This is a genomic window from Nonomuraea sp. H19, assembly GCF_052068215.1.
Lineage (GTDB): Bacteria > Actinomycetota > Actinomycetes > Streptosporangiales > Streptosporangiaceae > Nonomuraea.
In genome coordinates this window covers 334847-391060 of the sequence record NZ_JBQHCV010000004.1, presented here as the reverse complement: position 1 = coordinate 391060, position 56214 = coordinate 334847, and the positions used below count along the sequence as shown (strand labels likewise).

Below are 56214 nucleotides of genomic sequence, written 5' to 3'. Positions count from 1 at the left end.
ATCTGGGCCAGCGCGCGCTGCCGCATGGCGTCGGCGAGGTCGATCTGCGGCCCCCTGACGCCCTGCTGGAACTCCTTCAGGTGCTCGACGTCGGGCACTTCCTGCTCGTAGGCGGCCTGTGCGGCCTGCTGCTTGTTCCACGAGCCGAGGAAGTCGGTGATGGCTTCGTTGTCGAGCTCGCGCTCGACGAGCGCGACGATGAGGATGACCTGCTGACGCGAGACCTCCTCCTTCATGCGCTGCAGCGAACCGAGCCCGGCCACGTCCCGCTGGAGGTGGTCGTCGCTGACGCCGTCACCGAGACCGGCCTGGACCGTATCGAAGACGTCGATCATGGTGCTGTACGTGCTGATGGCGGCACGCGGCGGCACGTTGCCCACCATGGAGTCACGCAGGCTGTTGAGGCCGTCGAGCCAGCGGCGCAGGTTGACGACGCCCTCGCGGATGCGGGCCGAGTGCGACTCGTCGATGGCCGACGCGGCGGAGAGCACCTGCGCCTTCACCTTGTCGGTGGCCAGCCGCTGGGTCTTGAGCTGGGTGAAGCGCCCGGCCCTGTTGCGGTCGGCGACGTACCATGCGGTGAGGGTGCGTTCCTTGCCGAGCTCATGGTTGAGCGCGCCGATGTGCTGCACCAGCTCGGCGACCCGGGTGAGCCGCTGGTATCCGGCGCTGGTGGCGATGGCGTCGGCCAGTTGGACACCGGCGAGCAGCACGCCGACGACCGTCGGGATGAGGATCAGTGCGACCAGCCTCGAGCGCACACGCCAGTTCCCCAGCCGGAACCTGCCGCCTGTGTACTCCCCTGACCTCGTGTGTCTGGGGTTTTCCGTCCTCACTGACTCTCGCAACCTCTCGCCGGTACGTGCTCGAAAAAATCAGACACGCGTGTGGCGCATGGGATTCTGTCCGGCTGGGTAATTGGAACACAACCCGTACCAGATCGGCCAACCGAACATATCCCATCAAACACGCCCGTCGCAGCACTTCAGGGCGCATCTCGCCGTACACGTTTTAGGCGGGCCGAAAAGAATCCCGCTCAACCGGCGCCGCGTGCTTCACCATCAGGTGCCGCGTCACCGAGTACTCCTGCACCGCCTCCTGGCTCATGTCCTTGCCGAACCCACTGCCCTTCACCCCGCCGTGGGGCGCCTCGCTGGCGATGGGCAGATGGTCGTTCACCCAGGTCACCCCCACATCAAGGCGGTGCGAGACGCGCATCGCCCTGGAGACGTCGCGCGACCACACCGAGGAAGCAAGACCATACCGGGTGTCGTTGGCCAAACTGACCGCCTCGTCCTCGCCGTCGAACGGCAGGGCCACCACGACCGGCCCGAAAAGCTCACCTTGCACAATCTCGCTGTCCTGTGCGACATCGGTCACAAGCGTGGGCGGGTAGAAGAATCCGGGCCCCTCGACCGGGGCGCCTCCGTGCAGCACACGCCCCCCGGAGCGGGAGACGAACCCGTGCACCCGCTCCCGGTGGGCGGCCGAGATCAGCGGGCCGATGTCGGTCGCCGGATCCCAGGGGTCACCGAAGGAAATTTCGGCAAGAGTTGCCCGGAGGGCCTCCACCGCGTCCGCGTAGACCTCGCGGGCGACGTACACGCGGGTGGCGGCCGTGCAGTCCTGCCCGGTGTTGTAGGTCGCCCCCATCGCCACGCCGTGCGCCATCTCCGCCAGGTCGGCGTCCGCGAAGACCAGCGCGGGGGCCTTGCCGCCGAGCTCCAGGTGCACCCGCTTGAGCGTGGCCGCGGCGCCGGTCATCACGGCCCTGCCGGTCTCCGTGGAGCCGGTCACGCTGACCATGTCCACGCCGGGGTCGGTGACGAGCGCCTGACCCACCTCGGCGTCGCCCGTGAGGGCCTGCACGAGCCCTTCGGGAGCGCCCGCCTTGAGGAACAGCTCGGCCAGCCGCAGCGTCGTACGCGGCGTCTGCGGGGCCGGCTTGATCACGACCGCGTTGCCCGCGGCCACCGCCGGGCCGACCTTCCATACCGCCATGACGAACGGGAAGTTCCACGGCGCGATCGACCCCACCACCCCGACGGGACGGCGCAGCATGACCGAGGTGTAGCCGGGGCTGAACACCCCGGCGCCCGAGCCTTCGAGCGAGCGGGCGGCGCCGGCGAAGAAGCGCAGGTTGTCCACGGCGAACGGCAGCTCGCCGTCCCTGAACACCGCCGCCGGCTTGCCCGTCTCCTCGACCTCGAGCCTGGTCAGTTCCTCGGCGTCGGCCTCCACGAGGTCGGCCAGCCGCAGCAGCAGCCGTGCGCGCTCGGCCGGAGTGGTCTGCGACCACTCCGCGAACGCCGCCCGAGCCGTCTGTACGGCCGACGCCACGCCCTCCACCGGCGTGTCCGGAATTTCGGCACACGCTAGCCCGGTGGCGGGGTTGATCAGTTCACGCATGGAAGGTCATGTCCTCACTGGCCGAGCTGCTCGATCAGGTCGGCGGCCTTGCGCAGGCCGTCGCGACGCCGGATCTCCTCGCCCGCTTCGGCGAGCCTCGCCCGCAGCTCGGTGTCACCCAGCAGTCGCGCGATCGCGCCGGTCAGTTCGTCGTCGGTGAAGGTGTAGGTCGAAAGTCTGACACCATAGCCCATTTCATCGACCCTCTGGGCGTTGTCGTACTGATCCCAGAAGAGCGGCAGCAAGATCATCGGCTTGCCGAAGTGCAGCGCCTCGGTGGTCGTGTTGTTGCCGCCGTGGGTGATGACCAGGTCGCACTGCGGTATGATCTTGGTCTGCGGCAGGAACTCCGCGCCCCACATGTTGGCCGCCAGCTTGATCTCCTCGTGCAGCGGGCCTTTGGAGACGATGTACTGGTGCGGAGTGGCGGCCAGCACGTCGATCACCCGCTGCATCAGCTCCACGTCGGAGGAGCCGAGCGAGCCGAGCGAGAAGTAGATCAGCGAGCCCTCACCCCGGTCGAAGGGCAGCGTGAACTCCTCGTCGGTCTCGCGTACCGAGGAGTCGAGCCGCTGCCACGACGGGCCCAGCGGGCGCGCGTCGGTGTAGTCGAGGAGCTCCGGGTAGACGTAGAGGTTCAGGTCACCCTGGTGGATGAAGTCGAGGTCGGGCAGCGGCTCGGTGCCCTGCTCGACGCACCACTCGTTGAAGGCTGTCCACAGCTCGCGGTGGGTGCGGTCGTACTCGGCGCGGAAGGCGTCCCACTCCGAGCGGTCGCCGGCAGGCAGGCCGGAGAAGACCGGCGCGACGCCCTCGCCACGCACTTCGAGGGGGTTGCAGGAGACGATGCGGACGAATTTCCGGCCCGCAGTGAGCAGCGCCGGGAATGTGATCACGTTGTCCTCGACGATCACGTCCGGGTTCACCCGCTCGATGATGGCCTTGAGCTGCGGCTCGCAGTATTTGACCCCCTCGATCAGCTCGGCCCAGATGGGCTTGGTGACGGTCTCGAGCTGCTCCAGCGTGCTCTTGCGGTATTCGGGCGCGGTCTCCCGGATGAAGTCCTTCCAGAACTGGCCCGGGTCCTGCTCCTCGGCGCTCTCGGGGGGCGGCGCGAGGTCGACGAGGTCTTCCTCGAAGCCGAGCGCTTCGAGCTTGCCCTTCCACGACGCCTCGGCGGCGAAGACGACGCGGTGGCCGCGTCGGCGCAGGATGTCGCCGATGCCGATGGAGTTGTTGGTCGGGCCGTACGCGCTTTCCGGCATGAACAGGATCGTGAGAGACATCGAGACTCCGGGGGATCTCATCAATTTGAAGGGCAATTCAAGATCTACGCTAGCGCGAAGGTCTACTTCACGGCACTATGGTCACGGCTAACTGAACGGTAGCCAAACAGGTGAGGGTGGGGTGAGGGTGGCTCAGCGTAAAAGCCGGAGTGACCGGCGCATCGACTTGATCGAGGCCGCGCGCAGGGCCATCATCCGTCACGGTGTCGACGGTGTACAGCTCTCGCACGTGGCCGAGGAGGCCGGGCTGACCTCCGGGGCCGTGCTCTACCACTACCCCGACCTCGGCGAGCTGCTCATCGAGGCGCAGCACGCGGGCATGGAGCGCTTCTACGAGCAGCGGGTCCGCCGGCTGGCGGAGTTCGCCGACCCTGCGGAGAAGCTGGTCGTCACGATCAAATCGGGGCTGCCGACCGGGCCGCTCGACCCGGACGTGCGCCTGCTCAACGAGCTGGGCGGGGCGGCGGGCCGCAACCGGGTCTACGGCGTGCTGCTCACCTCGCTCTACGACCGCCAGGTGTCGATGTACCAGGCGATCCTGGACACGGGAGCCGCGCTGGGCGTGTTCCGGCTGACCGCCGGCTCGCTGACGATCGCCCGCAACCTGGTGGCCCTGGAGGACGCCTACGGCTATCGCATCACGGCCCGGCACCCGGTGATCGGCCCGGAGGAGGCGGCCGAGCTGATCCTGAGCTACGCCCGCGCCGCCACGGGCAACGACCTGGCAGGCTGACCGGCGCGCCGCGTACCCGGGCCTCATGGGGCGACCCCCATGATGACCGCGTCCTCGGCCTTCCATCGCACCTTGACCTTGGCGCCCGCCTGCACCGCGCTGGCCCCCTGCACGGCGACCAGCACCGGCTTGGGGTGCCCCGGCACGTCCACGGAGATGTGCGAGACGCCGCCGTAGAAGCTGACGTCCAGGACGGCCCCCTGCATGCCTCTGGCGGCGTTCTCGTCCACGAGCTCGACCTTCTCGGGACGGATCGCCAGCAGCGCCGGGGTGCCCGCCGACAGCTCCGCCAGGGGCTTGCCCGCCAGCATGCCGAACTCGTCGCTCTTGAGCGCGTCCAGCCCGCTGGCGGTGCCGTGGAAGAGGTTGTTGGCGCCGACGAAGTCGGCCACGAACGGCGAGCACGGCCGCTCGTAGAGCGGGACCGGCTGGTCCACCTGGACGACGCGGCCGCTGTCGAAGACCGCGATGCGGTCGGCCAGCGACATGGCCTCCTCCTGGTCGTGCGTGACGACCACGAACGTGATGCCGACCTCGTGCTGCAGCCGCTTGAGCTCCAGCTGCATGTCCGCGCGGACCTTCTTGTCCAGGGCCGAAAGCGGCTCGTCGAGCAGCAGCAGGCGGGGCCGTTTGACGATGGAGCGAGCCAGCGCGACCCGCTGCCGCTGCCCGCCGGACAGCTGGGCGGGTTTGCGCCCGGCGTGCGCCGACAGGCCGACGGTCTCCAGCACCTCGCCGACCCGCTGCTTGATCTCCTGGCGCGGCAGCCGCTCCCGCTCCAGCCCGTACGCCACGTTCTTGGCCACGGTCATGTGCGGGAACAGCGCGTACGACTGGAACATGAGGCTGATCGGCCGCCGGTTCGGCTGCTTGGCCAGCAGGTCGTCGCCGTCGAGCGTCACCGTGCCGGCGTCCGGCGACTCGAACCCGGCGATGATGCGCAGCAACGTGGTCTTGCCGCAACCGGAAGGCCCCAGCAGGGCGAAGAACTCGCCCTGGTCGATCTGCAACGAGACGTCGTCGAGCGCGGTGACGTTCCCGAACCTGCGGGTGACGCCGTCAATCTTGAGCACGGGACTCCCCGATCTTGGTCATTCGCTGCCCGGCGATCACCGCCGTGAAGCTCACGAGGAGCAGGATCGCGGCCAGCGCGTTGATCTTCGGGGTGACCCCGAATCGGATCATCGAGTAGATGACGATCGGCAGCGTCGGCTCGGCGTTGCCGATCGTGAAGAAGGCGATCACGAACTCGTCCAGCGACAGTGTGAACGCCAGCAGCGCGCCCGCCACGATGCCCGGCCCGAGCTGCGGCAGCGTGATCCTCATGAACGTGGCCACGGGCCCGGCGCCCAGATCGCGCGACGCCTCCTCCAGCGACGTGTCGCTGTTGGTGAGCCGCGTGCGCACCACCGCGGCGACGAACGCCATAGAGAACAGCGCGTGCGAGAGGACCACCGAGTACAGCCCGAGCGTCAGCTGGATCATCCCGTAGAAGATCAGCAGCCCGATCGCCAGCACCAGGTCGGGCAGCACGGCGGGCATCAGCGCGATGGCGTCGAGGGTCTTGGACCTGGAGTACCTGGCCAGCCCCACGGCCAGCATCGTGCCGAGCACGGTCGCGATCGCGGTCGAGCCCACGGCCACGATCAGCGTGTTGACCACGCCTTCCCTGACCCGCTCGTCGCCGGCCAGCTCGCCGTACCACTTGAGGCTGAACCCCTCGTACGTGTACGCCGACTCGCCGGCGTTGAACGACATGACCACCAGCACGGCGATCGGCAGGTAGAGGAAGGCGTACGTGGCCCAGAACGGGACGTACAGGAGCCTGGACCTACGCACGGCGGGCCGCCCATGCCTGCGCGATCAGCAAGACGATCAGCACCGCGATGAGAGCCAGCGCCAGCGTCGCGCCGAACGGCCAGTCGCGCGCCGACAGGAACTGGGTGCGGATCAGGTTGCCGACCATGGTGGACTTGTTGCCTCCGAGCATCTCCGGGATGACGAAGTTGCCGAAGCTGGGCACGAACACGAACAGGCATCCCGTCAGCACACCCGGGATCGTCAGCGGCAGCGTGACCTTGCGGAACGTGGTGAACGCCGAGGCCCCCAGGTTCGCCGACGCCTCCCGCAGCTGCGGGTCGAGCCGCTCGATCGCCGCGTACAGCGGCAGCACCATCAGCGGCAGGTACGAGTAGAGCAACCCGGTGACGATCGTGCCCTCGTTGTAGAGCAGCTCGAACGGCCCGAGCCCGAGCGCCTTCAGCCCGCTGTTGACCAGCCCTGGACCGCTGAGCAGGATGATCCACGCGTAGACGCGGATGATGAAGTTCGTCCAGAACGGCAGCACGATCGCGACCAGCGCGACCGTCTTCCACTTGCGCGGCAACTGGGCGATCACATAGGCCGTCGGGTAGCCGACCAGCAGCGCGATCACCGTCGTCAGGGCAGCGAGCTTCAGCGAGCCGCCCAGCACGCTCAGGTAGAGCGGGTCGATCAGGCGGGTGAAGTTCTCCGTGGTGAACTCGTACACCACGCCGCCGAAGCGCCCGCGCTGTAAGACGGTGTAGCTCAGCACCAGTGCCAGCGGCACCACCAGCAGCACGAGCAGGTAAGTCAGCCCCGGCGACAGGAAAACGAACGCGCCCAGCCGGCGTCCCCGCGAACGGGCCGCCGGCCGGGCCTTGATCTCAGACTTCACCGCGACTAGGACTGCGCCGTGACTTCGGTCTGCAGTCGGGAGTACTTCGTGGACGCCGGACCCAGGTCGATGATCGACTCACCGTTGAGCAGCTCTGCGGGCTTGATGCCGAGCAGCGAGCCCTTGGGGACCTGCACCCGCTCCATGGCCGCCTTGTTGGGGACCTTGTAGTTGATGTTCTCGGCCGCCCAGCTGTGGATCGCGGGGTCGAGGATGTAGTTGATCAGGGCGTGCGCGGCCTCTTTGTTCTTGGAGGACTTCATGATCACCATGGTGTCCACCCAGAGGTCGCTGCCCTCCTTCGGCACCTTGAAGGCGATGTTGCCCTTCGGGTCCGTGGTCGGGCACCAGCCGTCCCACGCCTCGACCATCGCGGCCTCGCCGGACTTCAGCTTGTCGCCGAACGTCGTGTCGTCGTAGCTGAGCAGGTGGGGCTTGGCCGCCAGCAGCAGCTCCTTGGCCTTGGCGATCTCGTCGTCCTTGGTGGTGTTGACGGAGAAGCCGAGTGCCTTGAGCGCGGGCAGAACCAGCCAGCGTTCGGTGGTCATCATGGTGACCTTCTTCTCGGCCCAGGCGGGCGGCTTGAGAAGATCGTTCCAACTCTCCACCGGGGTCTTCGCCAGGTCAGTGCGATAGCAGATGCCGGTCGTGCCCCAGGTGTAGGGCACCGAGTACTTGTTGCCCTTGTCGTAGGAGAGCTGGGTGGCCTCCGGGTAGAGGTTGGCCAGGTTGGGGATCAGCTCGGCGTGGATCGGCTCGAGCAGGCCCTGCTCGTTGAGCGCCTGAGCGTACTGGCCGGACACGAACGCCACGTCGATGCCGCTGTCGCCGGAGGCGGTCAGCTTCGCCATCGCCTCCTCGTTGGTGGCGTGCAGCGTGATCTTCATGTCCTTGACCTTGAGCTTCTCCTTGACCTTCGCAGGAAGCTCCGCGGGCGTGTAACCGTCCCAGACCGTCACATTGAGCGTCTGCTTCGTCAGGTCCGCGTTGGGCTTGAGCTGGTCGGCCGCCGCCGCGGTCGTACCTTCTGAGCTGTTCGACGACTCACCGCCGCACGCCGTGACGGCAAGCGCGAGTCCGGCCACCGCAACGGCAACCGGTAGACGACGGGTGAACCGGATACGGGACAAGGCCGCTACTCCTTCTGAATGTGCGATGTAAGAGGGGTCGCGCGACCTTACAGGACACAGCAGACCAAACCAGGAGTGTTGCAGGACAAATCAACATGAGCAAGACTTTGGCCTATATTACTACCTGGAAGTTTGGGTTTTGTGTTGAAGTGGGATTCAATAGCTGGCCGGCTGATCTCCCTGGGTGAGAGGCCCCTCACAGCGCGAGATCGCGGTCTCACCACCGCACTTGTGACGGCGTTGGAGAGCGACCCGCCGCCGGGGTTCGCCGTGCGCCGGTTCCGCCAGTTGCCCACCCTCTCGCACAACCCTGGTGATCTCTACACTGGGGTCCCGGCTGAGCGGGATTTCGGGGCGCACGTGGACCAGACGAACTACTCGGTGGTGGTGTCCGAAAAAGTGGTCGTCAAGTGGTTCACCCCGCCGATGCCCCTGCCCCACCCCACGCCGGAGATCCTCGCCCACCTCGTTGAGTCGGGCTTCAACGACACGGCGCCGCCTTACGCCGCGGTGACCGGGATGCTGGACGGCCGCGAGTGCCTCCTGGCCCTGGTGACGGGCTACCTGCCGGAGGCGAGAGACGGCTGGGAGTGGTGCGTGGACGAGGCGGTGTCCGGCACGACGTCCTTCGCCGCCGACCTGGGCCGCCTCACCGCCGACCTCCACCTCGCCCTGTCCGCCTTCCCCCCGCACGACGACCCGCTCTCCGGCGCCGGCGCGGGGCATTCCGGTGTCACGGACGCGGCGGCGCGGGCGGCGACGGCGCTCGCCGAGGCGCTGGAGCTCACCGACGGCGAAGACGGCCGCTGGCTGGTCACCAGGGTCGAGCGCCTCAGACGTGAGCTGGCCCCCTTGACCAATCCCATCACCACCCCGCGGATCAGGATCCACGGCGACCTCCACGTAGGCCAGATCCTGAAGTGGCGCGACGGCTACGCGGTCATCGACTTCGACGGCAACCCGACGGTCGCCGACCGGCAAACCCACCAGCCACCGGCCAGAGACGTGGCTCAGCTCACCACGAGCCTGGAGCACGTGGCCCAAGTGGCGATCAAGAGAAGAGACGCGCCACCCGGACCAGCGGCGGCCTGGGCGGCCGGGGCCCGCGCCGCGCTGCTCATCGCCTACAAAGCCCGCCTGAGAGAACGCGACCGCCCGGACCTCCTGGACGAGACCCTGATCCGGCCGTTCGAGGTGGAACAGGAGTGCCGCGAGCTGATCTACGCCGCCCGCCACCTCCCCCGCTGGCGCTATGCCCCCATGGGCGTCCTGCGCATCTGGTATCCCGAGGAGAAGACCGCCGCATGAATCCCGAGCTCTACCTGGCCGACCTGGAGTCCAAGCCGGCGGCCCTGGCCGGACTGGCCGACGCGCTGACCGCAGAAGACCCTTTCCAGCGGCTCCCCGAGGGCATCAGCAGGGTCCTGTTCCTGGGCATGGGCAGCTCCCGCTACGCCGCCGGGGTGGCCGCCCTGCGCCTGCGGGCGGCCGGCGTCGACGCGTACGCGGACTACGCCTCCGCGGCGGCCACGTACCCGTCCTCGAAGGACACGCTGGTCGTCCCGATCTCGGCGACCGGCGCCAGCAGGGAGACCCTGGACGCCGTGGAACGCCACGCCGGCGGCCCGAGCGTGGTGGCCGCCCTCACGAACGCACCCGGGTCACCCCTCGCCGAGGCGGCCGACCTGGTGATCGACATGCGCGCGGGCGAGGAGCGAGGCGGCGTGGCCTGCCGTACGTTCCAGCACACCCTGGCGCTCCTGCTGGCCCTGGAGGCCCGGCTCACCGGGGCGGAAACCGGCGTCCCGGCCCTGATCAGGCGGAGTGCCGAGGCCACGGCCGACCTCCTGGACCGCAGGGACGAGTGGCTCCCGCTGGTCATGGAGCTGCTCGACGGCCCTCACGGCGTCTACACCATCGCCCCCGCCGAGCGGCTGTCGTCGGCCGAGCAGTCGGCGCTGATGTTCCGCGAGGGCCCGCGCCGCCCCGCCGACGCCTGCGAGAGCGGCGACTGGTCGCATGTCGACGTCTACCTCACCAAGACCCTCGACTACCGCGCCCTGCTCTTCCCCGGTTCCCGCTACGACGCCCAGGCCATGGACTGGGTACGGCAGCGCGGGTCCACGGTGGTCACCGTGGGCCCCGAGGTGAAGGACGCGACGGCCGCGATCCGGTACGCCTTCGACGACGAGCCGGACGTCGCCCTGCTGACCGAGACGCTGGTGGCGGAGCTGGTGGCCGCGTACTGGTGGATGGCTCAGTGAGGCCGCACGGCGACGGCGTGCTCCACGAGCGTGATGAGCGTGTTCTTGACCGCCTGCCGCTCGCGCGCGTCCGTACGGACGATCGGGACGTGCGGCGAGAGCGTCAGGGCTTCGCGCACCTCGCTCTCGATGTGCGGGAAATCGCCGTTCCAGCCGTTCAGCCCGACCACGAACGGCATCCCCGACTCCTCGAAGTAGTCGACGGCGGGGAAGCTGTCCGACAGCCGTAGCGAGTCCACGAGCACCACCGCCCCGATGGCCCCGCGTACGAGGTCGTCCCACATGAACCAGAACCGGTGCTGCCCGGGAGTGCCGAACAGGTAGAGGATCAGGTCGCTGTCGAGCGTGAGCCGGCCGAAGTCCATGGCCACGGTGGTGGTGGTCTTGCCGGGCGTGTGATCGAGGTGGTCGATGCCCTCCGAGGCCTCGGTCATCACCGCTTCGGTGGTCAGCGGCATGATCTCGGACACTGCGCCCACGAACGTGGTCTTCCCTACGCCGAACCCGCCCGCCACGACAATCTTGGTGGAGGTGAGCCGGCTAGAGCCTGCGAAGTCCACTGAGAACCCTTTCGAGCAGGCCCTTGTCGGGAAGGCCCGCCTCCAACTGCGGCTGGTACACCTTGACCAGCCCATCCGCCTCCATGTCGGCGACCAGCACCCGCGCGACGCCGAGCGGTACGCTCAGCAGCGCGGAGATCTCCGCCACGGACCGCACCTGGCGGCATAACTCACTGATCGCGCGGTATTCGCGGGCGTAGGTCGTGCCGAGCTGTGCGGAGGTCGCCGACGATACCAGTGCTTCCATGGCGAGGTTCGTGCGAGGAACGGTCCTGCCCCCTGTGACGGCGTACATCCGGACCAGCGAGCTGCGCTCCGGCTCCCCGTTATGCCACGATGCCAACGTCTGCTCCCATCAGAAGGTGCCCGCCTCAGAGCGTGCGGGCCGCGGACAGCTCAGCTCGCACGGCGGGCGTCAGCACCTGTCCTGCCCGCTCGACCAGGATCGTCATCTGGTACGCGACCAGCCCCATGTCGCAGTCCGGCGCGGCCAGCACCGCCAGTGAGGACCCGTCGCTGATCGACATCAACAGCAGCAGCCCGTGTTGCATCTCGACGAGGGTCTGGGTGACCCCTCCGCCCTCGAAGACCCGAGCCGATCCCTGCGTGAGGCTGACCAGCCCCGCCGCGATGGCGGCCAGTTGATCGGCGCGGTCCTCGGGAAAGCCTCGGGAGAACGCCATGGGCAGGCCGTCGGCGGAGACGACCACGGCGTGCGCCACGCCGGGGACCTCTTCGACGAAGCTGCTGATCAGCCAGTTCATGTCCCTGGCCGCCTGGCTCAGCTCCTTCATCAGCCCTCCTCGAGCTCTGAGCGACCCTTGCGCACGCCCTGCTGGTAGCTGGCCAGCCTGTTGCGCAATTGGTCAGGGGACAGCGAGGGAGCGGGAGCGGGCGGCGGCTTCGGGTTTGCGGTGCCCGGTACCAGATTGGCCCTCGGAGTCCGTTTCGGCAAGCCTGAGTCGGTGAGGCCGCCCTGGGTGGGCTCCACGGAAGCGTCGGCGGCCTGCCAGCCCTGGTCGGACGACGATGACCAGGCCGGATCCCGCTGGCCCGACGACGATGACCAGGACAGGTCCCCCTGGTCGGACGACGATGACCGGGCCGGATCCCCCTGACCGGACGGCGACGACCAGGCCGGATCCCCCTGGTCCGACGGCGACGACCAGGCCGGGTCCCGATAGTCGGCCGTCGGCGTCGGCTTGCTGAACCAGCTGCTGTCCTCGACGGAGGCGAAGATCGGCAGGAACTCGTCCTTGGCCGGCGTGGGATGGGAGGGGATGGGCGTGGCGAAGGAGGGATAGGCGCGCGCCGGATCGTGCGGCTCCGGCTCCGGCGACTCGGTCGAATGCGTACGCGGCGCGCTGAACCACGACGACGGCTCGGCCGCCGGAGGGGCGAGGTCGAACGACGGGTGCCCGGCGAAAGGTGGCATCGGCGGCGCGCCGGCCTGCGCCGGCAGCTGCGCCCGCGGGCCGGGCCGCGGCGGGGCGAGCTGTTGCGTGGCGGGCGTGGACACGCCGAGCTGGAGCTCCGCACCGGACACGGCGGCGAGCAGCACGGGCGGGACCAGCACCATGGCGGTCAGCCCACCGGTGTCCTGGTGACGCAACTGGACCCTGATGCGGTGCCGCAGGGCCAGCCGGCCGACCACGAACAGACCCATGCGCCGCGACACCGACACGTCCACCACCGGCGGGTTGGCCAGCCGCCAGTTGGCCTCGGCCAGCTCCTCCTGGCTCATGCCGAAGCCGTGGTCGGCGACCGACAGCAACAGCGCGCCGCCGTCGATGCGGCTGCTGGAGATGACGACCTTGGTGTCCCCCGAGGAGAACGAGACCGCATTCTCGATCAGCTCGGCGAGCAGGTGGACCACGTCGCTGACGGCCTGCCCCGCGACGGCGACGTCCGACTGGACCTGGATGCTCACCCGGTCGTAGCTCTCGACCTCGCCGAGCGCCGCACGCACGATGTCCATCAGCTCGACCGGCTCGCTCCACTTGCGCGCCGCCTCCTGGCCGGCCAGGACCAGCAGGTTCTCGCTGTTGCGGCGCATGCGGGTGGCCAGGTGGTCGAGCTTGAACAGGTCGCCGAGCCGGGCGTCGTCGCGCTCGCCGCGCTCCAGCTTCTCGATCAGCGTGAGCTGCCGCTCGACCAGCGTCTGGCTGCGCCTGGACAGGTTGACGAACATGGCGTTGACGTTGGAGCGCAGCCGCGCCTCGTCGCCGGCCAGCCGCACGGCCTCGCGGTGCACCTCGTCGAAGGCGCGGGCGACCTCGCCGACCTCGTCCTTGGAGAAGATCCCGATGGGCGGGACCTCGGCGTCGACCGCGCCGTCGCGCGACTCGCGCAGGTGCTGGACGAAGGCCGGCAGCCGCTTGCCCGCGATCTCCAGAGCCTCGCCGCGCAGCCGTCGCAACGGCCGGACGAGCGACCTGGCGACCCCGGTGGTGATCAGCAGGACGGCCACGAGCAGCGCGAGCACGGCGACCGCGGTCACGAACGCCCGCTGCCGCTCCTCCGCGCTGAGCCTCTCGCTGCGTGTCACGATCCCCTGGGCCTGCCGCTCCTCGACTTTGCGCATGGAGTCGACGACCACGTTCGCGGCGTCGAACCATTCCTTGGCGTCATCGCGCTTGCCCAGGTCGAGGCCGCGCAGCGGCAGCCCTTCCGTGGCCCTGATCAGCACCAGCTCGCGCAGGAACAGCATCCGCTCGGCGGAGTTGTCGTTGACGGTCTCGTCGAAGTAGCGGCGCTCCTCGGCGGTGGCCTCGGCGGCGAAGCCCTTGCGCTCGTTGGCCTCCTTGGACTGCTCACCCAGGAAGCGCTCGAGCTGGTCCTGATCGAACGCCCCCTCGACCAGCACGATCGTGACCAGTGCCTGCTGGTAGGAGACGCTCTCCTTGGCTCGGGCGAGCCCGTCGAGCATGCGGGTCTGGCGGAACAACTCGTCGTCCGCGCTGCCCTTGATCAGCTCGTTGTGGACGGACAGCAGGTCGTTGATCACCGTCGTGTAGAGCTCGACGGCGGGGCCGGGCAGCAGGTTGGCGTCCAGCGCCTGCTTGCGCAGGGCGGCCAGGTCGTCCAGGCGGTTGAGCAGGTTCTCGATCTGGTCGGCGGTCCGGCCGGTGACCTCGGCCATCAGCTGCCTGGCGGTGCCGCGTACCTTCGTGGCGGCCTGGTCGACGATGGCCATCTGGTTCCGCACCTCGGGAAGCCTGGATGCCGGGCGGTCACGCGCGATGTACCACGCGGTCGTGGCCCGCTCGGCGGACACCACGTGGGTGAGGGCGCCTACTTCCCCGGACAGCACGGCGAGCTGGTTCGTCCTGGCGAAGTCGCCGGCGGCGGTGGTCGAGCCGGCCACCTGGATGCCGCCCAGCAGCAAGGTGGCGGCTGTCGGGATGAGAATGAGGGCGACGAGACGTGCCCGGACGCGCCAATTGCGCAGGCGCCAGTTGCCCTTACTGGCCTGCCTCTCGCCCAGCTCTGTACTCACCGAACGCACCTCGCCCGAATCGGCGTATTTGAGGGGTGCTGTGTCCCCAGGGGAAATCAGCAAGTGCCGGGTAATTGGAACACATCCCGCGTCCAGTGGCCAACCGAACATAACGCGGCAAAATTCGAGTGCTGTGACTGATGTGAAGAAAGCTGGGGCTCCATATGCTGATCAACATAGCGCGAAATAAGCCTTTAACGCACTAAATGTGAAACTATGGGCGATTTAATCGATTCAAGCGAATAACGCATGAGAAGCACACCGATCTCCAGAAGGTCACGGCGTTGAGAATCTTGTTATTCCCGACATATGTTGAGCCCCGGCAATCGAGGAGGCGAGTGTGGGGGTTTCTCCCGACAGCGCGGCTATCACCGTTGCGGGGCTTTGGAAGATCTTCGGGTCCAGGGCGAAGAAGGTGCTGGACAGCGAGGACCGGCAGCTCGAACCCGCCGCACTGAGAGAGAAGACCGGCTGCACCGCCGCCGTCAGAGACGTGAGCTTCGAGGTGCGCCCCGGCGAGGTCTTCGTGGTCATGGGCCTGTCCGGGAGCGGCAAGTCCACCCTCGTACGCTGCCTCACCCGGCTCATCGACCCCACCGCCGGCGAGATCAGGATCGGCGGCGAGGACATCGGCCGCGCCACTCCCGCCCGGCTCCGCGAGATCCGCCGCCACCAGGTCAGCATGGTCTTCCAGCACTTCGGCCTGTTACCGCACCGCAAGGTCGTCGACAACGTCGCGTACGGCCTGGAGATCCAGGGCACCGCCAAGGCGGCCAGGCACGCGCGGGCGGCGGAGATCCTCTCCCTCGTCGGCCTGGACGGGTACGCCGACGCCTACCCCGACCAGCTCTCCGGCGGCATGCAGCAGCGCGTCGGCCTGGCCAGGGCGCTGGCGGTCGATCCGCAGGTGATGCTGTTCGACGAGCCGTTCAGCGCGCTCGACCCGCTGATCAGGCGTGACATGCAGGCCGAGGTGATCCGTCTGCACCGGGAAGTCGGCAAGACGATGGTGTTCATCACGCACGACCTGGCCGAGGCGCTCAAGCTGGGCGAGCGGATCGCGATCATGCGGGCGGGCGCGATCGTGCAGCTCGGCACCGCCGAGGAGCTGGTGGGCGCGCCGGCCGACGACTACGTCGCCGACTTCGTCCGCGACGTGCCCAGGAGCCACGTGCTGACGCTGCGCTGGATCTGCCGCGCCCCCGAGCCCGGCGAGCCGCTGGACGGGCCCGAACTGCCGGCCGGCACGGTCATCAAGGACGCCATCGCGGCCGCCTCGGCCTCCTCCCGCCCGATCCGGGTCGTGGACGGCGGCACGCTGGTGGGCGTCGTGGACCGGGTGGACCTGCTGACGTTCCTGTCCGGACAGGACGTCCCGGTGCGGGCCGGCGCATGAGCGCCACGGCTGTCAGCACGCCCTCGGGGCTGAGAGTGCCCAGGTGGGCGGCGCCGGTGGGGGTGACGGTCCTGTTCGCGGCGGCGTACCTCGTCTTCCGCGGCACGGGGACGCTGCCGCACGACAAGGAGGCGCCGCAGTTCCTGGCCATCACCGAACTGCGGGAGTGGATCGACGACAACAGGAACGAGAGCCCGCTCTTCCTGTACTTCCTCAACTACGTCAGGCTCTTCGTCGGCGGCCTCTACGACCTGTTCCTGACCGTCCTGTACGCCCTCGGCTGGCCCGGCATCACCGGCGTCATGGGCGCGCTGGCCTGGCTGGCCGGCGGCTGGCGCATCGCGTTGCCGGCGATCGCGGGGGTGAGCGCGTTCGGGTTCCTCGGGCTGTGGGAGTCGAGCGTCGCCACGCTGGCCCTGGTGTCGGTCGCGGTGCTGCTGTCGCTGGCGATCGGGATTCCGGTGGGCGTCTGGGCGGGGCTCTCGGACCGCGTGCGGCGGGCGATCACACCGGTGCTGGACGTCATGCAGATCATGCCGACGTTCGCCTATCTGGCGCCGCTGGCGCTGTTCTTCCACATCGGCGCGCCGGCCGGGGCGATCGCGACGATGATCTACGCGATTCCGCCGGCCATCCGCATCACCGCCCTCGCCGTCTCAGAGGTCTCCCCCACCGCGGTCGAGGCTTCGGCGTCGCTGGGCGCGACGGGCCGGCAGACGTTGTTCAAGGTCTACCTGCCGCTGGCCAGGTCCACGATGGCGCTGGCGGTCAACCAGACGATCATGATGGCCCTGTCCATGGTGGTCATCGCCAACCTGATCTCGGCCCCCGGCCTGGGCGGCGACATCATGAGCGGCTTGTCGCGCGCGCAGGTCGGCATCATGCTCCCGGCCGGCGTGGCCATCGTGATCATGGCGGTCATGCTGGACCGGATGATGACGGCCGTCTCCAGGCGGGGCCCGCACGCCGGGCTCGGCAGGGTCGATCTCGTCGCGGCCGGCGCGCTGGCGGCGGCCGGACTCGCGCTCATCCCCGTGCTGCCGCGCGTGTGGCCGGAGGACTGGACGATCAACCTGGTCGCCGAGGTGAACGCCGCCGTCCTCTGGGCGGAGACGAGCTGGTATCCGGTCACGACGTTCATCAAGGACCTCACCACCAACGCCCTGCTCAACCCGCTGGAGAGCGTGCTCACCTCGGCCCCGTGGTGGCTGGTCGCGCTGGCGGTGCTGCTCGGCGCCTGGCGGGTGAGCGGCGTACGCCCGGCGCTGATCGCACTCGGCTGCCTGCTGGCGATCGCGCTGCTCGGCACGTGGGAGCACACCATGCGGACGATGACCACGGTCGCCGTCGCGGTGCTGGTCACCCTGCTCATCGGCCTGCTGCTGGGGGTGGCCGCGGCCCGCTCGCCGCGCTACTCGGCCCTGCAGCGGCCGGTCCTCGACGCCGCGCAGACCATGCCCGCGTTCGTCTACCTGCTGCCGGCGCTGGCGCTGTTCGAGACCACCAGATTCACCGCGATCTTCGCCTCGATCATCTACGCGGTGCCGCCGGTGGTCCGGCTGGTCGAGGACGGCATCAAGGCCGTGCCGGCCGAGGTCGTCGAGGCGGCAGCGGCCGCCGGGTCCACGCGGGGCCAGCTCCTGTGGAAGGTGCAGTTGCCGATGGCCAGGCAGGCCATCCTGCTGGCGGCCAACCAGGGCATCGTGATGACGCTGGCCATGGTGGTCGTCGGCGGCCTCGTCGGCGCCGGGGCGCTCGGCTACGACGTGGTCCTCGGTTTCTCCCAGCGCACCGACTTCGGACTGGGCTTCGTGGCCGGCATCGCGACCGTGCTGCTCGGAGTCATGCTCGACCGCATCACGCAGGGCGCCGACAGGCGTCCTTCCCCCCGAAAGAGGAAGTTGACATGAAGATACGCCTGCTCGCAGGCCTCCTCGCACTTGGCATCGCCGCCGTGGGTTGCGGCGGGGCCAAGGTCGAAACCTCCCCCAGCTCCTCCGCCGCCCCGCAGGCCGGCTCCAGCGGCAGCACCGCGGGCACCGTGAAGATCGCGATCAACCCGTGGGTGGGCTACGAGGCCAGCGCGAACGTGGTCGCGTACCTGCTGAAGAACGAGCTCGGCTACAACGTCGAACTGCCCGAGATCAAGGAGCAGCTGGCCTGGGAGGGCTTCGAGACCGGCGACGTCGACGTCATCATCGAGAACTGGGGCCACCCGGACCTGAAGAAGAAGTTCATCGACGAAAAGAAGACCGCGGTGGTGGCCGGCTCCACCGGCAACAAGGGCGTCATCGGCTGGTACATCCCCAAGTGGATGGCCGAGAAGTACCCGGACATCACCGACTACAAGAACCTCAACAAGTACGCCGAGCTGTTCAAGACCTCCGAGTCGGGCGACAAGGGCCAGCTGCTGTTCGGCGACCCGTCCTACGTCAGCAACGAGGACGCCCTGATCAAGAACCTCAAGCTGGACTACAAGGTCGTCGTCGGCGGCAGTGAGGCGGCCCTGATCAAGGGAGCCCAGCAGGCGCAGACGCAGAAGAAGCCGCTGCTGTTCTACTTCTGGGACCCGCACTGGCTGTTCAGCAAGACCGAGCTGGTCCGGGTCAACCTGCCCGCCTACACCGAGGGCTGCCAGGACGACCCGAAGAAGGTCGCCTGCGACTACCCGGAGATGGACCTCGACAAGATCGTCAGCAAGAAGTTCGCCGACTCCGGCGGCAAGGCCTACGACCTGGTCAAGAACTTCACCTGGACCAACGAGGACCAGAACGCCGTCGCCGACGACATGACCAACAACGGCATGACCGGCGAGCAGGCCGCCAAGAAGTGGGTCGAGGCCAACACCGCCAAGTGGCAGGCCTGGATCCCCAAGTGACCCTGTCCTGACCCCCTCTAATGACCGCGGCCTCATCCACCGAGGCCGCGGTCGCGGAGAACCCCTCATGCGCATCAAGACGCTCGTCGGGCCGCTGGTCGCGGCCCTGCTTCTGGCGGCCTGCTCCGGCGAGGCGCCCAACCCCGCCGCCGTGTCCAAGGGCACCGTCAACATCGACATCCACGCCTGGATCGGGTACGAGGCCCAGGCCGCCGTGCTGGCGTACCTGCTCGAGCACGAGCTGGGCTACAAGGTGAACAAACGGGAGATCAAGGAGGACGATTCCTGGCGGGATTTCGAATCCGGCAAGGTCGACCTGATCGTCGAGAACTGGGGTCATCCGCTTCTGAAGAAGGAGTTCATCGAGGAGAAGGGAGTCGCCCTGTCGGCCGGCCTCACGGGGAACAAGGGCATCATCGGCTGGTACGTTCCCGAGTGGATGGTCAAACGATATCCCGGAATTACGGACTACCGAAATCTCAATAAGTACGCACATCTCTTCCGTACCGACAAGACCGGAAATGCCGGGCAGATTCTGGACGGGGATCCGACGTTCGTCACCCATGACGAGGCGCTCGTCAAGAATCTCGGGCTCAATTACAAGGTCGTTTACTCGGGCAGTGAGGCGGCGCTGATCAAGGCGGCGCAGGAGGCGACGAGAAAACGGACGCCGTTGCTCATGTATTTCTACGAACCGCAATGGCTGTTCACGAAGGTCAAGCTGGTGAAGGTGGCGCTGCCCCCGTACGCCGTGGGCTGCGACGCCGACCCGAAGAAGGTCGCCTGCGACTACCCGCCGTACCTGCTCGACAAGATCGTCAGCCGGCGGTTCGCGGAGAACGGCGGCAAGGCGTACGAGCTGGTCCGCAACTTCACCTGGACCAACGACGACCAGAACGCGGTCGCCAGCGACATGATCAACGAGAAGATGTCCGCCGAGCAGGCCGCCCAGCGCTGGGTCCGGGAAAACAAGATCGTCTGGAAGGACTGGATCCCCCGCTGAGCCGGAGCGTGCTCCCCAGGGCGGCGAGCATCATGACCGGGCCTCCTACCTGTCCCACAGGGCACTGATCGGCAGTGCGGTCAGCCGATCGCCGAAGGCGAGCGAACGCCGCCCGGTGTAGAGCACGAATCCATGAACGAACTGATCGCCCAGGGAGTCTCTGAGCGTGCTCAAGCCCTTGAAATCCTTGAGGTCCACAGCGTCTGTGGCTTTGGCTTCCACGCCGATCACACGCCCGTTGGTCCGCTCGACCACGAGGTCGACCTCTGCCCCCTGACTGACCCGCCAGTGAAAGAGATTCAGCCGGAACGGTGACCAGGTCGCCTGCTTGGCCAGTTCGTTGGCGATGAAGGTCTCCACGAGCGCCCCACGCGCGGGTGCGATGCGCGCTCCCAGCCCTTCGGCGTCCACCGACAGCAAATGCGCGGCGAGTCCGGTGTCGGTGATGTGCACCTTGGGCCGCCGCACGGCCCTGGCGTTCAGATTGCGCGACCATGCGGGCAGCGACTGCACCAGAAAGACCGTTTCAAGCAGGCCAAGGTAGCGACTGACCGTCGTACGGTGGAGCCCAAGGTCGCTGGCGGTCTTGACGACATTGAGCTCCTGGGCCGTGGAGGCTGCTGCGAGCCTCAGCAACTGCCGCAGGTTGCCAGGCTCATCGATCTTCGCCATCTCCCGGATGTCGGTATCGATGATGGATTGCACGTAGGCGCTGTACCACTCGGCGCGAGCAAGCTCGGACCGCATCTCCACGACTTCGGGATAGAAGCCGCGCGCGATGAGATCGAAGTAGTCCGCTCTGCCGTACGAACTGTGCTCCGTCGTCCTGAAGGACTCCGGCTCCTCGAACGCTCTCTGGAGGAAGGACGTGGCACCGCCGGCCAGCTCCTGCTGGGCGAAGGGCCAGACGTCAATGATGACCGCCCTTCCGGCCAGAGACTCGCTAAGCGACGGAGTCGCGAGAAACCTGGTCGAACCAGCGAGCACGAACTGCCCTCGCCCCGCCGAACGGTCGACCGCCGACTTGATCGCCAGCACCAGATCGTCGCCGCCTCGCTGGATCTCGTCGATCATCATCGGCCTGGGCCCATCGGCCACGAACACCTCTGGGTCGGCATGCGCGGCGGCACGGAGCGTGCCGTCATCCAGAGTCAGATACGTGCCGCCACGACAAGCCTCGAGTTGCCGGAGCAGTGTGGTCTTCCCGGACTGGCGAGGCCCATTGATGATCATCACCCTGAACGCCGCCAGGAACTCCAGCGCGTGATCGACAATTCGTCGAGGCACAAAATCCAAGAGAACCTCCCATCCATAGAGCTGACATTCTACAGAGGGGGAACCGACATTTCACGGCACGCAGGACCGACATCTTTGGCTCTGGTCACCGACATTTCACGGTATCCGCAACCGACGTCCAGCCGACGTGGGCAAGCGTCCCTGTGCGTTCGGCCCGATCGGACAGACCGCCTTCATGGGTTGGCCGCGCGGCTGTTCACCAAGGATTCGATGCCGTCGAGCACCCGCTGCAGCCCGAACTCGAAGGCGTGCTCCGGGCTGTAGGCGGCGTTGAGTTCCTCGCCCGCCGCCTGGCCCACCCTGGCCGCGGTCGGGAAGCGGCCGGCGTCGGCGATGCGGCTGAAGAAGGGTGCGTGCGCGGCCCACCACTGCTTGTCGCTCATGCCCGTCTGGCTCTCGGCCTGCGCGGCCTCCACCGCGCCCCGCGCCGTGCCGTGCACGAAACCGGTGATCAAGGTGATCACCGAGTCCATCTCGACGTCCGTCAGGCCGATGCCGTCCACGGCGCGCAGCTCGTAGTCGTACTTGGCGGTGACGTTCGGCCCCAGCACCGGGCGGTTGGCCGCCACCTGGAGCAGCCAGGGGTGGCGCAGGTAGAGCGCCCAGTTCTCCCTGGCGATCTGCTCCAGCCTGCCCCGCCAGCCTCCCGGAACGTCCTCCAGCCTGGCGGTCTCGCCGTAGACGGTGTCGAGCATGACGTCGAACAGCTCCGGCTTGCCCGGCACGTACGTATAAAGCGACATCGTCCCCACGCCCAGCCGCTCGGCCACGCGGCGCATGGACAGCGCCTGCAACCCCTCGGCGTCGGCCACTTCGATGGCGGCGCGCACGATGCGGTCGACGCTCAGCTCCGGCTTGCCCTTGCGGCTGGCCCGCTCGCTGGTGCGCCAGAGCAGCGCCAGGCTGCGCGCCGGGTCACCCTTTCCCGAATACTCAACCATCACATTCGTACGGTACACCGTACGGTTGCCGCCCTGAATCGTATCTTGTACGGTACAGCGTACGAACGAAGGAGGGCAGCATGTCAGCGGTACTCACGCGCGAGCTGCGCAAGACGTACGGCGAAAAGCCGGCGCTCGACGGCGTCGACCTGGACGTGGGCGAGGGCACGGTCCACGGCCTGCTCGGCCCCAACGGCGCCGGCAAGAGCACGACGGTCCGCATCCTCACCACGCTCCTGCGGCCCACGGGCGGCCGCGCGGAGGTGGCCGGGTTCGACGTGGCGACCCAGCCCCGCCAGGTACGCCGCCACATCGGCCTGGTCGGCCAGCACGCGGCGGTGGACGAGTTGCTGACCGGGCGGCAGAACCTGGAGTTGTTCGGCCGCCTCCACCACCTGGGCGCGGCGGCGGCCCAGGCCAGGGCGGACGAGCTGCTCGAACGGTTCGGGCTGGCGCACAAGGGCCCGGCCAAGGAGCTTTCGGGCGGCATGCGGCGCCGGCTCGACCTCGCGGCGAGCATGATCCTGGCGCCGCCCGTGCTGTTCCTGGACGAGCCCACGACGGGGCTCGACCCGCGCAGCCGTGCGGAGATCTGGCGCGCGGTGCGCGACCTGGTGTCCGACGGCACCACGGTGCTGCTGACCACGCAGTACCTGGAGGAGGCCGACCAGCTCGCGGACCGCATCTCGGTGATAGACGCGGGCCGGGTGGTGGCCGAGGGCACGCCGGACGAGCTCAAGGCCAAGCTCGGCGGCGACCGCCTCGACGTGGTGATTCACGACCCGGAGCGGCTGGCGGAGGCCGCCGGGATCGTCGGCCGGGTGACGTCGGGGCCCGCCGACGTCGACCGCGACACCAGGCACGTGTCCGCGGCGGTGAGCGAGCGGGTGCAGGCGCTCACCGAGGTGCTCGCGGCTCTGTCAGTGGCCGGGATCGAGGCCGAAGACGTCGCGCTGCGCCGGCCGACGCTCGATGAAGTCTTCCTGAACCTCACCAACACCGGAGGCAGCGCGAAATGACGGTGATTTCAGCGAACGAGCGGCGGCTGTGGTGGGCGCTGGCAGACGGCTGGACGGTCGCCAAGCGCGACCTGATCCACTGGGTCAACCAGCCGATGACGGTGGTGTTCGGGGTCGTCTTCCCCGTGGTGGTCACCCTCGCCTTCGGCTACCTGTTCGGCGGCGCGGTCAACGTCCCGGAAGGGGCGGACTATTTCACTTTCCTCATGCCCGGCATGTACGGCATGACGATGCTCTTCGGCCTGAGCGCCACCATGATCGCCATTACCACCGACGCCTCCAAGGGCGTCACCGACCGCTTCCGCTCGATGCCCATGGCGCCCTCGGCCGTGCTGATCGGCCGCGCCCTCGCCGACCTGCTCCACTCGGTTCTGGTCCTGGCCGCCCTGCTGGCCTGCGGCCTGGCGGTCGGCTGGCGGCCCGCCACGTTGCCGGGCGCGCTGGGCGCCGTGGGCCTGCTGCTGCTCCTGCGCTTCTCGCTGCTGTGGGCCGGCATGTATCTGGGACTGCTCACGAAGGACCCGGGCGCGGTGGTGGCGATCCAGGCGCTGGAGTTCCCGATCGGGTTCCTGTCGAACGCCTTCGTCGCCCCGGAGACCATGCCGGGCTGGCTGGGCGCGATCTCGGAGTGGAACCCGCTGTCGTCGACGGTGGCGGCGGCCAGGGAGCTGTTCGGCAATCCGGGCTGGGGCGGGGACTCGTGGGTGGCGCAGCACGCGGTCCTGATGGCCGTGGCCTGGCCGGTGGCGATCACCGTCGTGTTCTTCGCCCTGTCGGTCCGCCTCTACCAGCGCCTCGACCGCTGAGCCTCCGACAGCGCGACCGTGCGGCGACATCGCCGGGTTCCGGGCGACGGCGGCAAGGTGCGAGACATGTTCGAGGCCCCCGCTCATGCTGCTCACGACCACGGGCACGAAATCGCCCGACGTGCCCTGGAGTCAGCGAACGGGGGCGGCGCGCAGGCGTACGACGTGCTCCACGAGCGCGATCAGCGTCGCCTTGACCGAGCCGCGGTCGCGGGCGTCCGTACGCACGATCGGCACGTGCGGCGACAGCGCCAGCGCCTCCCTGACCTCGTCGTCAGTGTGCGGGAACTGCCCCTCCCAGCCGTTGATGCCGATCACGAAGGGCAGCTTGGCCTCTTCGAAGTAGTCGATCGCGGGGAAGCTGTCGGCCAGGCGGCGGGTGTCGAGCAGGACCACCGCGCCGATCGCGCCGCGCACCAGGTCGTCCCACATGAACCAGAACCGGTGCTGCCCGGGGGTGCCGAACAGGTAGAGGATCAGGTCGCGGTCGAGCGAGAGCCGGCCGAAGTCCATGGCGACGGTCGTGGTCTGCTTGTGCGGAGTGAGCCCAAGGTCGTCGATGCCCGCGGACGCGTCGGTCATCACCGCTTCCGTGGTGAGCGGGAGGATCTCGGACACCGCCCCCACGAATGTCGTCTTGCCGACGCCGAAGCCACCGGCGACGACGATCTTCGTCGACGTAAGCCCGGGGCTAGAGCCTGCGTAGTCCACTGAGCACCCTTTCGAGCATGTTGAGGTCTGGCTGTCCCTGGCTGAGGCGTGGCTGGTGCAGGCGGACTAGCCCTTCGTCGGACATGTCCGCCACGAGCACCCTGGCCACCCCCAGCGGGACGCGGAGCAGGGCCGAGATCTCGGCGACCGACCGGAACGTTCTGCAGAGCTGCATGATGGCCTCCTGCTCAGGGGTGAGCATGACCATCACGTCGTCCGGAACCGACATCGACGAGACCAACGTCTCCATAGCGAGGTGATAACGCGGCTCTGAACGGCCGCCGGTCACCGCGTAGGGACGGAACAGAGGCTCTTCGTCCCCGGCCCCGTCAGTGCCGTACACGGCCCGCTCCCATCAGGTCCATCACATCACCGAGCCCTGGCTGCCTGAAGCTCTGCGCGCAGGGCCGGCGTGAGCGCCTGACCCGCCCGGTCCACCAGCAGCGTCATCTGGTACGCCACCAGGCCCATGTCACAGTCCGGCGCCGCCAGCACCGTGAGCACGGAGCCGTCGCTGATCGCCATGACCAGGAGCAGACCACGCTGCATCTCGACGACGGTCTGCGTCACGGCGCCGCCCTCGAACACCCTGGACGCGCCCACGGTCAGGCTCAGCAGCCCGGCCGAAACCGCCGCCAGCTGGTCGGCCCGGTCCGGCGGGAAGCCTTCCGAGCTGGCCAGACAGAGGCCGTCCGCCGAGACCACGACGGCATGCGCGACTCCGGGCGTGTTACGTACGAAGTCGGTGATCAGCCAGTCAAACCTGTGCGCCTCATGGCTAAGGGTTGTCACGCATCCTCCCCGACGGGACGCTTACTCACTCTTGTTCCTCCTGTCCACGTACTTCCTGGCGGCCCCGTCGCACACCCTGCTGGAAACTCGACAACCGGTTGCGTACCCGATCCGGTGAGACCGGGGGCGCCGGCGCCTGCCGCTGCGGCTGCTGTAGCTGCGGGGGCTGGCTTGCGGTGCCGGGAACCAGGTTGGCCTTGGGGGTGCGCTTGGGAAGCCCGGCGGCGGTGATGCCGCCGAGGCTCGGCTCGCTGGCTTTGGCCGCCGCCTGCCATCCGGCGTCGGCGGCCGTTCGCCACGATTCCTCCCCAGAGGGTACGGCCTGCACGGGGTTGGCCTCACCATCGGCCTTCGGCTGCGGCGGCCGCTCCTCGGCCGGCCTGCGGAACCAGGCGGACTCCACCGACGCGAAGATCGGCAGGTATTCGTCCTGCTCCGGCTCCATCGGCGACACCTCGACCGAGGGCGTCGGGTCCGGCCTGCGCACGTCGTTCGTGGAGTACGACGGCGGCGTCTGGAACGCACCATTACCAGAGGGGGTCGAGCCCGCGCTGGGGTAGGGCGAGAAGGCGCCGGAGTCGAAGGACGCAGGCTGCCTGCGGTAGGAACCGCCGTCGGTGTCGGCGGTGAAGCCGTTCACCCCCGCCCTCCCGGGGTCGGAGGCGAAGGAGCCGAACGCCGGCCTGGGTGAGCCCGGCGTGCTGTCGAAGGTCGACCCGGGAGGCGTACCCGGCGCGCTGTCGTAGGTCGGCCTGGGAGGCGTACCCGGCGCGCTGTCGAACGTGTGCCTGGGAGGCGTACCGGGCGTGCCGTCGAAGGTCGGCCTGGGAGGCGTACCGGGCGTGCTGTCGAACGTGTGCCTGGGCGTACCGGGTGTGCTGTCGTGCGGCCGCGGTCCGGGGGGACCCAGGGGCGGTCCGGCGTTGAAAGAGTCGAAGCTGGCGAAGGACCGGAACGACCCGTTCGGCGTGGAGGGGGCCGCCGGAGCGGGCGCGGTCCCGCCGCCGAACGCCGGACGCTGCGGCAGCGGCTGCTGCGTACCGTCGGTGATCAGCGCGGGCGGCAGCAGCACCATGGCGATCAGGCCGCCGCCTTCGCCCCGTCTGAGCTGCACCCTGATGCCGTGCCGCAGCGCCAGGCGGCCGACCACGAACAGGCCCATGCGCCGCGAGACCGACACGTCCACGACGGGGGGCTCGGCCAACCGGCGGTTGGCCTCGGCCAGTTCGTCCTCGGTCATGCTGATGCCGGTGTCGCTCACCGACAGCAGCGCGGCGCCGCCCTCGATGAGGCTGCTGGTGACCGTGACCTGGGAGTTGCTCGGGGAGAACTGGATGGCGTTCTCGACCAGCTCGGCGACGAGGTGGACGAGGTCGTTCGCGGAGCTGCCGAGCACGGAGGTCGCCCGGTGCACCCGGACCTGGACGCGCTCGTAGCCCTCGACCTCCGACAGCGCGGCGCGTACGACGTCGACCAGCTTGGCCGGCTGGGTGCGCCGCCGGGTGGCCTCGTGACCGGCGAGGACCAGGAGGTTCTCGGAGTTGCGGCGCATGCGGGTGGCCAGGTGGTCGAGCTTGAACAGGTCGGCCAGCCGGGTGCCGTCCTGCTCGCCCTTCTCCAGGCCGTCGATCAGCGAGATCTGCCGCTCGACCAGCGTCTGGGTGCGGCGCGAGAGGTTGACGAACATCGAGCTGATGTTGCCGCGCAGCTCCGCTTCCTCGCCCGCCAGGCGCACGGCCTGCCGGTGCACCTGGTCGAAGGCCCTGGCCACTTCGCCGATCTCGTCGTTGCCGTCGATCTCGATCGGCTGTACGTCGCTCACCGCCGCATCGCCGTTGACCCGCAGCTGATGCACCACGTCGGGCAGCCGGAAGCCGGCGATCTCCAGCGCCTCGGTGCGCAGTCTGCGCAGCGGGCCGACCATGGAGCGGGCGATGGCCACGGTGAGCAGCAGGACGAGCAGCAGCAGCGCGAGGATCAGGGCACCGGCGATGATCGCGTTGCGGATCTCGGACTCGCGCAGCTCGTTGCTGCGCAGGTTCACCTCGGCGGCCAGGTCCTTCTCGATCCCCTTGAAGGTTTCGATGACCGCGGTGTTGTCCTCGAACCACTGCTCGCGGCTGGCCCTGGCGGAGATCAGGTTGTCGGTGATCCGCACGCCGGGGGCCCGGCCGCTGGCCAGCGTGATCGCGCGGGACTTGGTGAGCTGGACACCGACGTACTCGGGCCTGGAGGTGAGCGTCTTGGACAGGGCCAGGCCGATCTCGACGCCCGCCTCCGTGCCGACGGTGGCGATGTCGCTCTGCTCGCGGGCGTTGGAGGCGATGAACTGCTCGACGTCCTTGGCGTCGACGTTCCGGGTGTCGTAGGAGGCCTGGATCAGCTGGACGCGCTGGCGCGAGACCTCCTCCTTCGCCGACGCGAGCGCGCTCAGGGCGCGGAACTGGCCGATGATCCGCGAGTCGTCGGACATGAGGCTCAGCTCGTCGTGGAGCGCGAGGAGGCTGTCGGTGAGGAAGTCGTACTGGATGGTGTTGGTCTGGCCCTCGGCCCTGATCCGCGGCAGCCGGCTCAGGTCGGAGCGCGCCTCGTCGGCGGCCTTCACCACACGCGGGCCGTAGGATTCGTCGATCGCGTCGAGGTCCGTGCGGACGGTCTTGACCAGCGTGTCGACCGCCGCCTTGCGCTGGGCGAGCGGCTCGGCCAGCGACTTGCGCATCGCGCGGCTGGCGCCGATCCAGCCTCCGGTGTCGCGCTCCAGCCCGATGGCCTGCACGAGGTCGCGGATGCGGCCGGCCTGCTCGGCGGAGGTGGCCGTGCGGTCGTAGTCGCCGATGCTCTGGACCGATCCCACCACGCGGGCTCCCCCGAGCACCACGGCGGCGATGGTCGGCACCAGAATGAGCGCGGTGAGCCGCCACCGCACGCGCCAGTTGCGCAGGCCAAGGCGTGGCAGCGACCGCTTCCCGCGATCCCGCCTCGCGGCGAGGCCGCTGTCGGAGTTCCCCGTCGTCACTGCTTCCCGTACCCCTCAATCGTCCCGTTCGGCAAACGGGCCACCAAACCGTCCACAAGGTATCCGCAGCACCTGACTTAACCGGCATTTCGGGCACAATCGTTACACATGTGACCGAAAGCCGTGTGCTGTTGGTTATCGCAGTGCGGCAAGCACTTGGTCGCGGACTTGTGCCCTCTGCGTGTCGTCGCTGAGGGGTCGGCCAGCGCGATCCACGACATAGAAGACGTCTACCGCCTCCGCGCCGAGAGTCTCCACGCGAGCGGCTCTCACGTCAAGACCGCACTCCCCGAACGCCCGTCCTATACGCCACAGAAGTCCCGGCCTGTCATGGGCCCTGACTTCCACCACGGTGGCCGTCGCGGAGGCGTCGTCCACCAGTGTCACGCGAGGTGGAGCCACCGGTACGCGGGGTGGCCGCACGGCCCTGGCGCGGCGGGCCAGCCGCTGCTCGATGTCAAGACGCCCAGCAAGGACGAGGCGGAGGTCGGACTCCAGCGTCGCGGGGTCGGGCGGAGAGCCGTACTCCGGGATGACGGAGAACTCGATCACCGCGGTGGAGCCCGCGGAGGCGGACGAGGCTGAGCGCACGATGAGCCGGTGGGCGGAGAGCACACCGGCGGCGCTCCAGAGCAGCCCCACCCGGTCGGGGGCCACGACCGTGACCGCTCCCCCGTTGACGCGCACCGCGCCGCCGCCATGCCTGGCGAGCGCGGCCTGCTCGGCCGACAGGGTGGGCGGCTTGGGCGGCGGCGAGCCGGCCAGCACGGACCTGACGCGGCGCACGAGGTCGGCCACCAGCCCGGCCTTCCAGCTGTTCCAGGCGGCGGGCCCGGTCGCGTGGCCGTCGGCGACCGCCAGCGCGGCCAGCAGGTCGAGGACCTCGCGGGAGCCGACGGTGGCGGCGACCTTCTCGATCGTGACGGGGTCGTCGAGATCCCTGCGGGTGGCGGTCTCGGGCAGCAGCAGGTGGTGGCGTACGACGGTGGCCAGGGTCTCCACGTCCTGCGCGGGCAGGCCGATGCGGGTGGCGATGTCGCGCACGACGACCTCGCCGGTGGCGGAATGGTCCCCTGGCCAGCCCTTGCCGACGTCGTGCAGGAGCGCCCCGATCAGCAGCAGGTCGGGACGGGAGACCTCGCGGGTGTGGCTGGCGGCGTTCGCGGCGGCCTCGATCAGGTGCCGGTCGACCGTGAAGCGGTGGATCGGATTGCGCTGAGGGCGGTGGCGTACGCGCTCCCAGTCAGGAAGCAGCTTGACAAGGATGCCCGCCTGGTCGAGCTCCTCCCACACGGGCACGGCGGCGCGCCCGGCGCCGAGGATCGACACCAGCGCGTCACGGGCCTCCTCGGGCCACGGCACCGGCATGGGAGGCGACTGAGCGGCCAGAACGGACACCGTCGCGGGCGCGAGCGGCAGCCCGGAGTCGGCCGCGGCGGCGGCCGCGCGCAGCACGAGTACGGGGTCCTTGCGCGGGTTGATCCCTCTGGCGAGCACCACTTCGCCACCGTGCTCGACCACGCCGTCCGCCAGCGGGCGGCGGCCTCTGGGAGCAGGACCTGACAGAAGCCTGTCAACGGTGCGCCAGGTGGCGTCGAAGGCATGGGAGACGGTGCGGCCGGCCTCGGCGAGCCGGCGCATGAGCGCTTCGGCGTCGAGCAGGCCAAGCAGCCCGGCCACCGCGTCCTGCTCCTGCAGCACCAGCCGGTCGGTGCCGCGGGCGGTCACGACGTGCAGCGCGTGCCGGACGTCGAGGATGAACTCGTACGCCTCCCGCGCCCGGGGACCCGGCGCGGACGCGACCCAGGCCGCCGCCACGGCCTGCATGGCCTGGACGTCGCGGAGCCCGCCGCGGCCGTCCTTGAGATCAGGTTCGAGGAGGAAGGCCAGCTCGCCGCTGGCCTGCGCCCGCTTGTCGGTCGCGTCGCGCAGCTCGCCCAGCCGGCGCCGGGAGTCGGCCCGCCACTCGGCGAGCACCGCTTCCCTGGCCTTCCTGGTCAGCTCGGGGTCGCCGGCCACGTGCCGGGCCTGGATGAGGCCGAGCACGGCCTTGAGGTCCTGCCTGGCGACCGACACGGCCTCTTCCACCGTGCGTACGGAGTGGTCGAGGTTGACCGCCGAATCCCAGATCGGATACCAGATCCGGTCGGCGATCCTGGCCACGTCGGCCCGGCCGTTGTGCAGCAGGACCAGGTCGAGGTCACTGCCGGGGGCGAGTTCGCCCCTTCCCAGACTTCCGACGGCGACCAGCGAGACGTGCTCACCGTCGCTCGCCGTGCGGAAAAGATCTTTGAGCCAGCGATCGGTGTCCGCGGCTCGCTCCTTGCGAGCCGCGGCGTACGAACGGGCCTCTCCCCTCACTGCTGTGCCCCCTTGCCGAGCTCCGCCCGGACGACGTCGTCCGGGCATCGCCGCGGATCAATCCGGAAAACCCTGCCGTGCTCCGCCTGGACTCCGTTGTCCAGGCGCTGCAGCTTCATCACAGGGCCTCCGGGCCCCTCTCTCCCGTGCGTACTCGGATAACGGTGTCCACGGGCACGGACCAGACCTTGCCGTCACCGATCTTGCCGGTGTGCGCGGCCTTGACGATGACGTCGATCACGTCTTCCGCGTCATCCTCTTCGGCGAGGACCTCGAGCCGGACCTTCGGGACCAGGTCCACCTGGTATTCGGCGCCGCGGTAGACCTCGGTGTGGCCGCGCTGGCGGCCGTAGCCGCTGGCCTCGCTGACTGTCATTCCCTTGATGCCGAACTGCTCCAGCGCGGCCTTCACGTCATCAAGCTTGAAGGGCTTGATGATCGCGGTGATGAGCCTCATGCGTCCACCTTCTTAGCTGCGGGGGCGATGGGTCCGTTGGGGGACGTCACGCTGGAGGCGTGAACCGTGCCGAGGTCGTAACTCGTCTCGGCGTGGGTGGTGATGTCCACGCCGGTCACCTCGGCGTCTTCGGCGATCCGGAAGCCCATCGTCTTGTCGATGATCTTACCGATGATCCAGGACATCACGAAGGAGTAGCCACCGACGGCGACCGGGCCGAGCACCTGCAGGCCGAGCTGGCTGATCTGGCCGCCCTCGATCAGGATGCCCTTGTTCTGGCCGGGCAGGAACGGGTAGGCCGCCACGAAGCCCAGCGCGACCGCGCCGATGACACCGCCGACCAGGTGCACGCCGACCACGTCGAGAGAGTCGTCGAAGCCCAGCTTGTACTTCATGCCCACGGCGTAGGCGCAGCCCACACCGGCGAGCAGGCCGATGACCACCGCCGCCCACGGGTCGACGAAACCACAGGCGGGCGTGATGGCGACCAGACCGGCCACCGCGCCGGAGGCGACACCGAGCGTGGTCGCGTGACCGTCGCGCAGCTTCTCCACCAGGAGCCAGGCGCCGGCGGCCACGGCCGTGGCGATCTGGGTGTTCATGAACGCCAGGCCGGTGGTCTGGTCGACGGCCAGCTCCGAGCCGGCGTTGAAGCCGAACCAGCCGAACCACAGCAGACCGGTGCCGAGCAGCACCATCGTAAGGTTGTGCGGCCGCATGGGCTCCTTGCGCCAGCCCTTGCGCTTGCCCAGGACGAGTGCGAGGGCGAGCGCCGCGGCGCCGGCGTTGATGTGGACGACCGTACCGCCGGCGAAGTCCTCGATGCCGAGCTGGCCGAGCCAGCCGCCGCCCCAGACCCAGTGAGCGACGGGGAAGTAGACCACGGTGGCCCACACCAAGGAGAACAGCACCCAGGCGCCGAACTTCGCGCGATCGGCGATCGCGCCGCTGATGAGCGCCACGGTGATGATGGCGAAGGTCAGCTGGAAGGCGGAGAACACCATGAGCGGGAAGTTGTCGACCGCGGCGGCCTCGGCCGTCACGTTGCCGCCCTCGACGATGAGGTTTTCGTAGACGGCGTTGAAGACTCCGCTCAGGCCGACGAAGTCGAGCCCTCCGACGATCTTGTTGACGAAGCCCGATCCGTCTCCGACGGCGTCGAACGCGAGGGAGTAGCCGTACAGGACCCAAGCGACCGTGACGACGATGATGCTGACGAACGACATCATCATCATGTTCAGGACACTCTTGGCCCTGGTCATGCCCCCGTAGAAGAACGCGAGGCCCGGAGTCATCAGCAGCACCAGGGCGGTGCATACGAGCATCCAGGCGGTAGTGCCGCTGTCGATCATCGAAGCGACCCTCCTTACATGTGACGTGTGGCCAAAGCGTGTTCTCCCGGCGTTTCATGGCTCGACCAGGTGTGTTTCACATTCGTGAATCTCGCCGCGCTGATGTTTCGGGTACGTTTCGGGCTTCTCACTCGCCCGATTTTTGAGCCGCTATTTCGGTCATGAGACACTTAGGCTTGCCTTACCTAAGCGATCAAGGAATCCTCATGCGCCTCCCCCTGGCCGTCGCCGCCATGCTCCCCCTCCTCGCCCTCGCCGCCTGCGGGACTTCCACGTCCACGCAGGAGGAGGGGCCAACCAGGACCGTCAAGCACGCCATGGGCGAGACGAAAGTTCCCATGACGCCGAAGCGGGTCGTGGTGCTCGACACGGACAAGCTCGACACCATGGTCTCGCTCGGCCTCGCGCCCGTCGGCGCGGCGCAGGCCCAGGAGAACCAGAAGTGGCCGGCGTACCTCGGCTCGGCCCTGTCGGCCACCAAGGCCGTCGGCACCCTGCAGGCCCCGAACATCGAGGCCATCATGGCGCTCAAGCCGGACCTCATCCTGGGCTCCAAGTTCCGGCAGGCCGCCTTCTACGACAAGCTCAGCAAGATCGCCCCCACCGTGTTCACCGAGAAGGTCGGCGTCACGTGGAAGGAGAACTTCCAGCTCGACGCCGCGGCGCTGGGCAAGAAGGACCAGGCCACGCAGTTGCTGTCGGCGTACGAGTCGCGGGCCAAGGAGGTCGGCGCCAGGTTCTCGAAGCTCCAGGTGAGCATCGTGCGGTTCATGCCGACCGAAATCCGCATGTACGGCCCCGAGTCGTTCAGCGGCATCGTCGTCGGCGACGCGGGCATCCCCCGGCCCGAGGCGCAGCAACTCGCCGACCAGCAGGACAAGCGCTTCGGCAAGCTGAGCCAGGAGAACATCGCCAAGGCCGACGCCGACGCGATCTTCTACAGCGCGTACGGCGAGGCCGCCGCCAAGTCCCAGGCCGAGGTCACCGGCGGGCCGCTGTGGAAGAACCTCGCCGCCGTCAAGGCCGGCCACGCCTACAACGTGGACGACGAGATCTGGATGACCGGCATCGGCGTCACGGCCGCCGGCAAGATCCTCGACGACCTGGACAAATACCTCACTCCGCTGGTCTGAGCCGGGGTCACGGGTCAGACGAGAGCATGGGCACGGCCGTCACCTCGGGGCGCCGAGGCGTACCCGGTCGCCCTTCCTGACCCGCCCCGGCCGCACCACCCGGGCGTACACCCCCGCGCACGCCTGCGGCCCCATGTCGAACACCGGCACCCGGTTGTGCCGGGCCACCGTGCGCAGCGCCTCCGGGTCGCGGCCCAGCGGCCCGTGCGCCAGCGTCGGCACGGCGCACCGTGGGCTGGCCACGATGACCTCCAGCACCACGTCGTCGCCGACCTGCAGCTCCCGGCCCACCCAGGCGTTCTCCGGAAAGCCCTCCGCGGCCGCTCCGATCACCAGGTTGGGCCGGTAGCGGAGGGCCTCGACCTGCCCGCGCGGGCTGAGCGCGCCGATCCGCTCGATTGCCGCGGTGGTGATCAGATGAATCGGCGCGAAGTCGAAGAACGTGCCGCCGGGTGACGCGCCGCCCAGCGTGCCGACAGTGTGGGGCACCTCCGCCTCGATGCCCTCGGCGAGCACCCGCTCGGGGAGCGATCGCTCGAACTCCGCGCCCTCCGGCGGCACGTCGATCAGTCGCACCTCGCGGCCGAGCAGCCTGGACAGCTCCTCGTCCCCCGGGACGCGGGCGCCATCGACGGTCAGCAGGTCGCGCCAGAGCCGCGGGTTCTTGGCGCTGGCGATCTTCCCGGTCGCGACGTCGAGCACCGCCCGCGCCCGATCCCCGGCCAGCCCGCGCTCGGTCACCTCACTCTCGGCGACCTCCTCCCCCAGCATCGACTTGACCGGGTAACGACGCAACATCTCGATATGCATGAAAGGCAGCCTATGGCGGCCCGGCCCCGCTCAGGGCTGGGCCCAGAAGCGGCGCAGGTGCGGCACCAGTTCGCCGGCCCGCTCGTCGGGGAAGAACAGCCTGCCGCCCGCGATCTCGACGATCTCCCTGACGCCGGGGATCGTGTCGCGCAGCCAGCGGGCCCAGCTCACGTCGAAGAACACGTCGCCCGTGCCCCAGACCACGAGGGTCGGCACGGTCAGCACGGTGAGCTGCGGCTCGATGGCGATCATGTCCTTGGCGTCGATGGAGGTCAGCAGCCGTTCGAAGGCCCGGCCCCCGTCCGGCTTGGCGAAGATCGGCCGCAGGTACGCGTCCACCATCGCCGCCGGGTCGTCGATCCGCTCGTAGCCGTCGCCGTAGGCGGTCTTGGCCAGTAGCTCCGGCTGGTCGAGCACGGCCGCGGTGAGTGCGGCCAGTTCGCCGCGCGCGGCCAGCTCGACGGTGGGCTCGAACGCCTTGGGCGGCGTGTTGGTGTGCACGTCGCAGTTGGTGAGCGTGAGCGTACGGAGCCGCTCGCGGTGTCGTACGGCGAAGACCTGGGCCACCGCGCCGCCGGTGTCGTTGGCGACGAGATCCACGTCGGTGAGGCCGAGCTCCTCGCACAGTTCCTCCACCGCCTCGGCCAGCGCGGGGATGGACAGGTCGGCGCGCGGGGCGCTGCCGCCGTGCGGCGGGAGGTCGATGGCGACGCAGCGGCGTTCGTCGCGGAGTTCGGCGATGACGTTGCGCCACAGGTATGAGCTGGTGCCGACGCCATGCACGAACAGCGCCACCGGGCCCTGCCCCACGTCCACATAGTGGATGCCGTTCACGGGTTCCTCCAGGATTACAGACCGACTGTCGGTCTAGAAATTACCGACTGACAGTCGGTTTGTCTAGAGTGATGCCATGAACCTCAAGGCGGAGCGCGGCGCGGCCACCCGCGACAGGGTCCTATCGATCGCCACGCGGCTGTTCGCCGACCGGGGCTACGACGACACCTCGATCGAGGCGGTGCTGCAGGAGTCGGGGCTGAGCAGAGGGGCGCTCTACCACCATTACGCGGGCAAGGACGCGCTGTTCGAGGCGGTGCTGGAGGCCACGGAGTCGGCCATCGGCGCCATGATCGTGGAGGCGGTCCGCGGCCTCTCCGACCCGGCTGCGGCCCTGGAGGCGGGCGTGCTGGCCTGGATCAGGCTCGCCGGGGACCCGGTCATCAAGCGCGTCGTGCTCATCGACGCGCCCTCGGTGCTGGGGTGGGAGCGGTGGCGGGCCCTGGAGGAGCGCTATTCGTTCGGCATGCTGAAGAGCGCGCTGGAAGCCACGGGGGCGGTGCCGGCCGAGTTCCTGGACCTGCACGCGCACATGCTGCTCGCGGCCGTCAACGAGAGCGCGCTCCTGGTGGCCAGGGGCGGCGGCCACGACACCGCCGAGGCGGCCGTCCAGGAGTTTCTCCGCCGCCTGCTCCGCACCGACTGAGCCGGCCTCCGCCGCACCACACGTCGCCGACGCGGCGCATCGGCGGGAAGGTGTACGGCGGACCGGGCCTCAGCCGGTGCCAGGAGGGCGAGAGGTCAGGCGGCGGCCGTGGCCATCTTGCGGAGACGGGCCAGAGCGTCACGCTCGATGCGGCGAGCCCGGTCGCGCCCGATGCCGTAGCGCTCCCCGACCTCCGTCAACGTGTGCTCGCGCCCGTCCACCAGCCCGTATCGCCACCGCAGCATCTCGCTGGTGGAGCCCTCGAGCCCGGTCAGCCACTCGTCCAGCCGCTCCCGCTCCAGGATGTCGATCGCCTGCTGCTCGGGATCGGCCCACGTCTCGTCGGCGATCATGTCGCCCAGCTCGGTCTCGTCCTCGTCACCGACCCCCAGTTGGAGCGAGACCGGGTCGGAGGCCCATCGCCGCAGCTCGCGCACGCGCTCGATCGGCAGCTCCAGGATCTCGGCGAGATCGTCGTCGGTCGGCTCGGCGTCGAACTCGGCCAGCATGTCGCGGCGCACCCGCATCAGCCGGGTCATCTGCTCCCCGGCGTGCGTGGGCAGCCGCACCGGCCGCGCCTGCTCATGGATGGCCCGCCCCACCGACTGCCTGATCCACCAGGTCGCGTACGTGGAGAACTTGTATCCCCGGCGGTAGTCGAATTTCTCCACGGCACGAACAAGGCCCAGGTTCCCCTCCTGGACCAAGTCGATGAGCGGCATCCCCCTGCCCGAATATTTCCTGGCCACCGCCACCACCAGGCGCAGGTTGGCCTGGATGAACTCGTCTTTGGCCCGCTGACCCGAGATGGCCAGGCGCTCCAGCTCCTCGTCCGCCGCGTCCCCGATCCGCGGCTCCGAGCCCCCGCTGTCGAGCAACTGCTCTGCGAAGAGTCCCGCCTCGATCCGCTTGGCGAGCTCTACCTCTTCCTCCGCCGTGAGCAGTGGGACCCGGCCGATCTCGGCCAAATAGGTCCCCAGCAGATCGCGGTCTGCGACGTGCTGCTCCTGCGTGCGACTCCCCGTAGGCCTTGCCATCCCCAGGCACCTCGTTCCGCAGCTGCGTTCTATATCCGGGCAACGTCCGGCCACATGCAAAGATTCCCTAAAGCACTACGTCCGAGGGAGGGTTCTGGATGTCCTCCTAAAGGAGGAGACCGCCCTGAAACACCTGGTGAACGAGGGGTACGCCGGGCCGGTAGGCCAGATGGACGTAGGACGGGGCGTCGAGCACGACGAGGTCCGCGCGGGCTCCGGGCCGCAGCCAGCCTACGTCCGTACGGCGGAGCGCGCGCGCCCCGCCGTACGTCGCCGCCCGGATCGCCTCCAGCGGCGTCATCCCCATCTCGCGCACGGCCAGCGCCACGCAGAACGGCATCGACGAGGTGTACGACGACCCCGGGTTGCAGTCGGTCGCCAGCGCCACGACGACCCCGGCGTCGATCAGCCGCCTGGCGTCCGGGTACGGCGACCGCGTCGAGAACTCCGCCCCCGGCAGCAGCGTCGCCACCGTGCCCGAGGAGGCCAGGTCAGCCACGTCGGCCGCCGTCAGATGGGTGCAGTGGTCGGCTGAAGCCGCGCCCAGCTCGCAGGCGATCCGCACCCCCGGCCCCTCCGTGAGCTGGTTGGCGTGCACCCGCGCCCCCAGCCCCGCCTTGAGGCCGGCGCTCAGGATCTCCCGCGTCTGATCCCCGTCGAACGCCCCGCGCTCGCAGAACACGTCCACCCATTTCGCATGCGGCGCGCACGCCTCCATCATCTCCCCGGCCACGAGCCGGACGTAGGAGTCGGCGTCCATGTCCGCGGGCACCACGTGCGCCCCCAGGAACGTGGTCTCGCCGGTCAGCCCGGCGGCGATCTCCAGCGAGCGCCGCTCGTCCTCGACGGTCAGCCCGTACCCGCTCTTGATCTCCACGGTGGTGGTGCCCTGGAGGAGCATCTCGTGGACCAGGGCGCGGGCGCGGGCGGCCAGCTCGGCGTCGCCGGCCTGCCGGGTGGCGGCGACCGTGGTCCTGATGCCGCCCCCGGTGTACGGCTGTCCTGACATGCGGGCCTGGAACTCGGCGGTCCGGTCGCCGGCGAAGATCAGGTGGGCGTGGCTGTCGACGAAGCCGGGGATGACGGCGCGGCCCCGCACGTCGACCCGCGTGTCGGCGCCGGGGGCCCGGGCGGCGGGCCCCGCCCAGGCGACCAGGCCGTCCTCCAGGACCAGCGCCGCGCCGGGGATCTCCTCGCGCTCGGGATCGCCGGTGTAGAGCAGCCCGATCCCGTCGATCAGCGTCGTGGTCATCGCAGGGCTCCGATCGCCTCGGCCAGCAGGGATCCGACGTCGCCGAGCCGGTGCCGCCCGTCCGCGACCACGCGGCGCCCGCCGGAGATCACCGAATGCACGTCCGCCGCCGTGGCCGCGAACACCACGGCCTCCAGCCCCTTCGCACCCGCCGTGCGGACGGAGTCGAGGCGTAGCGACACCAGGTCGGCCCACGCTCCGGGCACGAGCATGCCCGCGTCCGGGAAGCCGAGCGAGGTGTGGCCCGTGGACGTGGCGGCGGTGAGCAGGGCGGCGGCGGGCCAGTGGCCGCGTTTCCCGCTGGCCAGCCGCTCGTCCAGCTCGACCGCCCGGGCCTCCTCGAACAGGTCGATCATGGCGTGGCTGTCGGAGCCGAGCGTGATCGGCGCGCCCCGGTCGGCGAGGGTCCTGGCCGGGCCGACGCCGTCGGCGAGGTCGCGCTCGGTGGTGGGGCACATGCAGATGTACGTGCCCGACTGCGCGAGCAGCTCGACGTCCACGTCGGCCAGATGGGTGGCGTGCACGGCGGTCGAACGCGGCCCCAGCACCCCGTGCTCGTGCAGGACCTGGACGGGCGTGGCGGCGTACGTCTCCACGCAGGCCGCGTTCTCCGCCGGCTGCTCGGAGACGTGCGCGTGCAGGGGTCCGGCATGCCGGTGCGAGAACTCGGCGACGACCGGCATCTGCTCGGGCGGCACCGCGCGTACCGAGTGGATGGCCGCGCCGATCTCCACGTCGGCCTGGCCCTCGTAGGCGGCGGCCAGGTCGTCGGCTCGGGCGGCCCAGCGCTCGGCGTTGCCGTCGCCGAAGCGCACCTGGGCGCCGGACAGCGGCTTGCCGATGCCGCCGGTCAGGTAGCAGGTGTCGAGCAGCGCGATGCGCAGCCCGGCCTCGCGGGCGGCCTGGACGAGGGCGTGGCCCATGGTGTTCGGCTCGTCGTACGGGCTGCCGTCCGGGGCGTGGTGCAGGTAGTGGAACTCGCCCACGCAGGTCACCCCGGCCAGCGCCATCTCGGCGTAGACGGCCCTGGCCAGCCGCAGGTAGCTGTCGGGGTCGAGCCGGGCGGCCACCTCGTACATGCGATCGCGCCAGGTCCAGAAGTCGCCCTTGCCCTCCTGGGCGGCGCCCCTGAGCGCGCGGTGGAAGGCGTGGGAGTGGGCGTTGGCCAGGCCTGGGATGGTGAGCCCGGCCAGCCGCTCGGCGGAGCCGGGCGGCGGGCCCTGGCCGATCCGGGCGATCCGGTCGCCGTCGACCACGACCAGCACGTCGTCCGCGACGCCGTCGGGCAGCCAGGCCTGTTCGCACCAGTACGTCAGCGACACAGATCCTCCAGCACGTCCGCCAGTGCCACGACTCCTGCCTCGCAGTCTGCCTGCTCGGCGTGCTCATCAGGGGAATGGGACACGCCGGTGGGATTCCTGACGAACAACATGCCCGTCGGCACGCCCGCCGCGGCCAGGATTCCCGCGTCGTGCCCGGCTCCGGTCGGCAGGATCGGCGCGGGCGTGTCGCCGCCCGCCACTCGGGCCAGCCGGTCCCTCAGCACCGGGTCGAAGTCGACCACCGGCGTCCAGGACTCCTCGCGCACGTCCGCGCCGCCGGCCAGCTCGGCCACCAGGTCGCGCACGTCGAGCTCGGCCGGGCCCCGGGCGTCCAGCCAGGCCGTGACCAGGCCGGGGACGGCGTTGGCGTTGCCGGGCGAGACGCGCACTTTGCCGACGGTGGCCACGATGCCGCGCCGCTCGGCGGCCGTGCGGGCGGCCAGCACCATGCGGGCGAGCGGCAGCATCGGGTCGTCGCGGTCGGCCAGCCTGGTGGTGCCCGCGTGGTCGGCCCGGCCGCGGAAGTCGAACCGCCACCGCCCGTGCGGCCAGATCGCGCTCGCCACGCCCACCGGCCTGTCGTATTCGACGAGAGCGCGGCCCTGCTCGACGTGGAGCTCCACGAAGGCGCCGATGGTGGCCCGGGTTTCGGGGTCCCGCCCCAGCTCGTGCGCTTTCCGCCCGGCCCGCGTCATGACCTCCGCCAGGGTGTCGCCGTCGTCGTCGGTGAGCGCCAGCGCCCGCTCCGGCTCGATCGCGCCCGTGAGCAGGCGCGACCCCATGCACGGCACGCCGAACCTGGCGCCTTCCTCGTCGGTGAAGCAGACGATGCCGACCGGAGTCCTGGGCGATGTGCCGCGGCTTTTCAGGATGTCGAGGGCGGCGAAGGCGGACACGACGCCGAGCGGGCCGTCGTACGCGCCGCCCTGGCGTACGGAGTCGAGGTGGCTGCCGGTCACCACGCCGGGCCGCCGCGACGGGTCGCCCCACCAGGCCCAGAGGTTGCCGTTGCGGTCCTCGCGCAGGTCGAGCCCCCGTCGCGCGGCCTCACCCGCGAACCACTCCCGTAGCTCCATGTCCGCGTCCGACCAGGCGTCCCTGACGTAGCCGCCGGTCGCCGGGTCCCGTCCTACGTTTGCGAGTGGTTCCAGCATGGACCCACTGTAGTGAATGGACCCATTCAGTTCACGGGGCCGGCGGCGGGGCGTACGGTCAGCTCGGTGAGGTGGGCGTCGGCGCCGGCGTTGACGGCGGCCAGCACGGCCCGCGCCACGGTCTCCGGCTTGAGATATTTGTCGGGCTCGAACGGGCCGCCCTCATACTGGCGCAGCTCGCGCTGCATGTCGGTGGCCGTCCGGCCGGGGTAGACGGTCGTGACCCTGAGCTCGCGCTCCTCCAGCCGCAGCGCGTCGGCGAACGCCCTCAGCGCGAACTTGCTGGCCGCGTACGCTCCCCACTCCGGATTGGCGCGCTGGCCCGCGCCGGAGTTGATGCACACGACGTGGCCCCGGGCGCGTCTGAGCGCGGGCAGGAGCAGCCTGGTCAGTTCGGCGACGGCGACGACGTTCACCTCCATGGTGCGGCGCCAGACGTCGGCGGGCTGGTCGGCGATCCTGCCGAGCACGCTGATCCCGGCGCAGTGCGCGAGCACGTCGATCCGCTCGATCCCCCGCACATCCGCCTCGGTGACGGCGGTCAGCTCCACGGGCCAGGGCCGCGCGCCGGGCAGCTCCGCCGCCACGCCTGCGAGCGCGCCCTCGTCCCTGCCCCCGAGGATGAGGTGATGCGTCGGGCCCAGTGCCCTGGCGATGGCCGCGCCGACACCCCGCGAGGCACCGGTGACCAGCGCCGTTGGTCGTTCAGTCATGCCCTCACCCTATTGACCTCGGCCGACATCGCGGACCCGGTCCAGGCGGCGCTGACGTTCATCGGCAAGCTGGAAAAGCAGCAGCTTTCGGACGCCTCCGTATGGCAGGATGACGCAGCTCCAGATGCGCGTCGAGACCATGGGACACCTCGTCCACCTCAAGCATCACGACGGCGCCCCCGAGCACGTACGCGAGAGCCTCCGCCTGACGAGGCCGGTGAACTGCCATGAGGAGACTTGTGATCATTAAGGCGCATGACTTACAGAAGACATTCACCACCAAGAGCCGCAAGGGCCCGCAGAAGGTCGAGGCCGTGCGCGGCGTCGACATGGAGGTGGCCGCAGGCGAGATCTTCGGCGTGCTCGGGCCGAACGGCGCGGGCAAGACGACCACGATCAGGATGCTGACCACGCTGATAAGACCCGACGCGGGCAGGGCCGTGATCGCGGGGCACGACCTGCTCAAGGAGCCCGCCGCCGTCCGCAGCAAGCTCGGGTACGTGAGCCAGGCCGGCGGGGTCGAGGACACCACCAGCGCCAGGGCTCAGATCATGATGGCCGCCAAGATCCATGGGGTGGCCGATGCGGCGGGGGCGACGGCCGACGTGCTGGAGCGCTTCGACCTGACCGAGATGGCCGACCGCCCGGGCCGGACGCTCTCCGGCGGTCAGAAGCGGCGGGTCTCCATCGCGCTCGGGCTGGTGCACAACCCGCCGCTGCTGTTCCTCGACGAGCCGACCACGGGCCTGGATCCGCAGAACCGGGCGAACCTGTGGGACCGCATCAGGCAACTGCGCGAGTCCGGCACGAGCGTGCTGCTCAGCACCCATTACCTGGACGAGGCGGACGCGCTGTGCGACCGGCTGATGATCGTCGACCACGGCCGGGTCGTGGCCGAGGGCACTCCCGCCGAGCTCAAGCGGGAGGTCTCCGGTGATGTGATCACTCTCAGGCTCGACGACCCGGAGCGGGCGGCGGAGACGCTCAAGCCGCTCGCCCGCGAGACCCGCCTCGACGGCGACGTGCTGCGCGTCTACGCCGACGACGGCGAGCACACGCTGCCCGCGCTGCTGCGGGCGCTTGAGGAGCAGGGGATCAAGCTGAGCTCGATCGCGCTCGACCGATGCACGCTCGACGACGTGTTCCTGGCCAAGACCGGCCGTTCCCTCCGCGACACCGGAGCCGCCGCATGATCCGCCACACCGTCCTCTTCACCGGCTACGAACTGAAGAAGTCGTTCAGCAACCCGGTCTGGCCGCTGTTCGGCATCCTGCAGCCGGTGCTCTACCTGGTCATGTTCGCGCCGCTGTTGAAGACCATGACACCCGGCGGGACGACGGTCGACGCGCTGCGCATGTTCACCCCGGCGGCGATGATGATGATCGCGGTCTTCGGGTGTCTGTTCTCCGGGTTCGGCCTGATCGCCGACCTGCGCAACGGCTCGCTCGAACGGCACGCCGTCAGCCCCGCGTGGCGCCCTGCCGTCGTGCTCGGGCGGGTGGCCAAGGACATGGTGGTGCTGGTCTGCCAGGCGATCCTGGTGTTGATCGTGGCGATCGCGATGGGCGTGCGCATCGGGGCCGTCGAGCTGCTGCTCGTGCTGCTGCTGATGGCCGCGACCGGGCTGTTCGCCTCCAGCCTGTCGCAGGGGCTGGCGCTGACCGTGCGCGACGAGAACGGCATGTCCCAGACGCTCAACCTGTTCCTGCTACCGATCATGCTGCTGGCCGGGTTGTTCGTGCCGATCTCCTTCGCGCCCGACTGGATGAAGACCCTCGCGCCGATCAACCCGCTCTACCATGCGGTCGAGGCGGGGCGGGCGTTGTTCGCCGGGCGGCTGTCGGACTCCTCGATCCCGATCGCGTTCGCGGTGTTCCTGGTGCTGGCGGTGCTCACGACGGCCTGGTCGGTGCGGTCGCTACGCAAGATCGCCGGGTAGGAACGTACCGGTCTCGTCGGTCATCCGCTCATACTCCTCCAGACGGGCCTGCGTACGCAGCGGCGCCGCGTCGGCCATGGCCTCGACCAGGGCCATGGCCAGGGCCAGCGGCGCCGCGTGCGAGTCGAACACCAGCCGGTCGCCGACGGGCGCGTCCAGCACCACCTCGGCCGGAAACTCTGGCTTATCCGTTATGACCGCCGCCCGCAGTCCCAGCTTCTCGGCGTACTCCAGCGCCTGCAGGGCCTCCCTGGGATAGCGCGGCAGCACCACGGCCACCACCCACTCGGCTCCCGCCCGCCGCGCCGCGTGCAGCCCGTCGACCAGCTCCGACCCGCCATGGGTGAGCAGGCGCACGTCGGGGTGGATGCGGCGGGCGTAATAGGCCAAGGTGGTGGCCAGCCCGCAGGAGACCCGCAGCCCCAGCACGGGCAGCGGCTCGGTGGCGGCCAACTGCTCGCCCAGCTCCTTGAGCGGGAACGCCGTCAAGCGCTCGCGCACGAAGGCGAGGTTGCGGATCTCGGCGTCGATGGCGCCGCGCAGCAGGCTCTCCTGTGGCGCCTGCGCCGCGCCGCCCAGCACGAGCGGCCGCAGCGCCTGACGCAGCTCGGGATAGCCGGCGAAGCCCAGGACCATGGCGAACCTGGTCACGGACGGCTGGCTGACCCCGGCCCGCTCGGCCAGCTCGACGCTGGACAGGAAGATCGCCTCCTCGAGGTGCTCGCTGAGGTAGTGCGCGATCCTGCGCTGCACGGGCGACAGCCTCCGGCCATCCAGCAGCACAGCGAGTCCACCGTGATATCCGTCCGCCACGCCACCTCCAACGTTCCCCGCCCGGCATTGTCATCCCGCCCTCGGCTGCGGCCTGCCTCTGAGGGCCGCCCGCCGCCCATGGCTCATGACGGCAACTGAGCGGTGAGACTACAGGGCGGCCACCGACCGGAGGACCAGGCCCGTACCGAGGAGGACGACCATGACGGATGTGCCCAGCGGGGCCAGGCCGGACACCCTGGCGGCCAGGCGGCGGCCGGCGGCGGCGCGTTGTTCCAGCCGGTCCACCAGCTTGACCAGGAGCAGGCCGGTGAGCGTGAGCGTGGCCGCCATGCCGACGCCGTAGGCGGTCACCAGCGCCACCCCGAACCAGGTGCGGCCGAGTGCGATCGCCCCGAGCAGGACGATCAGGGCCGAAGGGCTGGGGACGAGCCCGCCCGCAACCCCGAGCCCGACCAGCCCGGCTCGCCTGCTCTTGTCCCCGTCCTCGTTCTCTTCCCCATGCCCATGCCCATGCCCATGCCCATGCCCATGCCCATGCCCATGCCCATGCCCATGCCCATGCCCATGCCCATGCCCATGCCCATGCCCATGCCCATGGCCGTGGCCGTGGCCGTGGCCGTGGCCGTGGCCGTGGCCGTGGCCGTGGCCGTGGCCGTGGCCGTGGCCGTGGCCGTGGCCGTGGCCGTGGCCGTGGCCGTGGAGTGGTGTGTGGTGGCGGGCGTTCAGCAGGAGGCGGAGGCCGATGACGGCGATCAGGGCGCCGCTGGCCACCCCCAGCCAGGCCAGCACCGACTCCCCGGCCAGCGCCGTGAACGCGCTCAGCAGCAACCCCACCACCAGCACCCCGGCCGTGTGCGTGGCCGTCACCGTCGCGCCCACGATCACCGCGTCGCGCGGCCGCCCCCGCCGCCCCGCCAGGTACGCGGCCATGATGGTCTTGCCGTGCCCCGGGATCAGCGCGTGCCCGGCCCCCAGCACCACCGCCAGCCCCACGGCCAGCAGCCCGAGCGGCACCGTCAGCGAGTCCGACCCGACCAGCTCCGTGAACGTCCGGTCCAGGCCGGCCAGCGCCTCCCCGATGGGCCCGCCGATCCCGATCCCGCCGGGCACGGCGCCACCGGGGGCGGCCGAGCCGCCCGAAGGGCCCAGGGCCGGGGCGGCGACGGTCAGCGTGGCGGTGCGCTGGTCGAGCGGCTCGGCCAGCAGGCCGTCGGGGTACGCCCGGAGCTCCCGGCTCACGCTCACGGCGGGCACCGACGAGTGGGCCAGCCGTACCCCGTCACCAACGGCGGTGATCTCCCGCCAGCCGATCCTGTCCTGCTCGAACCCGTCGGCGAATTCCACGGCCCCCGAGGCGCGGATCTCGGCCACGAGCCGGCAGGTCAGGCGGCTGGTCTGGAGACCCCCTTCGCCGGGGCGGTAGGCGAACTCGGCGCCCGCCACGCGCCACGGCACCTCCGCGCCGGCCACCTGGAGCCGCTGGGCGGCGGCCAGCGCGGCACAGCGGCGGGCCGCGTACCCGGCGTCCACCTGTGGCCTGGCCTGCAGGGTCGGCAGCTCGGCCAGATCCACGACGGCGAGGTTGCGCACGTCGGAGGCGGAGATCCGCAGGCCGTTGTAGTGGTTGACGGTGAACTTGCCCAGCGGGTGCAGCGTCGATGGTCTCGCCTGCGCCGGGCCTGCCGGCAGGACGGCCAGCACCAGGGCCGCCACCGCGAACAGCAGGCCGGATCGGAGCGATCTCATGAGAACCTCGCCAACGCGGGAAGTGCCGGGTCGAAGCCGGGGTCGACGCGCACCGCGGAGCGGCCGAGCGCCCGCTCGATCGTGGCGCGGTGGTAGCGCAGCAACGGGTTCCGCCAGCCGGTCGAGGTGGCCTTCTTCGCGTATGGCAGCGCCTGGCCGGGCTTGCCCGCCTTGTACAGGGCCCAGGCCAGGGCGTCGGCGGCGACCAGGTTGGGGTTGCGCGTGTACTCGGCTCTGGCGTGCTCAACGGCCGACGCCGGGTCGCCGTGGTCGGCCTCGAACTCGGCCCAGGTCAGGTCGTCGCGCACCCCCGCGGCCTCGAACAGCTTCTGCTGCGCCTTGAGCAGCGTCCAGTCGGCTTTCAGGCCCGCCTTGAGCCGCGTCTCGCCCTGCTCGATGAGGTATTGAGGGAGCGGGAGCCGTTCCACCACTCGCTCGTAGAGGTCGAGCGCCTCGGGCAGCCGGCCGCCCAGCGCCGCCGCCCTGGCCTGGCCCGCCAGGGCCGGCGTGTAGGCGGGGTAGGCCTGCAGGGCCTTGGTGTACCAGTCGTTCGCCGTGGCCAGATCGCCGGAGTGGAGCGCCAGCTCGCCCAGGTAGAAGCGGGTGTAGGCGAGGTCGGCGGGCAGCCAGGCGTCGTCATGGGCGCGTTCGAGGTATTCGCGGGCGCCGGCCGGGTCGCCGCGCAGCTCGGCCGCGTACGAGGCACGCGCGAAGGTCGCCACCCCCGGGCGCAGGTCCATCATCGTGGCCACCGCCCGCTCGGCCCCGCGCAGGTCTCCTAGCTGCGTCCGGGCGTCGGCCAGCACGCCGTGGGCCGCGGCGCCGTACGGGTTGGCGGCGATGGCCCGCTCGGCCAGCCGTACCGCGTCGGAGAACTCGTGGCGGCCCGCGGCCAGCGCCGCCTGGCCGGTGAGCACCGCGTCGTCGCCCGCCGCCAGCTTGGCGGCGGTGACCAGCGCGCCCTCGGCCTTGGCGTAGTACGACGGGTCACCGGTGATCCTGGCCTGGTCCACGTACTGGGAGCCGAGCTCGGCCCAGCCGCGGTAGTCGCCGGGCAGGCGCTTGAGCCGTTCCCGCAGCGTCTCGGTGAAGGGCTGGGCCGTCGCCGGCTGCTGGGCGGGTGCCGCCGAGAAGGAGACGATCGTGAAGATCAACGCTCCGATGAGGGCGAATCCGCCGAATAAAGCGAGGGTGCGCATGTCAAAGGCTCCAGAGCTGGGTGCCGGACCGGCCGGCCGCGACGGGATACGCGGCCGGCCGGTCCTTCTCTGGCGGCAGACGATGGGAGACGGGGAGTCTGCCGCCGCGGGAACCGGCCGTGTCAGGAGAGGGAAGCGGCCGGTCGGGGTCTAGCGCTGGTTCACTGCCACGTTGCCCGGCAGTGGGATGTACGGGAACGACGGCAGGAATGGCTTGTCGTTCTTGTCCACCTTGTCCGTCAGGCCGGGGACGAGCTTGCCTGACTGCGCGGCGCCTGCCAGGGCCTGCAGTTCGATGTCCACGACGTCGTCGACGAGGCGCCGGCCGTTCGGGAAGCCCTGCAGGTCGCCGGCCAGCACGCCGAGCCGGTTCGGGTCCTTCGAGGGCGGGATCGCCATGTTGAGCCGCAGCATCTCCGAGGGACGCAGCTTGGCGGCGTCCTTGTTGAGGATCTGGGAGTTCAGGTCGGCCTTGATCGGGCCGTTGGCCTTGGCGATGCCGGTCAGGAATATCTCCACCAGGTCGTCGCGCGGGGTCGCCGGCGCCTTGATGCCGTAGATGGCCTCCAGCAGCCGGGCCACCTCCGGGTCGGTGACGCGCTTGACCAGCGCGGCCACGCCTGCGTCCCGCTCCGGCGGCAGCGCGTTGAACGCGTCCTTGAGCCCGGCGGGCGAGACGACCTCGTTGACCAGCGGGTTGCCGAGGCGCGAGACCTGGACGTACTTGCTGCCGTTGAACTTGTCCGTGGTGGACCAGACGCCGATCACCGGGTTCCGATTCGGGTCGCCCTTGACGGCCAGGTCGGATTGCGGCACCTGCACGGCCAGCGTGTTGACGTTGTAGCCCCTGGTGGTGTCCTGGCCGACCTCGGTCAGGTCGCCGCCGTAGAGCAGGTCGAACACCCGCAGGTCCAGGAAGAACGCCTCGTCCGACTGACCGGCGAACGCCTTGCCGCCGCCGGGCAGGCTCCCGATGGACTGGGCGCGCAGCGTGCCGTAGTCGGGCATGGACGCCGGGCCCACGTTGCTCGGCGCGACGATGCCGTCGGAGATCAGCGTCCTGGAGCCGCCCGGCGTGATGCGCTTGAGCGTGTAGCGCTGGCGGAAGAGCAGGTTGGGGTCGTCCAGCGAGGTCACGGGCCCGTTGTTGTACAGGAACGTGGTGGTGCCGCGCTGGTCCTCGTCGCGGAACGTCCACTGATACGTGACGTCGGGCTTGGCGTCGCCGTCGTTGTCGATCTTTATGTTGTAACGCGAGCCGGTGTCGAACGGGTAGAAGTTCGGGCCGCCGTTGGGCTCCTGGAACGGGATCCAGTTCGCCAGCAGCGTCACGGTGCCGGCCTTGTCGGGGCTGACGAACGCGTACAGGTCGGTGTTGTCGTTACGCGGGTCCCCCGCGATCTTCGGAGCCTCGCGGTGCGAGGAAGCGGTGCCGGAGTCCATGCGGAGCACGGCCGACGACGACGCGGCGAGCGCCGCGGCGAGGCCAAGTCCGACTAGAGCACGCCGGTTGATCCGGAGCTCCATGCTGTTCGGTCCTTTCGAAGGGCTGATCGGTGCTGCGAGGTTCCGGCCGGGTTCCTCGACGCCCTATTCGTCCGAGCGCCGCCTCTGGATGTCTCATCCTCAAGAAGGAGGGTCAACCAAAGTTGACATACTTAGGTCGTCAATTTAGGTTGACCTCGTCGGGTGGTGCCGATCGGGCGGCACCGTTCGTTGGACGAAAGTCGAGAAATATCGTGAAGGGAGATGCGGTGGTCAAGGAGTTGCTCCTCTACGTCCGCCCACACCGGAAGATCCTCTTTCTGGGCGGGTTGCTGGGCCTGATCGGCTCGGTGGCGGGCCTCGCGATGCCGTTGCTGGCCAAGTACGTGGTGGACGCGTTCGGCGAAAGACAGTCGATGGCCGGGCCGCTGCTGGGGTTAACCGTGGCGGTGCTGGTCGGCGCCGTGGTGTCGGCCGCGGGCAACTACCTCATGGAGCGCACCGGCGAGGGCATCGTGCTCAGCGCCCGGCGCAAGCTCGTCGACCGGATGCTCCGGCTCAGGGTCGCCGACGTGGACCGGCTCAAGCCCGGCGACCTGCTGTCACGGGTGACCGGTGACACGACGCTGCTGCGCGCGGTGCTGACCAACGGCATCGTCGAGTCGGTCAGCGCGGTGTTCATGCTGGTCGGCGCGATCATCATGATGGCGACCATGGACGGCGTGCTGCTGCTGGTCACCCTCCTCGTGGTGGTGGTCATCGGCGGTCTGGTCGCGCTCATCATGCCGAAGATCCAGCGGGCGCAGTCCCATGCCCAGGAGGCCGTGGGCGAGATGGGCGCCGTGCTGGACCGGGCGCTGCAGGCGTACCGGACCGTCAAGGCGAGCGGCGCGGAGGAGCGGGAGATCGCCGTGGTCGGCGACGCGGCCGTGCGCGCCCGCGACCGCGGGCTCCAGGTCGCCGGGTGGACGTCGCTGGCCGGGGTGGCGACGTGGATGGCCGTGCAGATCGCCTTCCTGTGCGTGCTGGCCGTCGGCGGGGCCCGGGTCGCCTCCGGCACGCTGGAGGTGTCGTCGCTGATCGCGTTCCTGCTGTACCTGTTCTACCTGGTGCCGCCGATCGGGCAGCTCGTCCAGGGCGGGGTCCAGCTCCAGCAGGGCCTGGCCGCGATGAAGCGGATCAAGGAGATCGAGGACCTGCCGGCCGAGCCCGCCGAGCCACTCGGCGTCACGATCGACGCCGCGCCGATCGGGGTGACGTTCCAGGACGTGGTGTTCCGCTACGGCGAGGACCGGCCGCTGATCCACAACGGAGTCAGCTTCGAGGTGCCGCCCGGCGGGCTGACCGCGCTGGTGGGGCCGTCGGGAGCGGGCAAGTCCACGGTGTTCGGGCTGCTCGAACGCTTCTACGACCACCAGGACGGCACGATCGTGATCGGCGGGCGGGACATCCGCGACTGGCCGCTGGGCGAGTTGCGCGCCGCCCTCGGGTACGTCGAGCAGGACGCCCCCGTGCTGGCCGGCTCCCTGCGGGAGAACCTGCTCTTCGCCGCTCAGGACGCCACCGAGGAGGACCTGCGCCGCGCCGTGGCCCGTACCCGCCTCGACGACCTGGTCGCCAGGCTGCCGGAAGGGCTGGAGACGCCGGTCGGGCACCGCGGGGTGCTGCTGTCGGGCGGCGAGCGGCAGCGCGTCGCCATCGCCAGGGCGCTGCTGCGCAAGCCCAGGCTGCTGCTGCTCGACGAGGCGACCTCGCAGCTCGACGCGGTGAACGAGATGCGGCTGCGCGAGGTCATCGCCGAGGTGGCCAGGGAGACGACGGTGCTGGTGATCGCGCACCGGCTGTCCACGGTGACGAACGCCGACCGGATCGTGGTCATGGAGTCGGGCGGGGTGCGGGCGGTCGGCTCGCACGACGAACTGGTCGGCGCGGACGAGCTCTATAGGGAGCTGGCCGCTACCCAGTTTCTCGTCGGCTGACCGTTGTAGTCTGCGGGTGACAAAGATGAATGTTGTCATTCAGGAGGGTCAGGATGAGCCGCACCGTGCGGGCGCCGCGAGGCACGACGATCACCGCGAAGGGGTGGCCCCAGGAGGCCGCGCTCCGCATGCTCCAGAACAATCTGGACCCGGAGGTCGCCGAGCACCCAGAGCAGCTGGTCGTCTACGGCGGCTCCGGCCGGGCGGCGCGTGACTGGGCGTCCTTCGACGCGCTCGTCAGGACGCTCACGACGCTCGACGGCGACGAGACCCTCCTGGTGCAGTCGGGACGGCCCGTGGGCGTGTTCCGCACCCACGAGTGGGCGCCCCGCGTCCTCATCGCCAACTCCAACCTGGTGCCCGACTGGGCCAACTGGGAGGAGTTCCGGCGGCTGGAGGCGGCCGGGCTGACCATGTACGGGCAGATGACCGCCGGTTCGTGGATCTACATCGGCACGCAGGGCATCCTGCAGGGCACCTACGAGACCTTCGCGGCCGTGGCCGCGAAGCGCTTCGGCGGGTCGCTGGCCGGGACGATCACGCTGACGGCCGGGCTGGGCGGGATGGGCGGCGCCCAGCCGCTGGCCGTCACCATGAACGGCGGTGTGGCCATCTGCGTCGACTGCGACCCGCGCTCGGTGACCCGCCGCATCGAGCACCGCTATCTCGACGTGGCGGCGGCGTCGCCGGAGGAGGCGCTGCGGCTGGCGTACGAGGCGCGCGACGCCCGCAGGCCGCTGTCGATCGGGGTCGTGGGCAACGCCGCGGACCTCCTGCCGGACCTGCTGTCCCGCGGCGCCGAGATCGACATCGTGACGGACCAGACCTCGGCGCACGACCCGCTGATGTACCTGCCGGTGGGCATCGCCTTCGAGGACATGGCCGCGGAGCGGGACAAGGATCCCGCCGGGTTCACCGAGCGGGCACGGGCCTCGATGGCGCGGCACGTGGCCGCCATGGTCGGGTTCAAGGACGCGGGGGCCGAGGTCTTCGACTACGGCAACTCGATCAGGGGCGAGGCGCGGCTGGCGGGCTACTCGCGGGCGTTCGACTTCCCCGGGTTCGTGCCCGCGTACATCAGGCCCTTGTTCTGTGAGGGGAAGGGGCCGTTCCGGTGGGCGGCGCTCAGCGGCGATCCCGCCGACATCGCCGCCACCGACCGGGCCATCCTGGAGCTCTTCCCGGAGAACGAGCCGCTCGCCCGGTGGATCAGGAAGGCCGGGGAGAAGGTGCACTTCCAGGGGTTGCCCGCGCGCATCTGCTGGCTGGGCTACGGCGAGCGCAACGTCGCCGGCGAGCGCTTCAACGACATGGTGGCGTCGGGCGAGCTGCAGGCGCCGATCGTGATCGGGCGGGATCATCTGGACAGCGGATCCGTCGCGTCGCCGTACCGGGAGACGGAGGCCATGGCGGACGGGTCGGACGCGATCGCGGACTGGCCGCTGCTCAATGCCATGCTCAACACGGCCTCCGGGGCCGCCTGGGTGTCGATCCACCATGGGGGCGGGGTGGGCATCGGACGGTCCATCCATGCCGGTCAGGTGACGGTGGCCGATGGGACGGCGCTGGCGGGCGAGAAACTGAACCGGGTCCTGACCAACGACCCCGGGACGGGCGTCATGCGGCACGTGGACGCCGGCTACGAGGAGGCCGCCTCGGTGGCCGCCACCCGCGGGGTCCGGATCCCGATGCGCGAGTCCTGACGTCTCGCGCGCTCTGGCGTATAGTCATGCCCATGACTACTCATGGGCATGACTAGCGGATGGCGCTGCGGCACGCTGTGCTGGCCGCGCTGCTCGACGGCGAATACAGCGGCTACCAGCTCACGAAGGTCTTCGACGTTGGTGTCTCCAACTTCTGGTACGCCGCCCCGCAACAGCTCTACGCCGAGCTGACCAAGCTGGAGGCCGACGGCCTGATCACGGGCCGGGAGGTCGTCCAGCACGGCCGCCCCAACAAGCGGGTGTTCAAGGTCACCGAGGCCGGGGCCGGCGAGCTGGCCGGCTTCGCCGCGGCGCCCGCCAGACCCCTGCTCATCCGCGAGGATCTGGCCGTCAAGGTGCATGCCGTGGACGTGCTCGACCCCACGCCGGTCATCGCGCAACTCCGGGAGCGGGCCGAGCAGGCCGCGGTCAAGCTGGCGTTCTTCGAGAAGATCCTGCTGCGCCTGCGCGGCGACCGGGACGAGGAGTCGTTCCTGCGCGAGGGAGACCGCGTCGGCCCCTACCTGTCCTGCCTGGGCGGCTGCCGGCTGGAGCGGGAGATGCGCGACTGGTGCTTGGAGACCGCGCGGACGCTGAGCGAGCGCTCCGCCCATGCCGGGAGGACGAGATCATGAGTTACGCACGTTACGTCGCGCTCGGCGACAGCCAGACCGAGGGCCTCGGCGACGGCGACGACGTCCGCGGGCACCGCGGCTGGGCCGACCGCTTCGCCGAGCACCTGGCCCGCGCCAACCCTGGCGTCCACTACGCCAACCTCGCGGTACGCGGCCGCACGGCCGCCCAGATCCGCGACGAGCAACTGCCGGTCGCCCTGGAGCTGCGTCCCGACCTGGCCACGGTGATGGCGGGCATGAACGACATCATCCGCCCCGGCTATGACGCCGCCGCGGTCGTCGGCGCGGTGGAGGACATGTTCGCCGCCTTGACGGGCGCGGGGGCCCACGTGGTCACCGTGACCCTCCCCGACATCGGCAGGATCGCGCCGCTGGCCCGGCGGCTCCTGCCCAGGGTTCTCGACTTCAACGACCGCATCCGCGCGGCCGCCGCCCGCCACGGCGTCGCGCTGATCGACACCTATCCGCTGGCGTACGTCACCGACGCCAGGATGTGGAGCAGCGACCGGCTGCACGCCAGCCCGGAGGGGCACGCCCGCTTCGCCGCCGCGGTCGCGCACGCGCTGGAGCTGCCGGGCAGCGATGACACCTGGATGGCGCCGCTCCCGCCGCTGCCCACGCCTTCCGCCTGGCGGGCGGCGGCGACGGAGGCGCGGTGGCTGGCCACGTTCGCGGGGCCGTGGATCGCGCGCCGCCTGCGCGGCCGCTCCTCGGGCGACGGCCGCACCGCCAAGCGCCCGCTGCTCACGCCGATGATCGACGGAGGTCAGTCGATGTCGGGCACATCGTCGGCGTCGTAGTCGACGTCCCCGTCATCGGCCCTGCGCAGCTTGATGTCCTCCACCCAGCCTTGCGCGAACCGGCGGATCTCCTTGATCCGCTCCTCGCCCACGCCATGGGCCTCGAACGTCTCGTCCTCCATGAGATCGACGAACTCCAGCCGCGTGAGCAGCTCATGCACCGAGAAGGAGTCGTGGTGCACGGCAGCGAGCCGTTCGAGCGCGCGGTAGGAGTAGAGGTGCGCCACGGAGGCGACGTCGATGATGTCGCGGGCGAGGCTGCGCTCGTGCACGGCGCGCATCTTCAGCCCGACCGCGTCGTCCAGGCCCAGCACCCGCAGCGCGCCGCAGCTGATCGGCCGCTCCTGGAGCGCCTCGCGCATGAGGTCGAACTCACACGTCTCGCCGGTCGTCGCGTCGGCGACCACCAAGCGGCCCAGCCGTGGCGTGACCTCGATGATCGACGTCTCCAGTCCGGCTTCCTGGAAGGCCGCCACGACGCCATCGGTCACGTCGGGCAGTGGCGATTCTGTGGCGAAATCGAGGCCCTTGCTCAACCGGTCGGTGAAGCCATGGGCGCGCACCGCATGGCCGCCCGCGAGCACCAGCCCGTAGCGCTCGCACACAGGTGACACCGCGTCCAGCAACCGCTCCTGGAAAGGCGGGAAGCGCATCAGCCGGACGTCGTACCGCGAGGGCAGCGCCATGACGTCAAGTATGCCGACGGCCACGCCGGGTGGATGGCAGATCGTGGCGCCCCGAGAGGAACTCCTGGAAGGCGATCTTGGCCTTGATCACCGGCCGCCGCCATCGCTCCTCACGGTGGATGGCCCTGGCCATCTTGCGCGGCGACCGCTTGGCGAAGAACCAGTGCGCCCACGGCGAGCCGGGACGCGCCAGCCGTACCGCGCCGACCAGCAGCATCGGCGGCACGAACAGGCCCGCCATCCCGGTCCAGATCTTGCCCTTGAGCAGCGTGATCACGGCGAGCGCCAGGTTGGCGATGATGAGCGCGGCGGGGGCGACGAAAGTGCCGTAGTCCCAGGTGAGCGGCCGCAGGCCGATGAGGAGCAGGCCGGTGACGGCGACCGCGATGAACACGGCGTCGACCGACGTGCGCCCCTCCTCCTCCCAGTACACGTCGTGCAGGTGCAGGATCAGCGCGAACTCGTCCAGCACCAGCGCTGAGCCGACGCCGAAAATGCACGCCGCGACGGCGTATCCGACCTGGGACGCGGAGGAGACGATGAGCCCGGCGACGCCCCCGATCAGCATCAGCACCACGCCGAACACGACGTGGTGGATGTGCATCTCACCCACGTTCACGTTGCGGAACCAGCCGACCTTCGCCCTGATCAGGCGCACGTTGATGCGGGTGGCGATGAACGCCACGATGAGCGTGACGAAGTAGCAGAACAGCGGCAGCCGTCCCGTGTCGACGATGTTGAACTGGAACCAATTTTCCATGGGCCTAGAACTGATGGTACGAGCCGCGAAGCCCCATACGTCGCGTGGCGGGAAGTCTGCCGTCTATGGGTCGGTCTGGCAGATGGTAAAGCGTCAGGACTCGTGACGGCTTCCGTGGGGCCGTCATGACAGGAACGCCCGCAGCAGGGCGGCCGTCCCCTCCAGGTGCTCGGTCACGGCCTGCCGCGCCGCGTCGGGGTCGCGCGAGAGTATGGCGTCCACGATGGCCTGGTGCTGCCCGGCGGCGTGGTCCAGGTTGACCTGGAGCATCGGGATCGCGTTCAGCAGGTCGCTCACCCGCGAGCGGGCGTCCGCGCACGTCGTGGCCAGCAGGGTGGAGCCGGTCAGCTCGGCGATGGACAGGTGGAAGGCCGTGTCGAGGCGGCGGTAGTCCTCCAGGGGCGCCTGGTTGAGGTCCGAAAGCCGGCGGACGAGCACGGCCCGCTTGTCCTCCGTGAGCTCGGACATGGCCAGCACCTGGGCCGCCCCGCACTCCACCGCCAGCCGGAACGTGAGCGCGTCGGACAGATCGTCCATGCCCATCGCCGCCACGACCTGCCGCAGCTCCCCCGCGCCCGGTTCGGGGGGCTCGTAGATGACGAAGGCACCTCCGTAGCGGCCCCGCCGTACGTCGAGGTAGCCCGCGTCCGACAGGGCGCGGATCGCCTCGCGCAGGGTGACCCTGCTGATGCCGAGCCGAACGGCGAGCTCCCGCTCCGGAGGGAGCTTGTCACCCGGCGCCACCACGCCCAGCTTGATGGCCTGGAGCAGCCGCTCCACGGTCTCCTCGAAGGCGTTGCCCGCCCGCACCGGGCGCAACACCGTCATCAAACGCGCCGACTCGTCCAACATGTCCTCAGGTCTTGACAAGGGATCCCGCCATGCACCTCAATGGTCTAAGACTAGCCCAATCAACGGGAAAGCGCCTCTGTCCAGATCGGAGCGACGTCACGTGAGCGAAGGGTTCCTGTCCGTCGGCGAACTACGCGACGAGGTGACA

The 56214-nt window shown here is 69.8% G+C and carries 53 protein-coding genes (2 of these 53 only partly in view); 18 read left to right on the top strand and 35 right to left on the bottom strand.

Annotation, left to right across the window (positions count from 1 at the left end; translation table 11 throughout):
- From ACTMTI_RS11170 to ACTMTI_RS11160, 3 genes are all read right to left on the bottom strand, one after another.
- On the bottom strand, positions 1–761 hold the beginning of the coding sequence (locus ACTMTI_RS11170) for a nitrate- and nitrite sensing domain-containing protein (protein ID WP_441120151.1). It extends 2566 nt beyond the left edge of the window; the window shows 761 of its 3327 coding nt (coding positions 1–761); the start codon lies at positions 759–761; the stop codon falls past the left edge of the window.
- Between the two features lie 250 nt (positions 762–1011).
- Entirely contained in the window at positions 1012–2409 is a 1398-nt protein-coding gene (locus tag ACTMTI_RS11165; protein WP_441120150.1) for an aminobutyraldehyde dehydrogenase, read from the bottom strand.
- 14 nt (positions 2410–2423) lie between these two features.
- Positions 2424–3695: a glycosyltransferase gene (locus ACTMTI_RS11160; protein WP_441120148.1), complete on the bottom strand. Its 1272-nt coding sequence runs from the start codon at positions 3693–3695 to the stop codon at positions 2424–2426.
- A gap of 127 nt (positions 3696–3822) precedes the next feature.
- Here ACTMTI_RS11160 and ACTMTI_RS11155 point away from each other — a divergent pair, with 127 nt between their 5' ends.
- Entirely contained in the window at positions 3823–4428 is a 606-nt protein-coding gene (locus ACTMTI_RS11155; protein WP_441120146.1) for a TetR/AcrR family transcriptional regulator, read from the top strand.
- 23 nt (positions 4429–4451) lie between these two features.
- Here the strand turns inward: ACTMTI_RS11155 and ACTMTI_RS11150 are convergent, their stop codons facing one another.
- The 4 genes from ACTMTI_RS11150 to ACTMTI_RS11135 are packed head-to-tail and all read right to left on the bottom strand — an operon-like array spanning position 4452 to position 8256.
- Positions 4452–5501: an ABC transporter ATP-binding protein gene (locus tag ACTMTI_RS11150; RefSeq protein WP_441120144.1), complete on the bottom strand. Its 1050-nt coding sequence runs from the start codon at positions 5499–5501 to the stop codon at positions 4452–4454.
- Positions 5488–6267 (bottom strand): ABC transporter permease, encoded by a 780-nt coding sequence (locus ACTMTI_RS11145; RefSeq protein WP_441120142.1) that lies wholly within the window; start codon positions 6265–6267, stop codon positions 5488–5490. The genes ACTMTI_RS11150 and ACTMTI_RS11145 overlap by 14 nt, the downstream gene beginning before the upstream one ends.
- On the bottom strand, positions 6260–7126 hold the full coding sequence (locus ACTMTI_RS11140; RefSeq protein ID WP_441120140.1) for an ABC transporter permease: 867 nt from the start codon (positions 7124–7126) through the stop codon (positions 6260–6262). Before ACTMTI_RS11140 ends, ACTMTI_RS11145 begins: the two co-directional genes overlap by 8 nt.
- A gap of 5 nt (positions 7127–7131) precedes the next feature.
- On the bottom strand, positions 7132–8256 hold the full coding sequence (locus tag ACTMTI_RS11135; protein ID WP_441120138.1) for a polyamine ABC transporter substrate-binding protein: 1125 nt from the start codon (positions 8254–8256) through the stop codon (positions 7132–7134).
- A gap of 231 nt (positions 8257–8487) precedes the next feature.
- On the opposite strand from ACTMTI_RS11135, the gene ACTMTI_RS11130 reads away from it, so the two are divergent.
- Entirely contained in the window at positions 8488–9564 is a 1077-nt protein-coding gene (locus ACTMTI_RS11130; RefSeq protein ID WP_441120137.1) for a hypothetical protein, read from the top strand.
- Positions 9561–10520 carry an SIS domain-containing protein gene (locus ACTMTI_RS11125; RefSeq protein ID WP_441120136.1) on the top strand — a complete coding sequence of 320 codons (960 nt, stop codon included), beginning with the start codon at positions 9561–9563 and terminating at the stop codon, positions 10518–10520. The genes ACTMTI_RS11130 and ACTMTI_RS11125 overlap by 4 nt, the downstream gene beginning before the upstream one ends.
- On the opposite strand, the gene ACTMTI_RS11120 is transcribed toward ACTMTI_RS11125, so the two are convergent.
- The 4 genes from ACTMTI_RS11120 to ACTMTI_RS11105 form a co-directional block, all read right to left on the bottom strand.
- On the bottom strand, positions 10514–11080 hold the full coding sequence (locus tag ACTMTI_RS11120) for a GTP-binding protein (RefSeq protein ID WP_441120134.1): 567 nt from the start codon (positions 11078–11080) through the stop codon (positions 10514–10516). The two genes, ACTMTI_RS11125 and ACTMTI_RS11120, sit on opposite strands and share 7 nt — an antisense overlap.
- Entirely contained in the window at positions 11061–11375 is a 315-nt protein-coding gene (locus ACTMTI_RS11115) for a DUF742 domain-containing protein (RefSeq protein ID WP_441120284.1), read from the bottom strand. Before ACTMTI_RS11115 ends, ACTMTI_RS11120 begins: the two co-directional genes overlap by 20 nt.
- Before the next feature lie 76 nt (positions 11376–11451).
- A complete protein-coding gene (locus ACTMTI_RS11110) occupies positions 11452–11874 on the bottom strand; it encodes a roadblock/LC7 domain-containing protein (protein WP_441120132.1) in 423 nt (140 codons plus the stop codon).
- The gene (locus tag ACTMTI_RS11105; protein ID WP_441120130.1) at positions 11874–14579 is read right to left on the bottom strand and encodes a nitrate- and nitrite sensing domain-containing protein; all 2706 of its coding nucleotides are present in this window, start codon (positions 14577–14579) and stop codon (positions 11874–11876) included. Before ACTMTI_RS11105 ends, ACTMTI_RS11110 begins: the two co-directional genes overlap by 1 nt.
- Positions 14580–14919: 340 nt before the next feature.
- On the opposite strand from ACTMTI_RS11105, the gene ACTMTI_RS11100 reads away from it, so the two are divergent.
- The 4 genes from ACTMTI_RS11100 to ACTMTI_RS11085 all read left to right on the top strand — a co-directional run bounded on the left by ACTMTI_RS11100 (position 14920) and on the right by ACTMTI_RS11085 (position 19856).
- A complete protein-coding gene (locus tag ACTMTI_RS11100) occupies positions 14920–15975 on the top strand; it encodes a quaternary amine ABC transporter ATP-binding protein (RefSeq protein WP_441120129.1) in 1056 nt (351 codons plus the stop codon).
- A complete protein-coding gene (locus ACTMTI_RS11095) occupies positions 15972–17885 on the top strand; it encodes an ABC transporter permease (protein WP_441120127.1) in 1914 nt (637 codons plus the stop codon). Before ACTMTI_RS11100 ends, ACTMTI_RS11095 begins: the two co-directional genes overlap by 4 nt.
- On the top strand, positions 17882–18853 hold the full coding sequence (locus tag ACTMTI_RS11090; RefSeq protein ID WP_441120126.1) for an ABC transporter substrate-binding protein: 972 nt from the start codon (positions 17882–17884) through the stop codon (positions 18851–18853). Before ACTMTI_RS11095 ends, ACTMTI_RS11090 begins: the two co-directional genes overlap by 4 nt.
- Positions 18854–18920: 67 nt before the next feature.
- Positions 18921–19856, top strand: a complete 936-nt coding sequence (locus tag ACTMTI_RS11085; protein WP_441120124.1) for an ABC transporter substrate-binding protein — start codon at positions 18921–18923, stop codon at positions 19854–19856.
- A gap of 45 nt (positions 19857–19901) precedes the next feature.
- Here the strand turns inward: ACTMTI_RS11085 and ACTMTI_RS11080 are convergent, their stop codons facing one another.
- Both ACTMTI_RS11080 and ACTMTI_RS11075 read right to left on the bottom strand, forming a co-directional pair.
- Positions 19902–21143, bottom strand: a complete 1242-nt coding sequence (locus ACTMTI_RS11080) for an ATP-binding protein (protein ID WP_441120283.1) — start codon at positions 21141–21143, stop codon at positions 19902–19904.
- A 182-nt stretch (positions 21144–21325) separates the two neighbouring features.
- Complete coding sequence (locus ACTMTI_RS11075) at positions 21326–22096, bottom strand: TetR/AcrR family transcriptional regulator (RefSeq protein WP_441120122.1); 771 nt, start codon at positions 22094–22096, stop codon at positions 21326–21328.
- A 77-nt stretch (positions 22097–22173) separates the two neighbouring features.
- Between ACTMTI_RS11075 and ACTMTI_RS11070 the strand changes: the two genes are divergently transcribed.
- Positions 22174–23112, top strand: coding sequence for an ATP-binding cassette domain-containing protein (locus tag ACTMTI_RS11070; protein ID WP_441120120.1), 939 nt, complete (start codon positions 22174–22176; stop codon positions 23110–23112).
- The gene (locus ACTMTI_RS11065) at positions 23109–23918 is read left to right on the top strand and encodes an ABC transporter permease (protein ID WP_441120118.1); all 810 of its coding nucleotides are present in this window, start codon (positions 23109–23111) and stop codon (positions 23916–23918) included. The genes ACTMTI_RS11070 and ACTMTI_RS11065 overlap by 4 nt, the downstream gene beginning before the upstream one ends.
- Before the next feature lie 132 nt (positions 23919–24050).
- Here ACTMTI_RS11065 and ACTMTI_RS11060 read toward each other — a convergent pair whose 3' ends face one another.
- From ACTMTI_RS11060 to ACTMTI_RS11025, 8 genes are all read right to left on the bottom strand, one after another.
- A complete protein-coding gene (locus ACTMTI_RS11060) occupies positions 24051–24629 on the bottom strand; it encodes a GTP-binding protein (RefSeq protein ID WP_441120116.1) in 579 nt (192 codons plus the stop codon).
- The gene (locus ACTMTI_RS11055) at positions 24610–24972 is read right to left on the bottom strand and encodes a DUF742 domain-containing protein (protein WP_441120114.1); all 363 of its coding nucleotides are present in this window, start codon (positions 24970–24972) and stop codon (positions 24610–24612) included. Before ACTMTI_RS11055 ends, ACTMTI_RS11060 begins: the two co-directional genes overlap by 20 nt.
- Before the next feature lie 26 nt (positions 24973–24998).
- Entirely contained in the window at positions 24999–25421 is a 423-nt protein-coding gene (locus tag ACTMTI_RS11050) for a roadblock/LC7 domain-containing protein (protein ID WP_441120113.1), read from the bottom strand.
- A 25-nt stretch (positions 25422–25446) separates the two neighbouring features.
- Entirely contained in the window at positions 25447–28437 is a 2991-nt protein-coding gene (locus ACTMTI_RS11045) for a nitrate- and nitrite sensing domain-containing protein (RefSeq protein WP_441120111.1), read from the bottom strand.
- A gap of 135 nt (positions 28438–28572) precedes the next feature.
- Positions 28573–30798 carry a [protein-PII] uridylyltransferase gene (locus ACTMTI_RS11040; protein ID WP_441120110.1) on the bottom strand — a complete coding sequence of 742 codons (2226 nt, stop codon included), beginning with the start codon at positions 30796–30798 and terminating at the stop codon, positions 28573–28575.
- Complete coding sequence (locus tag ACTMTI_RS11035) at positions 30795–30917, bottom strand: hypothetical protein (RefSeq protein WP_441120108.1); 123 nt, start codon at positions 30915–30917, stop codon at positions 30795–30797. The genes ACTMTI_RS11040 and ACTMTI_RS11035 overlap by 4 nt, the downstream gene beginning before the upstream one ends.
- A complete protein-coding gene (locus ACTMTI_RS11030; RefSeq protein WP_043616024.1) occupies positions 30917–31255 on the bottom strand; it encodes a P-II family nitrogen regulator in 339 nt (112 codons plus the stop codon). Before ACTMTI_RS11030 ends, ACTMTI_RS11035 begins: the two co-directional genes overlap by 1 nt.
- Positions 31252–32607, bottom strand: coding sequence for an ammonium transporter (locus tag ACTMTI_RS11025; RefSeq protein WP_441120106.1), 1356 nt, complete (start codon positions 32605–32607; stop codon positions 31252–31254). The genes ACTMTI_RS11030 and ACTMTI_RS11025 overlap by 4 nt, the downstream gene beginning before the upstream one ends.
- A 206-nt stretch (positions 32608–32813) precedes the next feature.
- On the opposite strand from ACTMTI_RS11025, the gene ACTMTI_RS11020 reads away from it, so the two are divergent.
- A complete protein-coding gene (locus tag ACTMTI_RS11020; protein WP_441120104.1) occupies positions 32814–33740 on the top strand; it encodes an ABC transporter substrate-binding protein in 927 nt (308 codons plus the stop codon).
- Positions 33741–33779: 39 nt separating this feature from the next.
- Here the strand turns inward: ACTMTI_RS11020 and ACTMTI_RS11015 are convergent, their stop codons facing one another.
- Together ACTMTI_RS11015 and ACTMTI_RS11010 are read right to left on the bottom strand one after the other, a co-directional pair.
- Positions 33780–34550 (bottom strand): MOSC domain-containing protein, encoded by a 771-nt coding sequence (locus ACTMTI_RS11015; protein ID WP_441120103.1) that lies wholly within the window; start codon positions 34548–34550, stop codon positions 33780–33782.
- A gap of 30 nt (positions 34551–34580) precedes the next feature.
- Positions 34581–35384 (bottom strand): alpha/beta fold hydrolase, encoded by an 804-nt coding sequence (locus tag ACTMTI_RS11010; RefSeq protein WP_441120101.1) that lies wholly within the window; start codon positions 35382–35384, stop codon positions 34581–34583.
- Between the two features lie 76 nt (positions 35385–35460).
- On the opposite strand from ACTMTI_RS11010, the gene ACTMTI_RS11005 reads away from it, so the two are divergent.
- Positions 35461–36030 (top strand): TetR/AcrR family transcriptional regulator, encoded by a 570-nt coding sequence (locus ACTMTI_RS11005; RefSeq protein ID WP_441120099.1) that lies wholly within the window; start codon positions 35461–35463, stop codon positions 36028–36030.
- Positions 36031–36125: 95 nt separating this feature from the next.
- Here ACTMTI_RS11005 and ACTMTI_RS11000 read toward each other — a convergent pair whose 3' ends face one another.
- The 5 genes from ACTMTI_RS11000 to ACTMTI_RS10980 form a co-directional block, all read right to left on the bottom strand.
- Positions 36126–37067: a sigma-70 family RNA polymerase sigma factor gene (locus ACTMTI_RS11000; protein ID WP_441120097.1), complete on the bottom strand. Its 942-nt coding sequence runs from the start codon at positions 37065–37067 to the stop codon at positions 36126–36128.
- A 106-nt stretch (positions 37068–37173) separates the two neighbouring features.
- Positions 37174–38319, bottom strand: coding sequence for an imidazolonepropionase (gene hutI, locus ACTMTI_RS10995; RefSeq protein ID WP_441120095.1), 1146 nt, complete (start codon positions 38317–38319; stop codon positions 37174–37176).
- Entirely contained in the window at positions 38316–39641 is a 1326-nt protein-coding gene (locus ACTMTI_RS10990; RefSeq protein WP_441120093.1) for a formimidoylglutamate deiminase, read from the bottom strand. Before ACTMTI_RS10990 ends, hutI begins: the two co-directional genes overlap by 4 nt.
- Positions 39632–40795, bottom strand: a complete 1164-nt coding sequence (locus ACTMTI_RS10985; protein ID WP_441120091.1) for an allantoate amidohydrolase — start codon at positions 40793–40795, stop codon at positions 39632–39634. Before ACTMTI_RS10985 ends, ACTMTI_RS10990 begins: the two co-directional genes overlap by 10 nt.
- A 26-nt stretch (positions 40796–40821) precedes the next feature.
- Positions 40822–41508: an SDR family oxidoreductase gene (locus ACTMTI_RS10980; protein ID WP_441120089.1), complete on the bottom strand. Its 687-nt coding sequence runs from the start codon at positions 41506–41508 to the stop codon at positions 40822–40824.
- Between the two features lie 239 nt (positions 41509–41747).
- On the opposite strand from ACTMTI_RS10980, the gene ACTMTI_RS10975 reads away from it, so the two are divergent.
- The gene (locus ACTMTI_RS10975; RefSeq protein WP_441120087.1) at positions 41748–42701 is read left to right on the top strand and encodes an ATP-binding cassette domain-containing protein; all 954 of its coding nucleotides are present in this window, start codon (positions 41748–41750) and stop codon (positions 42699–42701) included.
- A complete protein-coding gene (locus ACTMTI_RS10970; RefSeq protein ID WP_441120085.1) occupies positions 42698–43447 on the top strand; it encodes an ABC transporter permease in 750 nt (249 codons plus the stop codon). Before ACTMTI_RS10975 ends, ACTMTI_RS10970 begins: the two co-directional genes overlap by 4 nt.
- Here ACTMTI_RS10970 and ACTMTI_RS10965 read toward each other — a convergent pair.
- The 4 genes from ACTMTI_RS10965 to ACTMTI_RS10950 form a co-directional block, all read right to left on the bottom strand.
- Positions 43427–44260 carry a MurR/RpiR family transcriptional regulator gene (locus tag ACTMTI_RS10965; protein WP_441120084.1) on the bottom strand — a complete coding sequence of 278 codons (834 nt, stop codon included), beginning with the start codon at positions 44258–44260 and terminating at the stop codon, positions 43427–43429. The two genes, ACTMTI_RS10970 and ACTMTI_RS10965, sit on opposite strands and share 21 nt — an antisense overlap.
- Positions 44261–44368: 108 nt before the next feature.
- On the bottom strand, positions 44369–45967 hold the full coding sequence (locus tag ACTMTI_RS10960; RefSeq protein ID WP_441120082.1) for a High-affinity nickel-transporter: 1599 nt from the start codon (positions 45965–45967) through the stop codon (positions 44369–44371).
- A complete protein-coding gene (locus ACTMTI_RS10955; RefSeq protein WP_441120080.1) occupies positions 45964–47166 on the bottom strand; it encodes a tetratricopeptide repeat protein in 1203 nt (400 codons plus the stop codon). Before ACTMTI_RS10955 ends, ACTMTI_RS10960 begins: the two co-directional genes overlap by 4 nt.
- 150 nt (positions 47167–47316) lie before the next feature.
- Positions 47317–48693 carry a DUF4331 domain-containing protein gene (locus tag ACTMTI_RS10950; protein ID WP_441120079.1) on the bottom strand — a complete coding sequence of 459 codons (1377 nt, stop codon included), beginning with the start codon at positions 48691–48693 and terminating at the stop codon, positions 47317–47319.
- Positions 48694–48905: 212 nt separating this feature from the next.
- On the opposite strand from ACTMTI_RS10950, the gene ACTMTI_RS10945 reads away from it, so the two are divergent.
- From ACTMTI_RS10945 to ACTMTI_RS10930, 4 genes are read left to right on the top strand one after another with little or no spacing between them, the layout of a single operon-like run.
- Complete coding sequence (locus ACTMTI_RS10945; RefSeq protein WP_441120078.1) at positions 48906–50630, top strand: ABC transporter ATP-binding protein; 1725 nt, start codon at positions 48906–48908, stop codon at positions 50628–50630.
- Positions 50631–50683: 53 nt separating this feature from the next.
- Entirely contained in the window at positions 50684–52333 is a 1650-nt protein-coding gene (gene hutU, locus ACTMTI_RS10940; RefSeq protein ID WP_441120077.1) for a urocanate hydratase, read from the top strand.
- Between the two features lie 59 nt (positions 52334–52392).
- Positions 52393–52968: a PadR family transcriptional regulator gene (locus ACTMTI_RS10935; protein WP_441120075.1), complete on the top strand. Its 576-nt coding sequence runs from the start codon at positions 52393–52395 to the stop codon at positions 52966–52968.
- The gene (locus ACTMTI_RS10930) at positions 52965–53768 is read left to right on the top strand and encodes an SGNH/GDSL hydrolase family protein (RefSeq protein ID WP_441120074.1); all 804 of its coding nucleotides are present in this window, start codon (positions 52965–52967) and stop codon (positions 53766–53768) included. Before ACTMTI_RS10935 ends, ACTMTI_RS10930 begins: the two co-directional genes overlap by 4 nt.
- Here the strand turns inward: ACTMTI_RS10930 and ACTMTI_RS10925 are convergent.
- The 3 genes from ACTMTI_RS10925 to ACTMTI_RS10915 form a co-directional block, all read right to left on the bottom strand.
- Positions 53735–54454 (bottom strand): nucleotidyl transferase AbiEii/AbiGii toxin family protein, encoded by a 720-nt coding sequence (locus ACTMTI_RS10925; RefSeq protein ID WP_441120073.1) that lies wholly within the window; start codon positions 54452–54454, stop codon positions 53735–53737. The genes ACTMTI_RS10930 and ACTMTI_RS10925 overlap by 34 nt on opposite strands.
- Positions 54455–54458: 4 nt before the next feature.
- Positions 54459–55214, bottom strand: a complete 756-nt coding sequence (locus tag ACTMTI_RS10920) for a hypothetical protein (protein WP_441120071.1) — start codon at positions 55212–55214, stop codon at positions 54459–54461.
- A 123-nt stretch (positions 55215–55337) separates the two neighbouring features.
- Positions 55338–56042: a FadR/GntR family transcriptional regulator gene (locus ACTMTI_RS10915; protein ID WP_441120069.1), complete on the bottom strand. Its 705-nt coding sequence runs from the start codon at positions 56040–56042 to the stop codon at positions 55338–55340.
- 124 nt (positions 56043–56166) lie between these two features.
- Between ACTMTI_RS10915 and ACTMTI_RS10910 the strand changes: the two genes are divergently transcribed.
- Positions 56167–56214: the start of a glutamine synthetase family protein gene (locus tag ACTMTI_RS10910; protein ID WP_441120068.1), read on the top strand. Its footprint extends 1311 nt past the window's final position; 48 of the gene's 1359 nt are visible here — the first part of the coding sequence; the start codon lies at positions 56167–56169; its stop codon lies off the right edge, out of view.

What these genes read in the sequence shown, in the direction of transcription:
- ACTMTI_RS10925 (WP_441120073.1), bottom strand. Translation starts at nt 54,454, where the DNA reads ATGGCGCTGCCCTCGCGGTACGACGTCCGGCTGATGCGCTTCCCGCCT.
- ACTMTI_RS11035 (WP_441120108.1), bottom strand. Translation starts at nt 30,917, where the DNA reads ATGAAGCTGCAGCGCCTGGACAACGGAGTCCAGGCGGAGCACGGCAGG.
- ACTMTI_RS11095 (WP_441120127.1), top strand. Translation starts at nt 15,972, where the DNA reads ATGAGCGCCACGGCTGTCAGCACGCCCTCGGGGCTGAGAGTGCCCAGG.
- ACTMTI_RS11090 (WP_441120126.1), top strand. Translation starts at nt 17,882, where the DNA reads ATGAAGATACGCCTGCTCGCAGGCCTCCTCGCACTTGGCATCGCCGCC.
- ACTMTI_RS11070 (WP_441120120.1), top strand. Translation starts at nt 22,174, where the DNA reads ATGTCAGCGGTACTCACGCGCGAGCTGCGCAAGACGTACGGCGAAAAG.
- ACTMTI_RS11125 (WP_441120136.1), top strand. Translation starts at nt 9,561, where the DNA reads ATGAATCCCGAGCTCTACCTGGCCGACCTGGAGTCCAAGCCGGCGGCC.
- ACTMTI_RS11005 (WP_441120099.1), top strand. Translation starts at nt 35,461, where the DNA reads ATGAACCTCAAGGCGGAGCGCGGCGCGGCCACCCGCGACAGGGTCCTA.
- ACTMTI_RS11160 (WP_441120148.1), bottom strand. Translation starts at nt 3,695, where the DNA reads ATGTCTCTCACGATCCTGTTCATGCCGGAAAGCGCGTACGGCCCGACC.
- ACTMTI_RS10930 (WP_441120074.1), top strand. Translation starts at nt 52,965, where the DNA reads ATGAGTTACGCACGTTACGTCGCGCTCGGCGACAGCCAGACCGAGGGC.
- ACTMTI_RS10915 (WP_441120069.1), bottom strand. Translation starts at nt 56,042, where the DNA reads ATGACGGTGTTGCGCCCGGTGCGGGCGGGCAACGCCTTCGAGGAGACC.
- ACTMTI_RS10980 (WP_441120089.1), bottom strand. Translation starts at nt 41,508, where the DNA reads ATGACTGAACGACCAACGGCGCTGGTCACCGGTGCCTCGCGGGGTGTC.
- ACTMTI_RS11015 (WP_441120103.1), bottom strand. Translation starts at nt 34,550, where the DNA reads ATGCATATCGAGATGTTGCGTCGTTACCCGGTCAAGTCGATGCTGGGG.
- ACTMTI_RS11165 (WP_441120150.1), bottom strand. Translation starts at nt 2,409, where the DNA reads ATGCGTGAACTGATCAACCCCGCCACCGGGCTAGCGTGTGCCGAAATT.
- ACTMTI_RS11110 (WP_441120132.1), bottom strand. Translation starts at nt 11,874, where the DNA reads ATGAAGGAGCTGAGCCAGGCGGCCAGGGACATGAACTGGCTGATCAGC.
- ACTMTI_RS11025 (WP_441120106.1), bottom strand. Translation starts at nt 32,607, where the DNA reads ATGATCGACAGCGGCACTACCGCCTGGATGCTCGTATGCACCGCCCTG.
- ACTMTI_RS10970 (WP_441120085.1), top strand. Translation starts at nt 42,698, where the DNA reads ATGATCCGCCACACCGTCCTCTTCACCGGCTACGAACTGAAGAAGTCG.
- ACTMTI_RS11065 (WP_441120118.1), top strand. Translation starts at nt 23,109, where the DNA reads ATGACGGTGATTTCAGCGAACGAGCGGCGGCTGTGGTGGGCGCTGGCA.
- ACTMTI_RS11020 (WP_441120104.1), top strand. Translation starts at nt 32,814, where the DNA reads ATGCGCCTCCCCCTGGCCGTCGCCGCCATGCTCCCCCTCCTCGCCCTC.
- ACTMTI_RS11115 (WP_441120284.1), bottom strand. Translation starts at nt 11,375, where the DNA reads ATGTACGCCGTCACAGGGGGCAGGACCGTTCCTCGCACGAACCTCGCC.
- ACTMTI_RS11085 (WP_441120124.1), top strand. Translation starts at nt 18,921, where the DNA reads ATGCGCATCAAGACGCTCGTCGGGCCGCTGGTCGCGGCCCTGCTTCTG.
- ACTMTI_RS11030 (WP_043616024.1), bottom strand. Translation starts at nt 31,255, where the DNA reads ATGAGGCTCATCACCGCGATCATCAAGCCCTTCAAGCTTGATGACGTG.
- hutI (WP_441120095.1), bottom strand. Translation starts at nt 38,319, where the DNA reads ATGACCACGACGCTGATCGACGGGATCGGGCTGCTCTACACCGGCGAT.
- hutU (WP_441120077.1), top strand. Translation starts at nt 50,684, where the DNA reads ATGAGCCGCACCGTGCGGGCGCCGCGAGGCACGACGATCACCGCGAAG.
- ACTMTI_RS10955 (WP_441120080.1), bottom strand. Translation starts at nt 47,166, where the DNA reads ATGCGCACCCTCGCTTTATTCGGCGGATTCGCCCTCATCGGAGCGTTG.
- ACTMTI_RS10960 (WP_441120082.1), bottom strand. Translation starts at nt 45,967, where the DNA reads ATGAGATCGCTCCGATCCGGCCTGCTGTTCGCGGTGGCGGCCCTGGTG.
- ACTMTI_RS10935 (WP_441120075.1), top strand. Translation starts at nt 52,393, where the DNA reads ATGGCGCTGCGGCACGCTGTGCTGGCCGCGCTGCTCGACGGCGAATAC.
- ACTMTI_RS10920 (WP_441120071.1), bottom strand. Translation starts at nt 55,214, where the DNA reads ATGGAAAATTGGTTCCAGTTCAACATCGTCGACACGGGACGGCTGCCG.
- ACTMTI_RS10985 (WP_441120091.1), bottom strand. Translation starts at nt 40,795, where the DNA reads ATGCTGGAACCACTCGCAAACGTAGGACGGGACCCGGCGACCGGCGGC.
- ACTMTI_RS11000 (WP_441120097.1), bottom strand. Translation starts at nt 37,067, where the DNA reads ATGGCAAGGCCTACGGGGAGTCGCACGCAGGAGCAGCACGTCGCAGAC.
- ACTMTI_RS10950 (WP_441120079.1), bottom strand. Translation starts at nt 48,693, where the DNA reads ATGGAGCTCCGGATCAACCGGCGTGCTCTAGTCGGACTTGGCCTCGCC.